This window comes from Marinilabilia salmonicolor, from assembly GCF_003003035.1.
Lineage (GTDB): Bacteria > Bacteroidota > Bacteroidia > Bacteroidales > Marinilabiliaceae > Marinilabilia > Marinilabilia salmonicolor_A.
In genome coordinates this window covers 1-57,671 of the sequence record NZ_PVTS01000023.1, presented here as the reverse complement: position 1 = coordinate 57,671, position 57,671 = coordinate 1, and the positions used below count along the sequence as shown (strand labels likewise).

The window sequence follows — 57,671 nt, the reverse complement described above, 5'->3', positions numbered from 1 at the left end:
TATTAACAGATGTTATAAATCGAATAGCACCCATTCCTGTAACCAAAGAAGATTCTGTTGCAAGAAAAGCATTACTTCGTACAATGGAAGTTTTATATGAAAAACTTGACGATGAAAACAATGACATAACTACTTTAGAAAAGATTGATAAGGAGCTTTTGAACGAAATGATTCCGATACAAGTGGAATCCTATATTTACGAAAGAATTATTAATGATTTAGGAAGTCGTATTGAATCAAAATCAACTTCTCCTGCTGATGCAATAAGTAAGGAGAAAGAGTTAAAAGAATATATCAATTCAAAAGTAGAAACAACATTAAAAGATAAAGACTTCTCTAAAATTGATTTTAACAATAAAATGAACAAAGAGGTCGAGAATCTTTACGAACAATGTTATAAGGTTATGGAGGATATACTATGATTCAAATTATATGCAGATTAAATGATGAAGATAATTTTTCCGTTCAGGATTGTCTTTTTAATATTAATCTAAATGATAAAAAGGAATATCATTGGACATTTTATCAAACTGTAAGGAGGCTCTGCCAGTTTCCAAACTTCTTTTCAGATGAGGCACTTGACTTATTTTACATTTCATTGATGGTATATTATGCCGACCGAAAAGTTCTTAGAAAAGATACTTTTGATTCATGGACTCGAAGGTTCAAAATATACATGCCTGTTTTAGAACCTGATAAATGGAACAATCAAAAAGAATTGCTCGAACAAATGGTATCATTCCTAAGTGGGGATTTATGGGAATTTGAATTCAGAAAAAGGGAATTAAACAATAAGGAGTTAAGAGTAAAAAAATGTGCGGAAAAATCTAGGAAAAATTATAAACCATTAGCATTTTGTATGCTTTCAGGAGGATTGGATTCTTTTATTGGTGCAATTGATTTATTAGGCAAAGAAAAGAATATCGCTTTTATAGGACATTATGGTGGAGGTAAAGGTGTTATTGAATATCAGAATAATGTAAAAACAATTCTTAGTGAGAAGTATGCTCTTACCGATAAGCAATTTTTTAATTTTCACGCAGCACCTGTTGGTGGTATAGAAGATTCGACAAGGACTCGCTCATTTATGTTCTTTACGCACGCAATAATTTTAGCTTCTGCTTTAAATGAACAGACCAAACTATTTATCCCAGAGAATGGATTAATTTCATTAAACATCCCACTTACGAACACACGATTAGGAACAAGTAGTACAAGAACAACTCATCCATATTATATGGGAATGTTACAAACCCTACTAAATAATCTAGATATCAAAGTTGAGTTAAATAATCCTTACCAATTCAAAACAAAAGGAGAGATGATTATTGAATGTATTGACTCTGCTTTCCTAAAAGAAAACATTTCGAAGACAATGTCATGTTCTCACCCGGACCAAGCTCGATATGATAAGGCAAAAGCCCCTATACACTGTGGTACTTGCTTGCCTTGTGTAATACGTAGAGCAGCTATTGAAAAGGCATATAGTGTCGATTATTCATCATATAAGAATGTGAATTTCAATTTAGGGAATAACGCTCCAATTGACCTTAAATCATACAAAATTGGGATTCTGGATTTTAAAAATTCTTCATCTAAAACAATATTTAAAATTCAGGAATCTGGTCCTATTTTATATAAGCAATATGAGTTTGAAAAACTCTATGTAAGTGGAATGAATGAACTAGCTGAGCTTTTAGATAAATACAATGGATAGTTACTTATACGACACTCATTTTCATTTAGATTTATTCAAATCTGTTAGTGATATAGTCAAAGAGGTTGAAGAAAATAAGATATACACCATCGCAGTTAGTAATTTACCTGTACTTTATTCTAAGCTAAAGGAAAAAATTTCATCAAAATATATAAGACCTGCATTAGGATTTCACCCTGAATTACTTTTTCAATACAAACATCACATTCCTCAAATGTGGACATTGTTAAATGAAACCAGATACATTGGGGAAGTAGGTTTAGATTTTAAGACAGGTAAAGATTTTAAAGAACTTCAAGTATCTTTCTTTACTGAGCTTATTGACCGATGTAACCAGATTGGAGGTAAAATACTAACAATCCATTCAAGGCAAAGTGCAGATGAAATTACATCAATTATAGGTGCCTCGTTTAACGGTAAAGTAATCTTGCATTGGTATTCAGGAAGTAAAATTACATTGAATCAAGCTATCAAAAATGGATATTTCTTTTCTGTTAATTACTCGATGGTTAAATCAAATTCTGGAAAAGAATTAATTAAGATGATTCCATTAGATAAATTATTATTGGAAACAGATTCTCCATTTGTTAAGTATAATAAGAAACCTTTTACACCTAAGGATATTAGATATATAGTCGAAGAATTATCTGTTATTTTTGAGGTTGACTTCCTTAGAATGTCCTCAATCCTTTGGTCAAACTTTAAAAGGTTAATTAAATGAAAATCCAACACACAGCCAAGCACAATCGCAAATCGCCTTTGGCGTTTTTTGATGACTTTGGAGACTTGTAAAAAATGCAAGAGGTTTATTTTGGCTTAAGATATCAGATCAATTATATTGGTTTTATATATTGTTCGATAATGAAATTTCCCATCCTTCTTAATTTCTCTATCCCTGTAAAATAAAGACTTTATGTAAATTCTATTTTTGTTAAACAAGGAATAGGCGATTATTTTTTGTAATTTTCGCAACACAATAAAGCAGTATGACGAAAGAACATCAAATAGAGGAAAAGCTAATTGAGCAGCTCAAAGAGCTGAAATATACTCATCGGCCCGATATTGTTGATAGAAAAACACTTGAGCAGAACTTCAAAGCCAAATTTGAAGCCCTGAATCGTGTTCGTCTTACGGATAGTGAGTTTCTAAGGTTGCGGGAACAGATTATTGAGCCTGATGTTTTTGAAGCTTCTAAAATGTTGCGCGAAAGGCAGTATTTTCAAAGGGAAGATGGTACGCCACTACATTATACTTTGGTCAATATCAAAGACTGGTGTAAGAATGAATACGAGGTTGTCAGCCAACTACGAATTAATACGGAAAACAGTAATCAACGCTATGATGTTATCCTTTTGATTAACGGTTTGCCGGTAGTGCAAATTGAGTTGAAGAAACTGGATATTTCGCCCCGGAAAGCCATGCAGCAAATCGTGGACTATAAAAATGAACCGGGCAATGGATATGGCAACTCCCTGATGTGTTTCATGCAGTTATTTATTGTGAGCAATCGCAGCAATACAATTTATTTCGCCAATAATAAAAACCAGCATTTTCAATTCAATGCAGATGAGCAGTTTTTGCCTATTTACCAACTTGCTGATGAGAAAAATAAGAAAATCAGGCACCTTGAATCATTCACAGATAAGTTTCTGAAAAAGTGCACCCTCGGTGAGTTGATTAGCAAGTACATGGTATTGGTAGAGAGTGAACAGAAATTGCTGGTTATGCGGCCTTACCAAATTTATGCTGTAAAAGCCATTGTTGATTGCATTCACCAAAACAGGGGTAATGGTTACATTTGGCATACCACCGGAAGTGGGAAAACCCTGACATCTTTCAAGGCTTCAACGCTTTTAAAAGACAATCCTGATATTGAAAAATGCCTTTTTGTAGTTGATCGTAAAGATCTCGACCGTCAAACCCGTGAGGAGTTTAATAAGTTTCAGGAAGGAAGTGTGGAAGAAAACACGAATACCGAAACTTTGGTTAGACGTTTACTTTCCACCGACTATGCCGATAAAGTGATTGTCACCACCATTCAAAAATTGGGTTTGGCACTGGATGGCACATATAAAAGGAACTATAAAGAACGGTTAGAGTCCTTGAGCGACAAACGGATGGTTTTCATTTTTGATGAGTGCCACCGATCCCAGTTTGGAGAGAATCACAAGGCGATCAAAGAGTTTTTTCCAAATGCGCAGCTTTTTGGATTTACTGGTACGCCCATTTTTGATGACAATGCCTCTCAAAAAATTCGTGAAGACCAATACGAGACCTATAAGACGACAAAAACCATTTTTGAAAAGGAACTACACGCTTACACGATAACTCATGCCATTGATGACAAAAATGTCCTGCGTTTTCACATTGATTATTTTAAAGGGGAGGGTAAACAAAATCCTAAGCCTGGAGAAGCTCTTGCTCAGCAGGCCGTAGCAGAAGCAATAATTGACAAGCATAATGCTGCCACCAATCAGCGGAAATTTAACGCACTTTTGGCCACAGCTTCCATCAACAATGCAATAGAATATTATCGCTTGTTCAAGGAAATTCAAAAGAAAAAGTTAAATGAAAATCCGGATTATGTGCCTTTGAACATTGCCTGTGTGTTTTCGCCACCGGCACAATTGATTGCTGCCAACGGTGACCAGCAAAGTCAGAAAAATGCAGCAGACATTAAACAGCTTCAGGAGGATTTAGCGCAGGAGAAAGAAGACAACAAGCAAAATCCGGAAGAGAAGAAAAAAGCTTTAACTGAGATTATTGCCGATTACAACAAACAATATGGCACCAATCACAGCTTTAATGAGTTTGATTTGTACTATCAGGATGTGCAAAAACGCATTAAAGACCAAAAGTTCAGCAATAAAGAATATCCTCGTAAGAATAAAATTGACCTGACCATTGTAGTGGACATGTTACTCACAGGCTTTGATTCCAAATTCCTGAATACTTTGTATGTGGACAAGAACCTGAAACATCACGGATTGATTCAGGCTTTTTCGCGTACCAATCGTGTGATAAACGATACCAAACCCTATGGAAATATTCTGGATTTCCGCTCGCAACAGGATGCCGTTAACCAGGCCATTACTCTTTTTTCCGGAGAAGATGCCGGCAAGGCCAAAGAAATATGGATGGTTGATCCTGCTCCGGTGGTGATTGAAAAATATCAAAAGGCAGTTGAAGCTTTGGGGGAATTCATGCATGAACATGATTTAGCCAACGAACCACAGGAAGTTTACAACCTAAAAGGTGATGCTGCCCGGATTTCTTTTGTGAAAAATTTCAAGGAAGTGCAACGGCTCAAAACCCAGTTGGACCAATACACCGATTTGGACGAGGAGCAAAAGGAGATGATTGAGGCCATACTTCCAAAGGAAACTTTACAGGAATTCAGAAGCTCCTACATAGAAACCGCCAAACAATTCAGGGAAATACAGCAAAAAGAGGGTGATGATGCCCCGGAAGAAATACAGCAACTGGATTTTGAATTTGTATTGTTTGCTTCTGCGGTGATTGACTACGATTACATCATGAACCTGATTGCTGATAGTACACAGAAGAAACCGGCCAAACAAAAAATGACCAAGGCGCAGGTCATTGGTTTGCTGAAATCGAATTCCAACCTCATGGATGAGGAGGAGGATCTGACCGAATACATCAACAGTCTGGATTGGGAAAGTGGAAAGGATGTGGAGACTTTGCAGAAAGGTTATGAAACATTTAAGGCTGAGAAGTACCACAAGGAACTGGCTGCCATTGCCAACAAACACGGGTTAGAAACATCAGACCTGAAAGACTTTGTTGAACAGGTTATGAACCGAATGATTTTTGACGGGGAAAAACTCACAGATCTATTGGAACCCTTGGAATTAGGATGGAAACAAAGAAGTAAGGTAGAGGTAGCATTGATGAAGGACCTTGCACCACAATTAAAAAAATTAGCCCAAGGGCGCGAAATTTCAGGATTGGCAGCCTATGAGTAAGGAATTTGTAATTATGGCATTTCCGGCACAATTAAAATATAGGCAACGATAATTGATATTCTTATTTCCCCGAATTTGAGAGAATAATTGAAATAATGAAGAAAAGTAAAAACATAAATGTTCAGGGATTGCAGATTGGGTTCATGCAATCGGAGCAAAAAGACTTTATATGTATTACAGATATTGCGAAACACAAGAACCCAGAAGCGCCAAGGGATATCATTAAAAACTGGATGCGCAGTAAAAATACAATTGAATTATTAGGGCTTTGGGAAAAATTACACAATCCGGATTTTAAACAGGTCGAATTCGACCTGTTTAAAAATGAAGCCGGTTATAATCACTTTGTTTTATCACCTCAAAAGTGGATTGAAGCTACTAATGCCATCGGAATAGTTGCAAAATCAGGACGCTACGGTGGTACTTATGCCCATATTGATATTGCCCTTGAATTTGCCTCCTGGGTTTCGGTTGAATTTAAATTCTACCTGATTAAAGAATTTCAATACCTGAAAAGCCAACAAGAAAAAGAGTTGGACTGGAATATTAAACGAAAACTTACCAAAATAAACTACCGGATACATACCGATGCCATTAAAGAAAAACTGATACCAGATAACCTTACACCTCAACAAATAAGCTATGTTTATGCCAATGAGGCCGATGTGCTTAACATGGCGTTGTTTGGCAAAACAGCAAAGCAGTGGCGAGACGAAAACCCCGGTGATAAAGGGAATATCCGCGATTATGCCAATGTTTCGCAATTGGTGTGCCTGGCCAATCTCGAAAACCTGAATGCCGTGCTGATTGACGAGAATGTCCCACAACCCGAACGGTTAAAAAAACTCAATCAAATTGCCATTAACCAAATGAAAATCCTTTTATCAGACGATAACACTAGAAAACTGGGGAACAATGAGTAAGGTGATAAAACGTGCCAAAAGCAAAGCTGGAGGGTTAATACCGGAATTGCGTTTTCCTGAGTTTGTGGAGGATGGGGAGTGGGAATTAAAGATATTAGGTGATTGCTTATTAAAAAATCCTGAATATGGAATTAATGCACCCGCAGCACCATATTCTGATAAATTGCCAACTTATCTTAGAATTACCGATATCTCTGATGATGGAACATTTATTACAAGGGATAAAGTTTCTGTAAACAGAAATGTCACTGAAGATAATTATCTGTCGGAGGGAGATATAGTTTTAGCAAGAACAGGGGCAAGTGTTGGCAAATCATACAAATACAGAAAAAAGGACGGTAAACTTGTTTTTGCAGGGTTTCTTATAAGAGTAAAACCAGATACCAAGAAAATAGATTCAGAATTGCTCTTCCAGTTTCTTTACTCTGAACAATATTGGAAGTGGGTAAGTTTCATTTCTGCAAGAAGTGGACAGCCAGGCATTAATGGAACAGAATACGCTTCAATGCCGATTAATTTACCTCCTACAATACCGGAACAACAAAAAATTGCCTCCTGTCTTTCTTCCTTAGACGAGCTGATAGCCGCCCACAATGATAAACTTCAGGCCCTCAAAGACCACAAAAAAGGCTTGATGCAAAATCTTTTTCCCCAAGAAGGTGAAAAAGTACCGAAGTTTCGTTTTCCGGAGTTTGAGAATGATGGAGAGTGGGTAAATAATACGTTAGGGGAAGTTGCAACATTTTCAAAGGGAAAAGGAATATCCAAAAGTGATATTTCGGAAAATGGAAGTTTACCTTGTATCAGATACGGAGAATTATATACTCATTACAATGAAACTATCCGAGATATAAAGTCATTCACAAATTTAAATAGTGAAACTTTAGTATTGAGTGAAAAGAATGATGTAATAATTCCTTCATCCGGCGAAACTCATATTGATATAGCCACAGCTTCTTGTGTTATGAAGGAGGGAGTTGCTTTGGGTGGTGATTTGAACATCATTAAAACAAGAATTAATGGTGTTTTCCTTGCCTATTATTTAAATAATGCAAAGAAAAAAGAGCTTGCACAAATTGCGCAAGGAATTTCAGTTGTTCACCTTTATGCTAATCAATTAAAAACATTAGTGGTTTATATTCCATCCTTTAAAGAACAGCAAAAAATCGCCACCTGTCTATCTGCCTTGGATGAGTTAATCACCGCCCAATCAGAAAAAGTAGAGCACTTGCAGTCGCACAAAAAGGGCTTAATGCAAGGCTTGTTTCCGAAAATTGACAATTAATTATGACACAAATAGAACAACAACAACTGGGTAAAACCCTTTGGAAAATAGCAGATCAACTACGAGGTGCAATGAATGCGGACGATTTTCGCGATTACATGCTTTCATTCTTGTTTCTAAGATACTTATCTCACAACTATGTAGAATCTGCAAAAAAGGAATTAGGAAGAGATTACCCTGATGACACGCCAATAGACGTGATGTCTAAATTAAAGGTAAATACACCCTTAGAAATTTGGTACTACGAGAATCCAGAAGATGTTGAAGAGTTTGAAAAACAAATGCGGAGAAAAGTGCATTACGTAATCAAACCGCAGCATCTTTGGAGTAATATTACCGAACTGGCCCGAACACAAGATGGGGAATTACTTATTACTTTAGAAGCCGGTTTCCGCTACATCGAAAACGAATCGTTTGCAAATTCTTTTCAGGGTTTGTTTTCAGAAATCAACCTGAATTCTGAAAAGCTCGGTCGAACACCAGCCGACCGGAATAAAAAGCTTTGCACCATTATTCAGAAAATTGCTGAAGGAATTGCCGAATTTTCTACCGATACTGATACACTAGGGGATGCTTATGAATATCTGATTGGGCAATTTGCCGCCGGTTCCGGTAAAAAAGCAGGCGAGTTTTATACACCTCAACAAATCTCAACCATCCTCTCTGAAATCGTTACCTTGGATAGCCAGGAACCTTCCACAGGAAAGAAAAGTAAGCTCGACAAAGTACTGGATTTTGCCTGTGGTTCGGGATCACTTTTGTTGAACGTAAGGAAACGAATAAAAGAAGGTGGTGGCAATACCGGTAAAATCTATGGGCAGGAAAACAATATTACGACCTACAACCTGGCCCGAATGAATATGCTGTTGCATGGCATGAAAGATACCGAGTTTGATATATATCACGGTGACACCCTGCTCAATCACTGGGATATATTGAACGAGATAAATCCATCCAAAAAGATAGAATTTGATGCCATCGTAGCCAATCCCCCATTTAGTTTGCGTTGGGAACCAAACGACACTCTGGCCGAGGATTTTCGTTTTAAAAGTTACGGATTGGCCCCGAAATCAGCTGCCGACTTTGCATTTCTTTTGCACGGGTTTCACTTCCTGGCTGAAGGAGGAACCATGGCCATTATTTTGCCACATGGAGTGTTGTTTCGTGGAGGAGCAGAAGAGCGTATCCGAACCAAACTACTAAAAGACAATAATATTGATACGGTTATCGGGTTGCCTCCAAATTTGTTTTATTCTACGGGTATTCCGGTTTGTATCCTGGTACTGAAAAAGTGTAAAAAGGAAGAAGATGTCCTGTTTATTAATGCCAGTGAGCATTTTGAGAAAGGCAAGCGTCAGAACTGGCTGGGGGAAGAGAATATTACATCTATCGTCGAAACATACAAATACCGAAAAGAAACCGACCGTTATTCACGAAAAGTTTCGATGGAAGAAATCGAAAAGAACGGTTACAATTTGAATATTTCACGCTATGTGAATACAGCTGCAGAAGAAGAAAAGATTGACTTGAAAGAAGTGAATGAACGCCTGGCATCAATAAATGAACGAATCAAAACGAATACTGATAAACACAATGAATTTTTGAAGGAGTTGGGATTGCCGCTAATTTAATACCCTATTAAAACCAGTTAAAAGGTCATTATGAAAACACTAAAAACCAACATCTATTTTAAGGTGGGAGCAATAGTTGTCATTGCTCTGCTGTTGCTTATTCCTACATCGATGATTGAAAGCCTGATCTTTGAACGGGAAAACACTCAGCGACAGGCCATCACTGAGGTTAGTTCAAAGTGGGGGCAGGAGCAAACTATTTCAGGACCTTTTATCTCCATTCCGTATTATAGATATGTAAAAGAGTTTTCAAAAAAAGACTCAACTGAGAAAGTCATTCAGGTCAAAGAATATCTTCACATTCTTCCATCGAAACTTAACATCTCCGGAAACATTAATCCGGAGAAAAGATATAGAGGGATTTATGAAATTGTCGTTTACAATTCCAAAATCAATATTTCAGGAAACTTTGACAATGTGGATTTTAACACTTTCGATATTCCGACAGAAAATATTCTTTTGGATAAAGCCGAGTTTGTTGTTGGTATTGACGATTTAAGAGGGATAGAGGAACAGGTGGCATTAGAATGGAACAACAAGGAAATACCATTTAACCCGGGAGTTTCTTCAAATGATGTTGTGAAAAGTGGAATCAATGCACAGCTCGTAATGAATCCTGATAACAACCTAAAGTACAATTTCAATCTTCATCTGGATCTGAAGGGTAGTCAGTTGCTTTATTTTACGCCTGTTGGCAAAGTAACCGATATAAATATCTCATCTGCTTGGAGCAATCCCAGCTTTAACGGTGCTTTTTTGCCGGATAGCCGTGAAGTCACCAATAAAGGATTTAAGGCCAATTGGAATGTTTTGCACCTAAACAGGAATTTTCCTCAAGCCTGGACCAACAGCAGACACTCAATCGATGAATCCGCTTTCGGGATTGACCTTCTGCTTCCGGTGGATAGTTACCAGAAATCTTACAGGTCGATCAGATATGCCATATTGTTTATTGGTTTTACCTTTCTGGTATTCTTCTTTATCGAAGTTCTGAATAAAATATTTATCCACCCGATCCAGTATATCCTGGTGGGAATTGCTTTAGTGGTTTTTTACACCTTACTTTTATCAATATCTGAGCATCTGAAATACAATATTGCCTTTATTGTTTCTGCTCTATCAACTTTGTTACTGGTATCAGGCTATGTAAGGGCAATATTGAAATCAGGAAAATTAACAATGCTGATTTCAGGAATTCTGGCCGTGCTTTACACATTCATTTTCGTAATAATTCAATTACAGGATTACGCATTGCTAATCGGAAGCATAGGCATTTTTATAATCCTTGGACTGGTTATGTATTTCTCCAGAAAGATTGACTGGTACAATTTGAATTTGAATGAAAAGACAGATTAGCCGCATTTTCTGACAAAAAATATGGTATGTCGGGATTTCCGACTAACCACAATTTAGGTGAAATCTCATGGAGCAACAACCGACCCCTATAATAGAGATAATTGAGCTCATTTTATTAATGGGCTCAATTACTTATCTCCTTGGGGCGGGTTTTCAGCTTTATAATCTGCGTAAAAACAGAAAATCCTTTTTGAAAAGCCTGGCTGTTATTCTGGTGACCCGGTGTTTGACTATCCCTGCATCATTTTTTATATGGAGTTTCTGGAATTTACCTTTCGATATAATGTTTTTCTTTATTTTTCTGCCGGCTTTTTTGCCTGAGGTGGTATTGAGCCCGTTAATGTTGAAGGTGTTTGGAAACAGACTAATGAGTTTTACTGTTAAATGGAAGAAGAATCAGATTCAATAAAATCCGCATCTTTATGACACAAAACCATCGTTAAACCTATATGAATAAAGAGCACAGAGGCGTTGTAACCCAATTTGATGTAAGTAAGGAATACGGATTTATTAAGGAGGAAATAATCGGAAAATCTTACTTTTTCCGATATGAAAGAAATGAACAGATTTTGTGGGCCCGGCAAACCAAAGAGCTGCCTATGGCTTGTCCCCACAAGGACGATGTGGTAACCTTTCGTTTAAGGGCTTCCGATAACAAAGATCATGATTTTCAGGCCTGCCACCTGACTTTTATTAAGAACCCAACCATTGAGTCCATTAAAGAGCGGATGGCTCAGGGAGTTAAATTTTATGGACGGATAACTTTCAATAATTCCCGTTATTTTATTAACGATACAAAAACCGGAATAGTCTTTCCGGTAAGGATCCTGGCCAGGGAAAAGGAATTTATCGATTTTGAACAGTTGGACACCAATCCGGTTATGGAGTATATCCTGGAACAAAGGAAAAACCCTTCTAAGGTTTTTGCAAGACTTAAGCTCCGTTAGAGGAGGTGATGAAAAAACAGTTTAAAATCCAAAAATCATGTGTTTCCGAACCAAAAACAACAAAACCTTCAAACAGCTTGAAGACCGTTTTAAAGCCCGGTTTTTGACACCGGAATGGTACACTCCGGAAATTTTTTATGCTTTTACTTTTCCGATTACTCCAGTTATTACAAATGACAGGAATGATGCCATTCAGGGTTTTTCCTGGGGCCTTATTCCGCCTTGGGCGAAAGATACCAACATCCGCAAAAGCACGCTTAATGCCAGACTGGAAACACTTGACCAAAAACCGTCGTTCAAACCATCACTTGCGAAACGCTGCCTGGTTTTGGCCGATGGGTTCTATGAATGGAAATGGCTTGATCCGAAAGGAAAATTCAAGCAGAAGTACCTTTTAACGCTGCCAGACGAAGAGGCTTTTGCCTTTGCGGGACTCTGGAATACCTGGACAAATAGAAATACCGGAGAAACGCTGAATACATACACGATCATTACAACTGCTGCCAATGAGCTGATGAGTGAGATTCACAATACAAAAAAGCGAATGCCGGTAATATTGAGTCCGGAAGCAGAGAAAGATTGGTTGGATGGGGGAGAGCTTGTGATGCAGAATGATCTGATACAAGCCGTTCCATCAAAGTAGGAAATTTTCTTTGAAAAAATTTGTACACCCGGGTTTACTGGTTTATTTTTGCCCTCGGGTTAGGGTTAAGGTCAAAGGTCTGTCGGAATGCCGGCAGGCCTTTCTTATTTATAAATATTTAATGATCTCAACAATAGCAATATTTTTTTGTTATTCACTAACCCAGTTATGATAACCATTTGCATTATGCATTATCTGGAGGGTGTTATTTTTTTCCTGAATTACTCTTAAATGAGTTTATAATGTATATTCATTAAATGATGCTTAGAACTGTCACAAATATTATCATGGTTGCTTTGTTGTTGATTTCGACAACCGGGGTTACCATATCTAAGCATTATTGCGATCACGATCTCATTTCTGTTGAACTAAGTGGAGAGCATCCCTGCTGTGACGTTGAACCATGTTGTGAAACAGAGACAGAGTTTCTTCAGGTAAAAAATGATTTTGTTGTATCTGCCTCAATTTCCATTTTACCTTACCTCTTTTCAGCACTCCTTGATAGCGTTTCAAAAGAAATAGATGTAACAACACCTGAAAAGCGTTTACGTTCTGCTATTCCACCTTCCTTTGGGCCAATTCAAAAAATGGCCAGGCGCCTGGCATTGTTCCAGGTTTATCGGTTATGATTTAAATTTTCCAAAAAGAGAATTCTTTCCTTTTGTTGGCAGAGTATAGATAACATTGGCATGTGATGTGCCCTTGTTGCCTTCCGACGTGTGGTAGTCTTTTCTGTACCCGGCCAATATTTCATCAGCAAAGCTTGCTTAATCCTTTTGGTGATTTTATCCCCAGAGGACCAAGTATTTATCTTCTAATAAATTTTCAATCATTTTTTCAAAAACAAGGATAACATTATGATACATAAAATAATAGTTTTATTGACCCTGCTATTGATCGGATCAGGAGCTACCATCTTTGCACAAAACAAAACAGAGAAATTTGAAGTAAAAGGGGAATGCGGCATGTGTGAAGCCCGCATTGAAAAAGCTGCAAATTCTGTTGATGGGGTTACCGGCTCGGATTGGAATAAAGAATCCGAAATGATCACCGTGACCTATGACGAAGCAAAAACCAATATTCACCATATCCACATGGCCATTGCCCAGACGGGGCATGACACAAATATGCACAAAGCACCGGACGAGGTTTATGAAAAACTTCCGGGTTGCTGTAAGTACGATCGTGCTCCAGAAGAGAAGAATCAGGTTGTTAAATATGAGGTTTTTGGCATGGATTGTCCAGGGTGTCAGTCATCCCTCGAAAAGCAGGTAAACAAAATTGAGGGAGTAACCAGATCAACAGCCAGTTTCCAGAAAAAGCAGATCTCTGTTTTATTGGAACCCGGGGCTTCGGTATCTGACGAAGAAATAGAAAATCGCATTAGAAAGGCCAATTTTACTCCAGGCAAGAAACTAAATCCCCATGGAAATGAAGAATAATGGATTCCGTTTTATTTTGCTTACGATAATTTTTATGGCCCTTGGATTTTATTCAAGGGCAGAGGGAATTAGTGTAGATGCAGGTCTTACACCGGCTCAGGATCGAATAATTGTTCGTCTCCAGTATAGAAGCATTATTTAATAGGATGGGAGGGAACGAAATTCGGATGCACATGATGCCATTGGTAGTGGCCTACGGTTTAACACCCGATGTAACGCTGATGATGCGCAATGCATATAGAGATGTGGTTAGTAATGAAACCATGATGCAAATGGACAACAGCTTTATGGATCCTTTTTTAATGGGAAAAATGAAGTTGTACCGTAAAAACACCCGGCATTACTCGTTGGGAATTGCAGGATTTGTTGGAAGTACATTCCCTGTTCTGAGGAAATCTGCAGCAAATACATTTAGTCCGGTAATCGGTGTCAATGCCTCATTTCGTCCGGGACTCTGGTCATTTGATCTTAACAATGCATACGAATGGGTCAATTATAACACAAGTGAAAAGGAGGCAGCTGCAGGAGTATTTCAAGTGAACCTTGCAATTTCGCGAAATATTCTGCTGCCAGGTCTGGAGAATTGGATCTTGTCGCCCGTACAGGAGTTTTCACTGATCAACAATAACCCGGGAACCGGAGAATCAAATGTTTCAGGATATGTATCGCCGGGCCTCCAGTTTGTTTCCCCTCATCTTAAAATTGAGGGATTGTATCAAATTGCGGTTAACAATTCTCATTCAGGAGGATTGCAGGCCGGGAATCGAGTGATTTTGGGTTTGAGGTTTATGTTTTAGCAATGCAAACAGCTTGAATATATGTAGGTTTCGAAAGGTCTGCCCAAATATGGCAGGCCTATTTTACTGCGTGTTATTACAAAGTCAAATCGTCAACCTAAGAAGCCACCGTTGACTTGTATTCAAAAAGATCTTCAAATTGTTTGAAGACCATTTCAAAACCAGGTTTTTAACTCACTAAAGCTTTCTCCGGATTCCCGTTTTTGTCTCTTCCTTCCTTGATTTTTTTCGTAAAACCAGGCGAGATTCTTTTTATTAGATCTAAACGAGTGATTTGAATAAGCTTATTTTTTTATCATTATTAAAGCCAGAATATTGAATATTTCAAGTCGTCCTAAAAGCATATTTATAGATAAAACGAACTTTCCAAAATCGGGTAAGGATGCGAAATTTCCCAACGAACTTACATTCTCAAACCCGGGTCCGACATTTCCTAAAGTAGCTATTGAGGCGGAAAATGCAGTCATCCCATCAATGTCCATTGCTGTTAAGATGATAGTAGTTGCAAAGAATACAGCAACATATAATACAATAAAAACCAAGGTCTGTTCTTCTAATTTTTCGTCAATCCTCTTGCCGTCAAATTTTGACACAAAAACACTATTAGGGTGTTTTAGTAATTTTATTTGCTTTCCTAATAATTTGAAAAATATATACACACGATCAAATTTCAACCCTCCAGAGGTTGACCCGGACATGGCACATTGAATTGTAAAATAAATCAGGATAATTTGTGTGAAGATTGGCCAATGAATTGTATCTACAGTGGCAAAACCGGTTGTTGTTCCAAGCGAAATTACCTGAAACGATGCGTAACGCAATGAAGTCAATAAATCATAGGTTCCAGATAAATATAATTTCAAGGTTACCAGTAAAATACCAATTAACAATACTGAAACAAAGGTTTTTGCCAGGGAAGACCGAAATAAATTTTCTTTTTTCAGCATAATGGTACCGTAAATCAAACCAAAATGATTTCCGCTGAGAATCATAAATACCATAATAATAACTTCTATGCCGAGATTATTATATTCTGCAATGCTCAGGTTTTTTGTGGAAAAACCACCCGTTGCGATTGTTGCAAAAGAATGATTTATCGCATCGAAAAAATTCATTCCAAAAACCATTAAGGCTATTGTTTCAAGCAGAGTCAGGCTTATATATACAACTGCAAGAATGTGTACTATTTTACGGGTGTTGTACCGAAAATTCATTTTTGAAAGACTGGAAATCTCAGTGTTGTATATGGTTATTCTTTGTCCCTTTGACCTTGGAAGAATAAGTAAAACGAACAAAATTACGCCAATGCCTCCAATCCAGTGGGTTGATGAACGCCAAAAAAGGATTCCTTTTGGTAAACTTTCTATTTCAGTTAAAATTGTTGAGCCCGTTGTTGTAAAACCTGAAACGCTTTCAAACCAGGCATTAGTTAGTGTAAATTCCCCTCCCCACATTAGGTAGGGTAACATGCCAACAACACAGGTAATTATCCAACCTAAAACAACAATGGTTAAGCCCTCGTTAAAACTTATATGCTCTGTTCGTTCAACAAAGATGAGTGGGAAAACCCCAAAAATTCCGCATATTAATGCACTAAATAGGAGCGAAACCGTTGATGATTCGTTCAAAAAAAAGGAAATCAGGAAAGATATAAATAAGAAAACCCCATTCAATAAGAGTACAACTCCCAGGTGCTTAATGATAATTTCTTTTTTCATTTCTTCGAAGTATTGAAATTTTTCACCTGTCTTTGAAGTAAATCATTAATTGCGTTTTCTAATTTTTTGATTTCGTCATTGGAGGAAATATCAACTCTGAGACTTTTATCTCCGTCACGGTAATTATCAACTGCTTCTGCTAATTCAGATATTGGATTTACAAAATATTTTGTAATAAAGAAGTTTAGTATAATTGAAAAAACCAACGCTGCGATTATTGAAACAATACCTGGCATAATTGCTCTTTTTGATTTTTCTTTTAAATCCGAGACTTCATTAAACATACTGGATTGATTTAAAGACATTAATTCATTCACGGCAGATTTGGTGTCAACAAATTTTTGGTGAATATCATCTTTATACCATACGATGTTACCCTGTTTGTCCGTATCAACAATCGGACGTTGCCAACTCGATTTGTAAATTCTATACGCCTTTTCAATATCCCTGATATAGCTTTCTTCATTATTCTCGGTAAGATTATTCTTTGCAACTTCAAATGCCGAGAAAAAAGATCTGTCTGCTGCTTTCAGTATTTCACGACCTTCTTCCCATTCACCCAACATCAATAATAAAATTCCACTGTCCTCCCGTTCCAAAGCTTCAACCATCTTTTTTGATGCTTCGATGGATTTATAATTATCTTCCACCAGGCCATGAACTGAATTACTTAACCAGCGAAACTCAAGAATTGAAATAGCCCCTGCAATAGCCAACATTGCAATAAGAAGCATAAAGCTTGCAAAAATTTTGAGCTTTAAAGTTTTTTTCATTTGCCAATATTTTTTCTAAAAGAAATGCTATTTAATTTATTTAAACAACATGATTTGTAATGCAGGTTGTTATGCTTTAGATGTTTGATGATATTTGTTTAGCTGAATTCGAATTATTCCGCTGCAAATTTCTAAATAATTCCTCATATAAACGGTGTCACGATAGAAAGAATTTGGAATTTTTCAAAAGTTGAGATAGTTCTCAATGGTTTTTGTGGGAAAATCTCCAAGTGACAGAACCTCAGAAATGATTAAAAGGAAATATCGTAATTTTGGTCATTGTTGATGTTGTTAATTTTGTTTTATGAAGAGAATTGTAAATTATTTTTTTCAGGGTTTGCTTTATATAGCCCCCTTTGGAATTACGGCTTACATTATCTATGTTCTTTTTAGTTTTACTGATAATCTGCTGGAAGGAATCCTTAAGAAATATCTTGGAATAGATATTCCGGGATTGGGGCTGGTGTTCATTTTCTTTTTCCTGGTGTTGGTGGGAATTATTGGCAGCAGCATTCTTGCCAGGCCGTTCAAGATTTTCTTTAACAGACTTATTGAAAAGGCCCCCCTGTTGAAATTTATTTATTCCGCTTTGAATGACCTTTTTTCTGCTTTTGTTGGAAAAGAAAGAAAATTTAAAAAGCCTGTCATTGTCTTGGTGAATCCTATTTCCAATTTGGAGAAATTGGGTTTTATTACTGAAGAGGATCTGAGCAAGCTTGATGAAAAAGAGAAGGTTGCCGTTTACTTTCCTCATTCCTACAACTTTTCAGGTGAGTTGTTTATAGTTCCAAAGAACCAGGTTCGGTCTATTGATGTAAATCCGGCTGTTGTGATGAAATTTATAGTGTCGGGTGGTGCTACAGGAATCTGACAGAGAAACATGTCATTTTTTATGAATATGGATGACCGTTAGAATTCCGGCTGGTTTGTTTTTGGGTTTAAATCCAGGAATTACCGGATATTAAAATGGGGTGGCGTGTTTTCTTGTTTCACAATAAAGTCAGAATAGTTTGTTGTTCATTGAGTTCTTATCTGGAATGAAATACTTGGAGTGTAAGTCTCTGAAGGTTTGATGTTAACGTTTCTATGTTTGGTATGCAGGTTGTGGGAAATATTTCTTATTTTTGAAACAATAAGAGACTGTTCTTCGTAAACACAGAATAAGTCAATATATTTTAAGAAGGAGGGAAGATATGCAGGGCACAATTGACAAAAGATTAATCTTCGTTGTTGTTATTTTTTTTCTGAATTTGGGACAAACCAGTTTAGGAAAAGAATCTGAAAAGCAGAATAATCCTTCCAACAACATACTTACCGCTTATAATTCGCTTACTCCCGAGTACCAAAGACCATCTTTTGAAGCCTTTCGATTGGGAATGAAAGGGAAACAAAATTTAATGGAGGAGGGGAAGCTGAAAAACAATAAATACCTGACTTTAATTGATTTTTCTCTTTCTTCTACACAAAAGAGACTTTGGGTTATTGATTGTGATAGTTTAAAAATTGTACAGCATACTCTGGTGGCTCATGGCAAAAACACGGGAGAAAATAAAGCTGAAAAGTTTTCAAACATTCCACAATCGAACATGAGCAGTCTGGGCTTTTTTGTTACTGGCGAAACTTACCATGGCAAACATGGTCTTTCCCTTCGTCTTGATGGTGTTGAACCCGGAATTAATGATAAAGCCAGGGAAAGAGCAATTGTTATTCATGCAGCTCAGTATGCGACCATGCAATTTGTAAATAAGCATGGACGCCTGGGACGAAGCTTTGGTTGTCCCGCATTGCCACCTGAAAAAAATAAAACGATTATCCAGTCTATTAAAAACAAGTCTTGTGTTTTTATTTATTATCCGGAAGAAAGCTATTTCAGCCTTTCAGAATATGCTTCTCAATCTAAATCGTAAACGGGCCTTGATTTAAGAGCGATGTAAATTGACTGATCGCGGTCATATATATCTTTAGAAAAATGATGATTCCCTTCCTGATCGATCCAGGCAGTCCAGTAAAGTAGATAAACCTCCGGCTTTCGTGTTAAACGAACGGTTTGAGTAATATTGGATTCAATAGCTTTCTTAATTGAAGCCTGCGACCATTTCCCTTGATCCGCGAGAAGTAGTTCTGCCAACTCAATAGGCTTTTCCACTCTGATACAGCCTGAACTGAAAGCTCTTTCTGTCCTGTTGAACAACTCACGTGTCGGTGTATCATGCAAATAGACATTGTAAGTATTGGGAAACATAAATTTTATCCTTCCCAGAGCGTTGCTTTTTCCTGGTTCTTGTCTGTATTTATAAGAGAATACACTATTGCTGTTCCAGTTGACTGAATCGGGATTAAGCTTTTTTCCATCCGGGCTAAAAACAGTTATGTTTTTATCGGTTAGATAACGGACATTTTTTTGAATCTCGGGAACTAAATCATTTCTGAGAATTGTTGGCGGAACGGTCCAGGTTGGATTAATATCCAGGTACTCCATTACGCTTTTGAACACCGGAGTTTTCCTGTACGGTCGGCCCACAATAACTTTTTGATGGTTGATTGGCTGCTTGTTGTCGATTACTTCCAATTCAAAATTGGCAATATTCACCAAAACATAATACTGGCTAAACTCAACTGGAAGCCAACGCCAGCGCTCCAGGTTTACCTCAAGTGTTTTTATTCGTTCTTTGACCGGTGTATTCATTGCCATGGTTGTTTCCGGGCCTATATTGCCAAGTGCTTCAATTCCATGTTTTTTTTGAAACTTCACAACAGATTGTTGTAATACATCATCATAAGAATTGTTTTCCTGGTCAAAAGAGGAATCATACTCCCCTGTTACTCTCAATCTTGCTTTTATTTGGGGAATACGCGGGTCTGCCATTCCTGGTTTTAACATGGAACCAGAGCTAACCTCCGGCCAGCCCCCTTCCGCTTCTATTTTCCTGTACTTCTCAAGTTGTTGCTTTAACAAATCATAGTTTATATGCTTTGGATATAGTCTTTCAAGTGCAGGGAGTAACGGTTCTTTGCTGATATCATCTATGTAGGATATGGGATTTCTTTCAGATTTAACCACATGCCATTGCGCATTCCTTGTCTTTGGATTTGTCTTTCCTGAGATTATGTGTGAAGTCAGAAGTAAAAAAGCATCTGTCAAAATAATATCTCTTAATACCTTCTCTTCAGCAGTGCGTGCAATCGACATTTGTTCGAGAGTAGAAATATGATAATCGGATGGTGAAAGTCCATGATCGTAACTTTGCTTAATGGCGGTAATAAGATCATCAACATCTTGTCTTCTTTCCCAAACAGGGTGGAAGTTCCGATCCCTGTAAGTTTTTATTACTGATGGGATCGCATAAATTTCAATTCCCTGATCAAGAGTCAGGTATTGTTCAAGATGATCAATCTTTTCATGAAGAAGTTCTTTTATACTTCCGGAATCAGGAGAAGGGGTAGCTCCGGTAATAAAGACTTTCCATGGAATTACAATTAGAAAAACTATCGCTAAAGATTTTAAGTAGGTGGAGATATTCATAAAACAGTTGTTTGTCATTAAAAAAAAAAACTTGCTTAAAGCATGAATTTACAAACCTTTAGCTTAACTTTCAAACGACAAATCCGGGTTTATATCATTTGGCAATATGTTTTTTAATATTATCGGACATGAAAATGGAGCTCGAAAGAATAAAACTTATTAAAAGAGTAACCGTTACAGGTTCGATTGTAAACCTGGTTTTGTCTTTAGGTAAGATTATCGCAGGCCTTATAGGCAAAAGTTCTGCTATGTTGGCTGATGGCATTCATTCCCTTTCTGATTTAGTCACGGATTTAATTGTTTTAATGTTTATCGGAGTTTCAGGAAAGGAGAGAGATAAAAGCCATCATTACGGGCACGGTAAATTTGAAACTTTTGCTACCATGCTAATCGGATTTGCTCTGGGACTTGTCGGGATTGGGATATTATGGTCAGGAACCATGAAAATTATCCGGTTTGTTTCGGGGGAACCTATTCTTAAACCCGGAATAATAGCGTTATATGCAGCCGTAATTTCTATTCTGGCAAAAGAAGTCCTGTTCTGGTACACCTTTTTAGCAGGAAAAAAAACGAAAAGCAGTGCATTAAAGGCCAATGCATGGCATCATCGTTCAGATGCATTTTCTTCAATAGCAACAGCCCTGGGGATTTCAGGGGCATTCTTTCTGGGAGAATCCTGGAGGATTCTTGATCCTCTGGCAGGAATTATTGTGAGTATTTTTATCTTAAAAATCGGGTGGGACGCAGCTATTCCCAGCATCAAAGAGTTATTGGAAACCTCTTTACCCTCAGACGTGGAGAATATTATTTCGGAAGAGATTAAAGGCACTGAAGGTGTCTTGTGGTTTCATAATTTGAGAACAAGAAGAATTGGAGAAATTATAGCGGTTGACGTCCATATTAAGGTTGACAAAAATCTTACCGTTGAGGTTTCGCATAATATAGCTACAGAAATAGAAATTCAATTGAAAAGGGAATTTGGCGAAAATTCCCATATTGGGATTCATATTGAACCTTTTGCTGGTTTTAATTAGAAAAACAAACAATGCTGTCATCATATATCTTATTAATACTGGGATTTGCCCTTCTCATTTCGGGTGCCAACGGGCTTGTCAATGGTGCTACCGGGTTGGCCAGAAAATATGGAATTTCTGATCTCACCATTGGATTAACCATAGTTGCTTTTGGAACTTCCGCACCTGAGTTGGTTGTCAGCTCAATAGCCTCTATTGAGGGGCATCAGGATATTATTATGGGTAATGTCATTGGGAGCAATATTTTTAATCTTTTCGTAATTTTAGGTCTTTCAGGCTTAATCACACCCCTTGTTGTTCAGCATTCAACGGTTTGGAAAGAAATTCCCTTCTCTTTTCTGGCAGTAGTTTTATTGTATTTTCTGAGCAACGATTTATTCTTTTCCCCGGAGGATACCAAAGCTCTAACCTTTATGGACGGCATTATTTTATTAAGCTTGTTCGGGCTATTCCTTCTTTATTTAAGGAAACAGCTCCAAAAAGACAAACCAGAAAGATCTAACCCATCTACAGAAGCGTCTCCAATAAAAATATGGTTCTCAATTATTCTGGGATTAGCCGGACTTATTCTGGGAGGTTCTTTGGTTGTTAACAACGCAATAGGGGTAGCCCGATATTTTGAAGTTAGCGAGAAGATAATTGCCCTTACGATTGTTGCAGCCGGTACTTCCCTTCCCGAACTTGCAACCTCCATAGTCGCTGCTTTTAAGAAAAACTCTGACATCGCAGTTGGGAACATTATTGGTTCCAACATTTTCAATATCTTCTTAATTCTTGGAACGAGTCTGGTCATAAAGCCTTTTAATTTTAACCAATCCTTTAACCTGGATATATGTTTTTTGGGGCTGGGCACCATATTCCTTTTCATTGCTATGTTTTCTGGCAGGAAAAGAAAGTTAGATCGATGGGAAGCTGCACTTTTACTGGTCGCTTACCCAATATATCTGATGTTCCAATGATTTAAAAACCAACGTTTTTTATTTCTACCTTTGGGCAAATATTTATTATTCAGAAAGGATTAGAGAGTAAGAATAATTGTTTCCACAAAATATAACCTTTCCTTCCAATAACATAAATGTCTCTTCTGCGTAAAGAGAGAAGTACCTTTCCCGAAGTATAGACCCTTTGTGCGTTTTACAAAACTTTACCCTGGAAACCTGATTGTTGAAACAAAACTTTAAGCAGTCATTGGATAAGGTTTCAGATACAGGAGTAGGAATGACTGAGGAGATTATAGACAGGATCTTTCGCATTGGCAGTAGTGTTTCTCAGAATGGAACCTCTGAGGAATCCGGGAGTGGACCAGGGTTAATTCTCTCCAAAGAGTTTGTGCAAAAATTGGGTGGCGAGATTTCAGCGCAAAGCCGTCCTGGAAAGGGCACCAAATTTGTTGTCTCTTTTCAGTTAAAGTTATAGGGATAGCTTAGTTGAGGCATTTGATTCGATCATTTTCTTTTTCCGGGGTGTTTTTTATTGTTATCCACCCACTAACATTATTCTCACCTTTGAGGTATTAAGATGATGATAAAAGCAAACCAATTTTATTATATTATGGTGATTACACTGCCTACATCAGGCGTAAACATCTTATTTTAAGTTGGGATCACCACAAAGAAGATATTGTGGTGATTCCCAATGTTTTTGTTTGGTTTTAAAAATTTAATTCAAACTTAGAATCTCATTTTTTATAGGTCTGAATGAAATTATTGACAATATCAGCCCATTTCTCAGTTAATTGAAGTTCCCCATCTAAGTTGAGGTTGTCACATTCGGTGTTATAAAATTCAAGTCTTGTTTTTTCGCGGTTTTTATGGTTTAGTATCAGTTCTAATTTGTCAATCACACTTTGTTTGCCTTTTCCTGAGGAAATTGTTCTTACTTCCTTATTCATTTCGCAACTGCTCACTTCTTTTAAGTCTAAGATTGAATTTTTCTTATCTCCGCATTTTAATCGGATAAAAAACAAGTGTCCACTATTTCTATCAAAACCGATTTCGCAGTTATTCCAAAAATCAAAATCTGTTATTGTACTGTTGCTTTTTTCGGCCAGATCAAGAAGTTCTCTTTTTATCCTGGATTTTTTCTTTGTTTGCGAAATGCGAAGAATTACATAAAGTAATACCATTACAATTATCACCACCAATAAGGTGATTATTGATGAATTTTCCATTTTAATTTCTTTTTAGCTTTTTAAATATTGGCATCTCAAATAATGAAATGCCTGAACGTCTCAAAGGATTTATTAATCCGTACAATTTTAAAAGCTAAAGCAATTACCAGAAATCATGAAAGGGATAAATAATATCAGGGGGATTAAGTCTGATATGAATTAAATGGAGTGAATAATAAAGATAATCAGAAGAATTATTGTTTAAAACAAATTCTGTTATTCTGGTTGAAAAGTCAAAATTAAAATACTGACTCGTCCGGGTTTGCGTGGGAATTTTGTTGAAGTTGCTGGCAAATTCCTGATTTGAAGAGACCGGAAGATAGAAACTGCGTGATGAAAATGAGTAATAGCCAGCTTGTGAAGACGTCTTTGAAAAATAATTTTCAGATTCCTCATTTACTGAATTGCTGTAAAATAGCGTAATACTGCAAAAGAGTACTGCTTGTAACAATGAAACTATTTGAAGCGTCATTTTCATAGCACAAAGATACAATACATTTGAGTGCTTTAACTCTTTAATGCTACATAAAAAGTACTTCCTTTATCTACCTCACTTTCAACCCATACCTCGCCATTCAGCAGGTCAACCAATTCTTTGACGATACTTAATCCTAAACCGGTGCCGGGAATTGTCTCTTTATTCGCATTACTTCCACGGAAGAATCGTTCAAAAATTTCCACAATCTCCGATTGAGGAATTCCAATTCCGGTATCTTTTACAAAAAAGATTATCATATTGTTTTTTTGCTCAGCACCGATAGTTATTGTGCCAGATGGAGTATATTTAAAAGCATTTCCCGTCAAATTCATCAAAATTTGTTTCAGCTTTTCGTAATCGGTTTTAATCTTCAGGGTTTCTTCGGTTCGGTTTTCAATACGTAACTGAACTTTTCCCTGATATTCAGGAGTATCATAAGTCCGTTTCAGGAAATTTAAAAGTACTCCGGGGAGGAACTCATTATTTTCCTCAATAAAACCTTTTGCCTGAAGTCTGGAATAGAGAACAATATCATCAATGATGTGGACCAAAAGCTCTGAATTAGTTCTGATAATCTCTGAGTACTGATCAACCAGTTCTTTTTTTGTTTCTGTAGGAAGCAGGGTTGCAAACCCCATTATGGCATTCATGGGAGTTCGTATCTCATGGCTGATATTGGCAAGAAATGCTGTTTTGAGTCGATCGCTTTCTTCTGCCTGTTCCTTTGCCCGGATTAGCTCCTTTTCGGCCCTCTTTTTTTCTGTAATATCGCGACCAATAGCTATTATTTCAACAACATGCCCATTTTCGTTTAAGACTCCCTTACCCGTCCATCCAAGCCATCGAATTCCTTCTTCTGTAAAAACGCGATTTTCTACTTTCGAATGATAAGGAGCTGTAAACATTGCTTTAAAGCGCTTTTCGGTATTAACTAAATCAGGTTCATGCAGTAAAAAATGAAATGGTTTTCCCAATAATTCGGCTTCTGGTTTACCAAAAAACTTACAAAATGACGAACTTACAAAAAGAAAGCGCCCTTCAAGATCCATTTTTACGATGAAGTCTGTTTGGTTTTCCACGAGTAACCTATACTGTTCCTCTTTCCTTGCAAGGTCTTTCATGAGTAGGTCTAGTTTGATGGTCCGCTTATTGACCATTCTTTTTAAAAGAAATGAAACCGAGAGGGCAATTAGAAGCAAAATGAAAATGATTCCAAATATAACAATGATTATCTTCTGATGCTTTTCAAAGAAATTAGGTGCCTTTAATCCATCAAGTTTTACCCAATTGTGATAAATCTTTTCTCTCTCAGCCTCCGAAATAGAATCTAATGCCTTTTCCAGAATTGCATACAACATCGGTTGATTCTTAACAACTCCAATTCCTATTTCCCAGTTAAAGTCAAGGGTTCTAACCAGGTGCAGGTTCTGTAGTCCGTGGACATCAATTAAGTGATTGGCAGTCATTAGATCAATTACAGCTCCTTCTGCCTCTCCAAATGTAACTTTCATCAGAGCTGAGAAATCATCTTCACATAAAACGATCTCTGCATTGGGATAAGTCTTGCGGATATAATCCAGGCTGCCATAACTATCCGGGCAGGCAAGTTTCATTTTCCCGATTTCCTTTTCAGATATGCTTTCTGTGTTGTAATCTTTGACTATTATTCCAATTGGAGATTTCAAAAAGGGATCTGTTATTTGAAGAAATTGCTCTCTTTTGGGTGATTTATGAACACTTCCTGAAAAGTCCACCTCTCCATTTTCTAATGCATCCATTACTTCAACCCAGGAGTTATATCTAACCAATTGAAATTTAACTCCAAGTTTCTTTTCGATAAGCCTGATGTAATCAGCAACGATTCCTTTGTGTTCACCTTTGTCATCAATGAATTCACGTGGAGCCCAGGATGGATCTGGAGCATACCTGATCTTCTCCTTATTTTTTTGCAACCATAATTCCTCTTCAGAAGTCAACAATAACCCAGGGTGGTTGATTTGTGCAAAACTGCTTAATGACAATGTAAACACGAATAAACAAATCAATTTTTCAGGAATCATATTTTAAAGGTATTGTGATATCAAGTAATATTTATCAGTAACAAATGGCTCTTTGCATAAAAAAACTATCCCCCAAAAGCAGCTAATCTGAAGTTGGTTTCAAAAATAGTTACCATTAATCCGGATGCTCACTTCTTTCAATTTGGGAAAGAACATAAGATAACATACGTTGCTCACCGACTTTTGGTTTTAAGAAAGATCCGAAAAATTTATTTAAAAACTCCTATGCATAATAATAAAAAAGCCAGAATCAATGAGAATTTATTAGAAATTAATATGATCCATGTGAAACTTATTGAAACCTTTGACGTAGATATTCAAAACAAACCAATGAGATGAATGGACGATATTACGTTACTTTTTGTATTTGCAGTCATTATTCCTTTCGGCTACTTTATTTCCAGGAGGAAAATGCCCTTAATTGTAAGGAGTAAGGCGGTAGAAATACTGGAAGATATTGTTTTTCCGAAAGGACATCAACAAAAGCAGGAGATAGTAAATACATTTCATGATATTACAAATCATAGATTTAAGGATGAAGAAGTCCTGGACTATTATTTCAAAATGAAAGGTCTTTGTATTCTTGGAAGAAATTGTCACTTGAATTTTTGGGTAAAGAACTACCTGTTATCACCTTCACTAATTAAACTCAATTATTTTGAGCAGTTGAGGTTTTTTGAAACGTTTTTACGATGTTCCTAATTCTTTAATCAAAATTAAGGAGTGAATTAATAATATTTATGTTTGATATGAACAGAGCCACAATATAATTTTTCTTTTCCAACCTCAATAGACACCCGGTTCGTTATAGTAATTCTATCTTCATGGCCCTCGATACTATTAACTTATATCTGCCGGGTGTCTTCTTTTTTTTTGACCATTCTGATCTTCAGTATTGACATTTGTCAGTTAATTGTTGTAAATATTTTAGTCTTTTATAAAATTTTATTGGCAGTATCTTTTTGATTATGAGCGTTTAGTCAATATGTACGCTAAAATTATCTTTATTCTTCCTAAAGAAAAATAAAGAGCCGAACCTCAGCTTAATGCTTTCGTAGAATTATATACTTCACAGGATTGTTCTTTTTATTCTCTACCCCCAGGAACCTTTGAAAGAGGTTTCAGTTTTCGTATTTATAATAATCCACATTCTACTACCGAAATTCTTCGGTAAAAACCATTAATTATGAGAAAAATAAGGATTTCTGATTTAAAATTTAAAACAAAAATTTCACTTGGGTTTGCAGTGATTATTCTTCTTTTTGGAGCCAATGCTTTTTACACAATGACAATTTTGTATATGGAGAGGGATCAGTTATTGCAAATTAATGCTGAGTCCGTACCGGCAAGCGATTTTTCAACCCAAATTCAGACCAATTGGCTTAAAGGAAGATATCACATGGTGCAGTATGTTTTGGGTGAAGATTTGGAGGAAGCCACTGAAGGTTTGACTTACATTGACACTACTCAGTCCATAATAAAAAGAGCGCTTCCGGTCATGCAAAGCAGCAATGCTTCAGGGCAGATTATTGATGCCTTTACTGAAATCGACAAGGATGTTGAAAAATACTCCAGTTTAACAAGGGAATATATTGAAATTGCTGAAACTTCAGTAGATAATTCAGAATTCAAAGAGGCTGATTTGGCGTCACTATACAATGAAATGGTGCTCCTTTCGAAGAAGATTGATGATGAAAGTGAATTTATAGCCGGTTCTTCTTTTGAAGATATCAAAGGAAACATCAAAGATGCAGAACTGGTGATGATTCAGGCAATAGCATCTCTTACAACCATTTTAATTATTATAATTGTTTTAGGATTGCTAATTGCCTATTTTCTGTCTTCAACCTTCGCTAAAAGCATTAAAAAAGGAATTAAAATCACAGAGCAAATTGCCGGTGGCGATCTTACCGTAAATATTGACGTTAAGATGCTCAGCCGTAAAGACGAAATAGGAAGTCTTGCCAGAGCAATGGATAAAATGAGGGAAAATCTTGATCATATTATTGGGAATCTGATGAACGGAGTTGTTAATATTACCCTGGCTGGTGAGGAAATGAGTCAGGCAGCACAAAAAATTTCATCAGGAGCAAACGAACAGGCGTCTTCAGCAGAAGAGGTTTCGTCAACCATGGAGGAAATAACTTCAAATATTGAGCAAAACTCCTCAAATGCTTCCAAAACAAAGACCGTTGCAGAAAAGACTACCGAAAGTGTTGAAAAAGGGAATAAAGTCGTGCAGGAGACGGTGGATTCGATTAATAATATTTCTGAGAAGATTAAGATCATTAATGACATTGCATTTCAAACGAATATTCTTGCTCTTAATGCAGCCGTTGAATCTGCCAGGGCTGGAGAAGAAGGGAAGGGATTTGCTGTTGTTGCATCTGAAGTCCGAAAGCTGGCGGAATTGAGTCGAAATGCAGCGGATGATATTATTAAGATTTCAAAACAAACCGTTGAAGTATCTGAAGATGCAGGAGAAGCTTTGCAAAACATAGTGCCTGAAATCAGACAAACTTCATCTTTGGTAGAGGAAATTACAGCTTCCAGTTATGAGCAAAAATCCGGTGCTAACCAGGTGAATGAGGCCCTTTCTCAGCTCAGTATGGTCATTCAGCAAAACGCTGCTTCTGCTGAAGAGATGAGTGCAAGTTCGGAAGAGTTGGCCAACCAGGCCGAAGAAATCCGGCAACTGGTTAAATTCTTTAAAACTAATACAGGGGATGCTTCAATAGATCATAATACAAGTATTTTTGAAGAGAAACTGGATTCTGAAGAAGTATTTCAACAAATTGAGACCTCGGATAATGAGGGGAAACTTCACATCGAAGCCGAGGATTTAAAAGAGTTTGAAAGATATTGATAATAGAATTCTTATGAAAAAATAAAATTAACTTATTGGCCTGATGGAACCCGCATGGTTGGAGTTTGCACATGAACTTTGTGACTATCCTGGCCATGCTCATTTCAATAGTTTAAGTTATTTTACCGGGGTTTGTTCTCAAAAAGGCAGATCCCGGTTTTTTATTAATGGCATTGTCGCTGGATTAAGGAGAGCCTTCTGATTTTTTCTTCTCAGTCGCTCTCTTAATACTAAAAACAAACAACCACAACGGGATCTAATGCAAATGTCTTATATGATTTCTGAAGAAAGCCTCTTTATGTTGTTTTCTGTATTAAACAAATGCCAGACAAATTGCTTTCTGTAAAAAGCAATTTAGTCGAATTCCTCTAAATGAAAAAAGCCGGCCCCTTCCGGAACCGACTCCCTTGCACGGTGGAGGCAAAGCCCCCTCCGCAATTCAAAATTAATTAAAATCGGAAATTAAATCAATATCGTTATCGCCCGTATCCCGGATCTGCTAAATACTTTCGGCTGCTGCAAGCACCGGACGCCAGACGATCCACACGACAATTCCTGGTGTTTTGTGAATGTCCCTTTATCCAGTGAATAGAGACCTGGTGCTTCTGCATTTCATTGGCTAATTTTCGCCAGAGATCCTCATTTTTCCGGTTAAGAAAGAAGGGGGAAGCCAGCCAGGTATTTAGCCATCCCTTATTTACAGAATCAGCCAGGTAGCGGGAATCGGTATAAAGTTCCACTTTGCAGGGAAATTTCAACAAACGCAATGCCTCAATGGCAGCCATCAGTTCCATTCGGCTGCTGGTTGTTCTGAGATAACTCTTTGAACCTTTGAGTGTTTTGCCTGCTTCGCTAATGAGGTAGTAGCCTATACCCCCTCTACCCGGATTGCCTTTGCAGGCTCCGTCAGTAAAAATTATGACCTTTTGCATGGTATATATCTAAGAGAAGTTATTCTATACCCAGATATTCAACGATGGCCTCTGCAACGAGAAGTTTTACAGGCTTACCGGTCTCAATCTTTTTGAGATTAAGGGCTTTCTTAAGTTCTTTACTTACCTGGATAACATCATTGCCAGGCCCGTCTGCATAGTATTTCTGTAAATGAGGAGCGCACTCGGCTTTCTTCCTGCCGGAACCTTTTCTGTTTTCCCGCCGGATGTTTTCAAGATGCGATTTTGAATGTACCCGGATCTGATTTACTACAGACTCATCGGAGAGTTTTTCAAAGATAGATTTTGCCATGACTAAAGAAGTTTGATGATTTGATCCATGAAGAGTCTGAACTCATTTTTGATTTTCGCTGGGGTAGAGGAGGAGGTAAGCAAACTCTCGGAGGTGCGAATGGCACGCTCATAGAAAACAGAGCGTGATAAATTCCGTCCCAGGACAGGTAACTTGTTTTGCTCAAGCAATCGTTCCATTTGCCGGATCTCTTTTCGACCATGTAAGTCATTGAAGAACCAGGCAACATTGGGATCCAATCCGAACTCTTTTTGTCTGACCTTACTCACTTCTGCAACAATGGATGAGAAATCAAGCAGATTTAAGGCATCAAAGTCATGCACTTTCAGTGGGAGCAGCATCACATCAACGAAAAACAGGAATTCGGTAATTTCTTTGCGGCTACCGTCAGGAGTATGAAGAAAGCCTGGCATGTCGATAATAATTGTATCGAAATCGCTGTTTAAACTCTTTACCTTTTCGTATATTTCAGGCAGGGAAGCCGGAATAACCGAAAAAGGAAGGTTTTCCTGAACCGATGCGTTCTTGAAGAGACTAAGCTGGAGGTCTGCGTCAACAATGCAGACCCTCCTGCTGTAGTCATGGGCCAGTGAACAGGCCGTAATCCAACTGAGAGTGCTTTTCCCTACGCCACCTTTGGTGGACACATAAGAGAGTGTTGTCATTTTGTTTAAATTTTTAAGTTATCGCCAATCCAAACTTAAAAACTTAAAAACCTACAACCAAAAATTTGTGTGATACAAGTGTGATACAGTGAAAAATATTGTGACTGTCAGTCAATGCTTTATGTCGATTATTCGAATCTTCTCATCCCGACTGTTGAAAATGAAAGGGTTAGCACTGTTGGTGCTAACCCTTTTTTGTTGTGGTTGCAACGCAGTTATAACAATTAAGAAAAAGAAAAAAACATTCGTCCATATCCCGGATTTGCTAAATACTTTTCGCTGCTTCAAGCTCCGGACGCCAGAGGATCCACATGACAATTCGGGGTGTTTTGTAAATCCCCCCGTTTAATTATTATATTTGAATTTATTAATGAAAATTCTCTGGTTTAATTTATGAATAGCAAATGACTAAAAGCCGTTGATTTTTTTTGTTCTGGCGGAGGTAAAACTTGCGGCTTTATGCGGGCCGGGATTAATGTCATTGGCGGTATTGATATTGATCCGAACTGTAAAGAAACGTATGAGGAAAAGAATCATTCAAAGTTCATGAATGCAGATGCTTCCAACAAGGCTCAGCGGCTCATAAATCTTACCTTTAGCCAATCATTTAGGGTTGGAATAATTCTCCCATCATTATATTAATGTCTAATTGTAGAGCAGAAGCAGTTAATTACAAGGAGTACTTTTAGCAGTAAGCCTCTGGTTTGTGGTATGATGTCAACATAATTCACATTTTTAAAAAGTGACTTTTCATATGGAATACTTTGGTTCTTGTTTGTGTAAAGGAATTAAATTTACAGTTATAGGTGACTTTGAGAGTTTTTATTTATGCCATTGCAGATATTGCAGGAAAGATACCGGGTCAGCTCATGCTTCAAATTTGTTTTCCACAACAGCTAAACTGGAATGGATAAAAAAAGAAACTGAGATTAGAATATTCCAACCACATAAAAGTAATCATGTGAAAGCCTTTTGTGCAAATTGTGGTTCAGCTCTGCCCAATTTACAAATGGACGGTAAACTTTTAGTTGTTCCGGCAGGATGTTTGGATACAAATTTAGAAATACGACCCAATGCACATATTTTTATTGCAAATAAAGCAAGTTGGGATGAGTCGTTGGAAAAAATAAATAAATTTGACCGCCTTCCTGAATAAGAAATAAATATGAAATAGTATTTTGTGACCTAACTAATAGAGAATACTGTACTCATTGAAATAGATAAATGGGTTTATTGTTGAGATATACTTTGATCATTGCATTTTGGCTGTTTAATTTTACTGCCAGGGCCGAACTGACCAGAAATATGTTTGACATCAGGCATATTGGTTATTCGGAAGGCCTGAGCAGTCAGCGGGTATTCTCAATTGTTGAAGATCAGCACAGCGCCATATGGGTGGCCACCAAAATAGGGATTGACCGGTACAACGGAGAGGTTGTGAAAAGTTATACGCTACCCGGAAATCTTTATTTAGGGGATATGGCCGGCCGTAGGTTGCGTTTGTGGTACGATGAGCAAAACGGACTATGGGCGTATGATCATACCGGTAGAATATTCAAATACTCCACTGAAGACGATGCGTTTGAGTTGAAATTGTCATTGGGAGAAGCCATTGGTGGCGAAATCATCCTAAACAAGGTATTTATAGATCCGAAAGGGTGTTTATGGATGGGGCTGAGCAAGGGACTTTATAAAAAAGAGATGGATGGCGAAATCTCCAATGTTTTGGCAGATAGGTATGTGAATGATATAGTGGCAGATTCCTCCTCTGTTTATGCAGGCACCTCTTCGGGTGTTGTTCTAATTACTCCAAATCAGGGAACCAGTTGGATGGTAAAAGGAAAGGATGTTCAAAGCCTTTTTTTTCACAGTGCCAATCAGGAACTCTGGATAGGAACCTTTAATGACGGGTTGTTGGTGTTGAACATGGAAAGCTCCTCTTTGCATTCAATAAAAAGTCAACGTGCCGGGTTCTTAAACCCCATCAGGGCTATTAGCGCTTACGATGATGAAACGATTTTGGTTGGAGTGGACGGTGGTGGCGTTTACACCATCGATCTGCAATCAGGAGAGCCTCATTTATTGATGAGTACAGAGGATAGCACGGATATTTATCTGCGGGGTAACGGGATTTACGCGGTTACCACCGACAGCCAGGGCAATATTTGGATAGGAAGTTACTCCGGCGGGGTATCCGTGGCCATTAGGGCCAGTTATCCCACCCGAATATTGAAGCATGAGAGGGGCAACGAGCATTCCCTGGCCAACAACAATGTCAACGGCATTGAAGAAGACAACAATGGAAATCTTTGGTTTGGTACCGATAATGGCATCAGCATACTCAATGAGAGCAGCAGTGTCTGGAAGCATGTGCTCAAAGGAGCTGTAGTGGTTTCTCTTTGTCGTGCTAAAAGTGGAAATATTTGGGCAGGTACTTATGGTGATGGTCTTTATCTGTTGAATCCTGATGGGATGCAGCTTAAACACCTGACTCAGCAAGGGGGGGAACTTACCACCAATTATATTTTCTCCGTAAGACAGGACCCGGAAGGAGATATATGGGTAGGCGGTCACAATGGCTGGTTGATGTTGCTCGACAAGGAGGGGCGCCACAAACAAACTTATGATATCAAATGGATTCACTCCATTGAAGTTGTTGATTCAAATCAAATGGGCGTTGCCACAGTAAATGGATTTTATCTGGTCAATAAGGCAACCAACACAATAAAGAGTTATGCCTCTTCTCCCGGATTGCAGAATAGAAATGCCAGTGCCTACATTATTGCCATGTTGTTTAATGATGACCAGACCGTATGGCTGGGAACGGAGGGTGGTGGTTTGAATCGCTACGATCTAAATACTGGTGAAACCAATATTTTTACTACCCGGGATGGTCTGCCCTCTGATGATGTTTACAGTCTGCAAAAAGATGCGCTGGATCGCTTGTGGATGAGTACCGCCAAAGGGCTTGCGCTGATGGAAAACGGCGATATTTCGAACCTCAACTACCTGGGAGATGTGGATAAGGAGTATAACAAGTCCGCCTTTGCAAGTCTCTCCGACGGACGTTTTGCATATGGTAGTACCGATGGGGCAGTTTTGGTGAAACCCGGAGCCATTAATCAAACTGACTTTGAAGCTCCGCTGCGCTTAACGGGATTGACCATCGATTACCTTGATTCTGCAAAGGCAAAGAAATGGAGACCGATTCTGCACGATATGGTTGGTCGGGGAACGGTGGAATTACCTTTCCGGCACAATTCCTTTGCTATTAACTTCGAATCGATCAATTACCGGTTTCAGCGTGACATCACTTACCAGCATATTCTCGAAGGCTACGACAAAACATGGAGCAATTCCTCGCCTGATGGCACCTTGCGTTACACCAATGTGGCACCCGGAACCTATTTGTTAAGAGTTCGTAATCTCCGTCGTAGTAACGGGGAAATTATTGAAGAAAAAACGCTTTTGCTTACCGTAGCTGAACCCTGGTGGAACACCTGGTGGGCCCGGGCAGTTTATCTGGCCCTGGCAGCTGCGGTACTCTATTTTATTTTTCGTTTCAATAGCAATAAGCTTCAGAAGAAGCACGATGAAGACAAAATCAGATTTTTCATCAATACGGCCCATGATATCAGAACGCCCGTTACCCTCATTATGGCGCCTCTGGAAGATATGGGGCACGTTTCCGACCTCAGCGATAAGGTCAGGTATTATCTTGACATAGCGCGAAACAATACTCAAAAGCTACACACGATGATTACTCAGCTTCTTGAGTTTGAGAAAGTGGACATCACCAGACAGAAGGCAAGTCTTTATCCGCTGTCTCTCAATAGTGTTTTAACCGAAGAGGTTGTTCGTTTTCAGGCATATTGCGACAATAAACAGTTACAACTTAATCTGAACCTGCCCGATGAAGAGGTAGCAATCAAAGGTGACAGACAATTTGTCGGGATGCTGCTCGATAATCTGCTTTCCAATGCATGTAAATATACTCCTGTCGGAGGTGAAGTTGTGCTGGATTTAATTGCATCCAGACGGAAAGTCATATTAACGATTCAGGATAATGGCATTGGAATCCCCAAAAAGAGCCAAAAATACCTGTTCAAAAAAGTTTACCGGGCAGAGAATGCACAAAAGTCCAAAGAGAAGGGGACAGGGTTCGGACTTCTACAGGTGCAGCGCATCGTTAAAATTCTGGGCGGAAAAATTCGTGTTCAGTCAGAAGAGCATCAGGGTACAACTTTTATTATCACATTACCCCGAACTTACGAACAACCAGAGTTGGTTCCCGAGCCGGATATCGTCATGAACCACTCTCTTTCCGATGAAGATTCCCGTTTGGATTCCCCGGTAAAACAAACCTTTGCGAGCCGCAACGATCATTCTCGCGAAGAAACTTTGCTCATCGTAGAAGATAACGAAACGCTCCGGTATTACTTACGTCACACTTTCGATGATGAATACCGGGTGCTTGATGTTGCCAATGGACAGGAGGCATTGGATAGCCTTAAAAACGAATATCCCGATTTGATTCTCTCTGATGTAATGATGCCCGGAATTCAGGGAGATGAGCTTTGCCGTTTGGTAAAGGACAATCCCGAAACGTCAGGCATTCCCTTTGTGCTTCTCACTGCTAAAGCTACCCATGATGCTACTGTAGAGGGCCTGAAGAAAGGGGCGGATGATTATATTCCAAAGCCTTTCAGTACAGAGATATTAAAGCTTAAGGTAAAGGGCCTGATTGAAAACAGAAAAAGGCAGAGAGCCTATTTCATGCGTGAGGCCTTGAGGCAGGTGCGCTCAGAAAAAGATCACTCCATCTTTGAAAATGAGTCGCAATCTACTGAAGATGTAACCCACGGCTTGTCTGAAAGCGATCGCAATTTTGTTGATCGTGCCACAAACCTGGTTATTGATAATATCGGCGATACCGGGTTTACCATCGACAGTCTTTGTCGCGAGATGGCTATGAGTCGCACGCTTTTTTACAATCGACTAAAATCACTTACCGGGAAATGCCCACAGGAGTTCATCCGCCTTATTCGACTTCAAAAAGCAGCTGAATTGTTAAAAAATGGCAAAAATGTAACGGAAACAGCCATGGATTGTGGATTTGTAAATTCCAAGTATTTCAGCTCCCTGTTTAAGCAGCATTTTGGTGTTCAGCCCAGCAAATACCGGTAATTATTTTTTCTTCTCAACTCCGTCTTTTTCTAACCTTATATAAAATGTGATAGCAATCAAACCTTGTTTGTCAGCTGTCAAACCTCCTTTTTAACAGTAGTTAGCATATTTGTGCCGACCTCATTTATGTATGAGGCGACCAGGTGAAGAATGTCAACACCTTTCACACACAACTTATATTTTTTAACAAGTATGCATTACAAATTTTATCACAAGTATGACATGAGGAGATTATTGACACTATTAATTATCACAAGCAGTTTCATCCAAACTGCCTGCTCGCAGGATGAGGAGGTTTCCCCTACAGAGACCAAACAGGAAGAATATCACTTCATGGATGATTTTGAGTCGTTTGATGCAAACGTATGGACAAAAGAGACGCACGAGCCCGGCTGGGTCAATCAGGAATTACAAGCCTATCGACCTGCCAACGTATCCGTCGGAACCGACAATGGTAAATCAGTACTTATTTTGGCTGCTGAGCGCAATGGGAACCAAATCTACTCGGGGCGCGTCAACAGTCAGGGCAAGTTCAATTTTAAGTATGGCAGCATAGAAGCCAGCATCAAATTGCCCAAAACAGGTAATGGTTTATGGCCGGCCTTTTGGATGATGGGCGATAACGGCAAACAATGGCCCGCCTGTGGTGAGATCGATATTCTGGAAATGGGAGAACGCAATGGTATTCTTAATGGTACTACCGAAACCTACTACAATACTGCCATTCATTATGGGCCTGATATGGATTCGCATGAACAGGAATATCACGGAGCCAACTTTGTTCATAGTTTGCAGGATGGCGAATACCATACCTACAGATTGGACTGGACCGAAAACAGCCTGAAAGTCAGTATTGACGGGGTTGAGTTCAAAATTTTCGACATCAGTGTGCAGAGCGGACGTCATGAATACTTCCAGGATCCCTGTTTCATTTTGTTCAACCTGGCAGTAGGAGGTGCCTTTCCTGACATCCATAACCTTAATGACCTTACTGCCTTGAAAGATGGTGAGAAAGCCAATATGTATATCGATTGGGTAAAAGTTTATTAATCCTTAGCTAATAAAATCTATGACTGAAAGAAAACTAAAAAGTGTATTGTTCTTTGGAACAATGATTCTCTTGCTGTTGGGGAATACCCTGCAGTTGAGCGCATCCTTGCCGGAAAGTCGCCTGCTGATGCAGGAAGACGGAACGATTTCCGGAACGGTAACCGATGACGTGGGCCCGGTGCCCGGCGTAACTCTAATTGAAAAAGAAAACCCGACCAACGGAACTGCCACCGACATGAACGGGGATTTTAGCCTGAACATCCCGGTAGGCTCGACTTTGGTTGTCAGTGCTATTGGCTATAAAACACAGGAAATAGCCATTACCGATGCTCAAATGACGCTGAAAATTGTTCTGGAAGAAGATACCAAACTTCTTGATGATGTAGTAGTTACTGCATTGGGGATCAAGAGGGAGCGTAAAGCTCTGGGGTATGGTCTGGAAGAAGTTGATGGTGCCGACCTGACCAAAGCACCGGAAACCAATGTTATTAACTCCATGGCAGGTCGTGTTGCCGGTCTGGTTGTTAGCCAGACAGCCGGTGGACCTTCTGGTTCAACCAGAGTTATTCTGCGCGGTAGTACCGAAATGACCGGTAACAACCAGCCCCTGTACGTCATTGATGGGGTGCCCCTTGATAACACCAATTTTGGGAGTGCAGGAACCGGAGGTGGATATGATCTGGGTGATGGAATCTCCAGTATCAACCCCGACGATATTGAAAATATGTCGGTACTGAAAGGCCCTGCAGCCTCTGCTCTTTATGGAAGTCGCGCCAGTCATGGCGTTATTCTCATTACCACCAAAAAAGCCAGTGGAGAGGAGAAATTCAGCGTGGAATACAACGGAACCCTCACTTTTGATACCCAGTTGGCTAAATGGGACGACGTTCAGCAGACTTACGGAATGGGAAGTTCCGGAACCTACAGCATCGATGCCGTATCCAATACCAACAAGAGCTGGGGACCAAGAGCTGACGGTGGTAATATGCTGAACTATTTCGATGGTGTGGAACGCCCTTACCTCATTATTCCCGATAACACCTCGAACTTTTTCCGTACCGGTAATACTGCCACCAATTCAGCCATTGTCAATGCTCAAAGCGGCAAAACAGGCGTGCGCTTCACCATTACCGATATGCGCAACAACGACATTGTACCGGAGACCTACATGAGCCGGGACGTATTTAACCTGCGTGCACATACTTCATTGGGAGACGTTGATCTGGACTTCAGTGCCAACTACACCTTCGAGGATGTGAAAAACCGACCGGCACTGGGCGATAGTAAATCGAATATCGGTAAAAATCTGATGACTCTGGCTACTACTTACGACCAGAATTGGTTGAAGACCTATGAGGACGAGGCCGGGAACTACGCCAACTGGAACGGAATGGACCCTTACAATGTGAATCCTTACTGGGATATCTACAAAAACTACAATAAGTCGCACAAAGATCTTTTTCGTCTCAACGGCAAAGTGCAGTGGAATGTAAATGAACACCTGAAACTGAAGGGAACCGTGGGTAGTGAACTCAACTGGTTTGAATTTGATGACTTTAAGGCTCCTACCACTCCCGGTTTTGAAGCTGGTCGTTTGCAAAACAGCAACTATCGCAACAGCATGTTTAATGCTGAGTTTCTGGCACTGTATAACAACAGATGGGGCGAATTCGATTTCAATGCTACGCTGGGAGGGAACCTGTATAAGGTCGATAACCTTACCACTGTGGTGACTGCTCAGGATATGCAAATTCGCGACGTGGTAGCCTTGATGAGTTTCAACGAGACCAGCATCAGACAATACAGCTACCGCAAGCAGATCAATTCTGCTTTCGGTGCCTTGAATCTGGGCTGGCGACACATGTTGTATCTTGATGCTACCATGAGAGCCGACCAGTCTTCAACGCTTCCCGCAGGGAATAACGTTTATACTTATCCATCATTTTCAGGAAGTTTTGTATTTTCTGAATTGCTGAATCTGGGTGAAACGTTGCCCTATGGAAAAGTACGCCTGTCATGGGCTCAGGTGGGTAGTGATACCGACCCGTACCAGTTGGGATTGGTTTACAGTAAATCGAATCTCACTTATCCGGGATATACCATCGGTTACATCGATAACAATACAATTCCCAACAAAGACCTGAAACCTACCATTACCAACTCATTTGAGGCCGGTTTGGAAACGAAATTTCTGAATAACCGCATGGGACTGGATTTCACTTATTATACCCAAATCAGTGAAGACCAGATTATGGGAATGGCTACCTCATGGACTTCGGGATATACTTATCGTCTGATCAATGCCGGTGAGATTGAAAACAAAGGGGTGGAAATATCCTTCAATACACGTCCTATTGAGATGAAAGACTTCTCCTGGGATGTGAATTTGAACTTTGCCAAAAACAGCAACATTGTTCGGGAGTTGGTGGACGATATGGATATGATAGAACTGGAGAAAGCAGCCTGGCTGGATGTTCAGGTGGCTGCCAAGGTTGGCGAAAATTTTGGTTCCATTGTAGGTCCCGATTTTCAACGTAATGAAAATGGGGAGGTGCTGATTGATCCGAATACCGGTTTGCCCCAATACGACAAAAGCAACCATGTACTGGGTAATGCCTCATGGGACTGGACCGGGGGTCTGGGAACCACGCTTACTTACAAGAACCTTTCCCTTTGGGCTCTTTTTGATGTGAAAGTGGGAGGTGATCTCTATTCCATGTCGGCCCGTGCAGCACACGAGTCAGGTAAGGCAGAAGCCACCCTGGAAGGGCGCGAAGAATGGTACAAGTCGGAAGAGGCCAGACAGGCAGCCGGTGTTCCCAAAGGAGACCAATGGACTCCCATCGATGGCTTCATTGCTCCGGGTGTAATCGATAACGGTGACGGAACTTACAGGGACAATGATATTTTCATCAATCCTGAAGATTACTGGATGAGTGTTAGTCGCAATGCCCCTTCTATGTTCATTTACGATAACTCTTACGTGAAATGTCGCGAGATATCATTGGCTTACAATGTGCCTCAAACCATTCTGGGAAATGCTGTAAAAGGACTTACTGTCTCGGCTGTTGCCCGAAACCCATTTATCGTTTGGAAGAATATTCCCAACATTGATCCGGATTCGAACTACAACAACACCACCGGGATGGGATTGGAATACGGCTCCCTGCCTTCGCGAAGAAGCTATGGTTTCAATGTCAATGTTAAATTCTAAGCCGCGTTCGGTTTTACATACTTAAAACACAATGAACACGCTAAAAATAAAAAAGATGAACTACAAACAATACTATATCACAGTGTTATTGGTGGTTATGGCACTATTCACCGGCGGATGCAGCGATGAATATCTGGAGAGTCTGAATACCGATCCTTCCAAAGCCGCCACCATAGACCCCAACGCACAGCTGACTACCGCGCAGTTGCAAACTTATGGCGATCTTGGCATGGTTGAAATTTACCGAAATTATCTCTATGGATTTAATCAACATCTGATGGGGTCCTGGAATACCACCAATTATGGTGGGAGGCATACGGTTGATAACAATGAAATGAGTCGAATGTGGACCAGTTACTATCCCAATGCCATCAAAAACCTTACGGATGGTATGGCACGAACTGCCGATGACTCCTCAAAAGTGAATATCAACTCAGCTTTGCGTATTTACAGGGTTTATATGATGTCACTCATCACAGATATATACGGAGACGCTCCTTATAGTGAAGCCGGATTGGGATATATCGATGGTAAATTCAACCCCCGATACGATACTCAGGAAGAGATCTACAACGATTTCTTTAATGAGCTTTCAGCGGCCGTTGAATCATTCGACAACGGAAAAGACAAGATTACAGGCGATGTCATCTTTGATGGCAATGTGGGTAAATGGAAGAAACTGGCCAACTCACTCCGACTGAGATTTGCGATGCGTATCTCCGATGTGGAACCTGAAAAAGCTCAGGAGGCATTTCAAAATGCGCTTCAGGCTGATGGCGGCATAATGGAATCAGCAGACGACGATGCCCTGATTCAATACATGGCAGTTGCCTTTAGCTTTGGACAAGAGGCTTACTCCGATTTTCGCGGAAACGCTTTGTCGCAACTCCTTTTTGGTAACGATCCTGCGAATAACCCCAGCTATCTGTGTGCAACTTTTTTCAATCAAATGTACGAAACAGGTGATCCCCGGACTTTCCGAATTGCCCGTTGCTACTACGATGGACTGATGAGTGCCACCAGTCCTGATAACCGCATCGATCTTACTCAGGAGATGTTGGATAAAGGCATCGCTTTTGAAGCGCGTGAGCCGGGAGCCTACTCATGGGAACCCTGGCCTCCCGGATACGAAAGCGATATCCTGAGTGAGCTAGCAGAAAGTAATCCTTCGATTGATCCTTTTGTGGCTCGTGAAACCGAGCCCAAACTGGCCAATAACTTCCTCAATGGTGACAATCCGGGCGTTGTAATGACTTCTGCTGAAGTGAAGTTTCTGTTGGCAGAAGCTGCTCTTAAGGGATGGAATGTCGAAGGTGGTACAGTGGAAGAGTGGTATCGTCAGGGGGTACGCGCTTCCATGGACTTCTTGTCCGATAATTATGGTACTGAAGTGGTGACCGACGAGGAATTTGATACCTACATGGCTGACAACGGAATCGGTTACACCATGGAAAAGAAAAAGGAAGCCATCAATACCCAGGCATGGATGCTTCATTTTACCAATCCCAATGAAGCCTGGGCCAACGTGCGTCGCTCGGGCTATCCCAGACTGAAGTCCCCGGCCGAATATGGCTTTGAGCAATTCCTCACCGGAGGTTCTGAAATTCCTGTTCGTCTGGGTTATCCTGTACTGGAATCTTCCTACAACAAGGAAAACTACGAGGAAGCACTGAACCGAATGGGTGGAACCAACAGCTGGAACATCACAGTATGGTGGGATGTTACAAAATAACCATTGATAAAAATATTAGCATGAAGAAACTACATTATATACTGATGGCCATAATGGCCCTGGGTTTGTCCTTCACTTCCTGCACCGAAGATGAAGACCCTTTCGAGACCATTACCGAAAATGACGATCCAAGAATCCTTGATCCTATTTTCGCTGACGGTCAAAACGGAGAATTGCCTCTTATTGCAGAAATCGACAGAGATGGCAACTTCACCATGGAACTGGTCGTTACTCCCTCGGCTTATAGTACCGTTACCTGGATGATTGATGGAAACCAGGTGAATGAAGGAACCGAACTCGATATCAATCTGAAAGCCGGTACCTATCATTTTAAGGTACTTGTGACAACTGATGCCGGTAAAAGTACGTATCGTGAGGGAACCGTAAAGGTAAATCCTCTTGCGGAGGATCCCTGGGCTACGGAACAAGGTTTCGAACGAATCATTGTCCCCGGAGGAAGCGCTGTTTTATACGGCGAGAACCTCAATTTGGTGAATAGTCTTGTAATTGGTGGCAAAACCATCGATGACCTTAATTATGTTGAAGGTGATGGGGGCAATTACATCGAATACACTGTTCCTGCAGACTTGAGCGTAGGACAATACAGGGTATTGTTGGTTGATGAATCCGGAAATGAGTATGGTGCCAATACTGTTACGGTTACTCAGTCGGCTTTTGTTACTGAAGGTGCCGGTCGCGCCAATCCTAATTCAGAATGGCGTCTGACCGGACTCAACATGGATCAGATTGCATCACTGACCATTGGTGGAGAAACCATTACTGACTTTGCAGAACAATCAGCTACTGAATTGGTGCTGACCAGTCCCGACTTTGAGGCCGGTACTTACAGTTTGACCGGAAAGACCACTGACGGTAATGATGTTGAATTCTACAGTAAAGGCAGCGTTAAAACCGAAATCACGGTTACTTTCTCCTCCGAAACAGTGTTGTTCGAAGGGCACCACTATGTCTCCTGGATTTTTGATGACGGAAATCCCAACAAAACTTTCAATCTGATTGGGAAGGATGTCTTTGCCTCAATGTCGGCAGGCTCCACCCTCAGCATTCACTATTCGATAGAACCTGCTGATGTGGATCGTCAGTTGCAGACCACCTCCGGATGGTGGACCATGTTGCCGGGTACCGAGGCTGTTATGTTGAATGAAGACGGAGTTGTGGAGGTCGTACTTACTCAGGAAGCTCTGGATTTGATACAGGCACAGGACGGTTTCCTTTGCGTAGGACACGGGTACTATGTGGATAAAGTTACTGTGAATTAGCGCAGTATAAACAACAATGAATCTATGTTTTGAAAAGAAAGGTTGACGTCATGTCAGCCTTTCTTTTTTGATTATCAGAGAATAAATGAAACGAGCATGGCAACGATTGCCACAAGGGAATATGTATAAATTCTTACATGCGAGTTCCATCCGACCTTGAAAAATTAATTTTATACGGATGAAACAGTTTTTATTTGAAAAAGAATTGAAAATGGTTAGTTTTATAGAGAAATAAAACCTTTAAGCATAAATCAAATTGATAGCCTTGCTTTATAACTTAATGTAATGATTATGCAGACCTGCCTAACATGGAATAAAGGATTGTTTTCCAATTTGTATGAGATTTATTCGAGTGGTAACAAGATTGGAAATCTCAGGGATAAAACATTCTCCCGGTATTCTTCCGGGGAAATAAATAACCAAAAGTATTTATTCAAAACATCGGGAGTTTTTAAACAACATACTCAGATATTTGATCAAACTGATAACAAATTTATTGGGGAGATCCATTATAACAACTGGATGACCAAAGCAACCTTGACTAAAAATGGCAAATCAATTAACTGGAGATATGATAATTTGTGGAATACAAAATGGAGACTCTTTAATTCGGAGGGAGTTGATATAAGATACTCAGGGTCATCGATTAGTGGCCGAATTGATTCTAATGTTGATGATGCATTACTTTTATTATCCGGTCTGTTTGTTACAAATTATTATTGGGAATCAACCATCACCATCATGATTGCGGTATTCTTGCCGTTATGGATAGTATTTTTGAATTGAAAATCTGTTACAGAAATGAATTATTGAAGCTTCAGGAATAACAGTTGAAGCAATCATTGCCCTATTAACTTTGTTCTGCAAACAATTTCTCAGGTATAGATGTTACTTACTAAATTTGCAAAAGGAACAAGTGAGAGCGCATTTAGAAATAAAAAACATCCGATTTGTCCTGTCCGTATTGGGACTGGTAATATTGCTTTTACTCTCACCTTGCAAGGTTCGGAACGCTGTAGAGGCCGAATTAGGTGTTCCGCAGACCAATGTCTTAAACAAGAGTCAGGCAACCCTTTCTCAGGCCGCCTGCCAGACAGTTGAGATTTCTGAGACCATTCAAGCCATCTCCAAAACCACTGTCAGGCTACCTTTCTTTCCCATGCTGAGAACAGATAAGATTGAGGGTGCTATTTGTTTTCCTAAACACGCTGCTACAAAGAAACCATCAGGAGCCCAACAGCCGGTTTCTGATATTCCTTTATACATTCTACATCAGAATATTCTTGTTTATTCGTAATTGATTGCTGCTCAGAAGATGTTCAGCCGGTTTAGGGCTGTGTGTTCAATTACAGATATTTATAACTTTTTTCAAGAAAATTGGATTGAAGTCATCTGCCGGTTTGTGGATGTACTTCAAATTTTGCTCTGCAATTTTTTGCAGCAGGATAAATTGTTTTATTAACGAGATTAACTATGGCAAATATTAGCATAAAAAATGATGCCGGGCTGATGACACTGGCAGTAAGATTGGTAATTGGTTGGACCTATTTTTCAGCCTTTTGGAGAAGAACTATTTTGGTCGATAAACTGGATCCTGAAACAGCCGGTTATATCGGTGAAAAATTCAACCATTTTTTGCCCAATGCACTGGGAATAAAACCCATTATTCAATATCTGGTGGAAAACCCCGATATACTCTGGATCAATATGGTGCTTTTTACCATTATTGAAGGTATTGTAGGGTTGTTTATTATTTTTGGTTTGTTTACCCGAATCATGAGCGTCGGGGTATTTAGTTTAGCAATGGGTATTTTGCTTGGTTCCGGATGGATAGGAACAACCTGTTTGGATGAATGGCAAATAGGTGTTCTCGGGATAGCAACAGGTTTTGTTTTGTTCCTTACAGGAAGCGGAAGGTACTCTCTGGATAATTATATGTTGAAAAATAATTTTTCAATTACCACAAAAAAGTGGTTTGCATGGGTTGGATCAGGTACTTTGCCTATAAAAGAAAGCGTTTTTCCAAAATTTGTTCTGGGTGGTTCCATATTTATCCTTGGTATGACTTTGATGACCAACCAGGTATTTCATGGTGGTTTATGGGGCCCTCTTCACAATAAGTCGGTAAAGCCTGTGCTTGAAATTACAGAGGGAAGGATTGACAATTCAACACTTTCTTTCGATGTCTTCCGAACAGAGGGTGTAGATGTTTATGGCTCCTGGGTGATAAATATTGAGTTGCTTGATGGTCAGGGCGATGCAGTAGTGCAGTATAATCAGGCTGATTTGGCTTCTTTGCCTGAGGAAAGTATTTCCAACTATTATGTTTCTGAAATTAAATCCGGTAAACATAGTTTAATTGTTCCTTTGGGGGCCAAGGCAACACTAAATTTGCACGATGATAATCTGTCCGGTTTGTCCATGGGTTCATATTTGTTAAAAATTACTGATATTAGTGGTGCATTCTGGGAACATGAAATCGAAATAAAATAAAAGCACACACAATACAGACAATAGCGGTTTGGGCGAGGCCCCAGACTGCTGTTGTTTTAATTAATCTGGTATATCTACCTGAAAATTAAAATTCATGTGCTTCAGAACCAAAAACAGCAAGACTTTCAATCAACTCGAAGATCGATTTAAAGCCAGATTTCTGACTCCTGAATGGTACACGCCTGATGTATTCAATGCGTTTACATTTCCGGTTACTCCGGTTATAACCAATGACCGGAATGATGTTATTCAGGGTTTTTCATGGGGACTCATTCCCTACTGGGCCAAAGATACCAACATCCGCAAAAGTACGTTTAACGCAAGACTGGAGACGCTTGCTCAAAAACCATCATTCAAACCTTCACTATTGAAGCGGTGTCTGGTCCTTGCCGATGGTTTCTATGAATGGAAATGGCTGGATCCGAAGGGAAAATCAAAGCAAAAATACCTGCTTACCCTTCCGGAAGAAGAATCTTTTGCCTTTGCGGGACTTTGGAACAGCTGGACAGATAGAAATACCGGAGAAATCCTGAATACCTATACCATCATTACAACTGCAGCCAATGAACTGATGAGTGAGATTCACAACACAAAAAAGCGGATGCCGGTGATTATGACTCCCAAGGCTGAGAAAGATTGGTTGAGTGGGGGAGAGTTGGTCATGCAGAATGATCATTTGGAAGGTGTTGTGTGTGAATAAGCTTACTTTGATAGTAAGAGAAATATTGTAATTTTATAATGGGTTAGGGTGAAGGTCAAAGGTTTGTCGGTGTGCCGGCAAGCGTAACAGCCTGCCCCGATCCTTCGGGGACGCAAGTGGTTCTTTTTGGACAGATACTATTTAACATCAATAATTTCGAACATATAATTCCTAAAGTTGCCTGACATCATACCATACAGTATTGAATGATTGGGAAGTTCTACCTTTGTGCCAGGCATCATTAGAGGAGTTTTAGAGGATTCAGGACTTTTATATGTTTCCGAGGTTTTTTCGCTACCATCAATCTTTGTGATATAGGTTTCGCCTAATTCGGCATTCTTAAACAACCCATCTTTCTTTTCTATGGTATTGTAAATAAAATACAAGCTCCCGTTTTTCTCAAAATCAATAAAGGAATTGTATTTGGAAGTCCTTAAAGAGTATTGGTTTTTGCTTATTTTTTCAATACTATTTATTGAATTATCTGCATTTAAAAGTACAATAAACACGTTGTTGTGGTGATAGATAGGAGTATATGATATTTGATTGCCACTTTGTTCTTTTTTTGTGCCGGTGATAAATTGCTCGGCTGTATAATATTTAGTTCCGTCATCCAGCGTTTTAATTTCGCTAATGTGATAATCAAACGGGTCATATTCCGATTTATCTTTTAAACTTCGTCTGAAGCGGTTTAGCTGTTTTTCAGTAAACCCTTCCTCTATCAGGTCAACTGAGAAATTCTCAATGCTCATTTCAGTTTTTTCTCCGCTTTCAACATCCAGCGTAAAAGCAAAAGCACCTTTTGCACTTATGGTTTCAGGGTCGGAAAAGACTCCGTTAACCTGTGTTCTCCCATTTATTACATTGAAACTCATACTTCTTACAAATTTCGAATTGAGATGAATATCAGAAAAGGTTTCTTTAGTTCCACTATCCGAGAATTTATATAGCTGGTATGTGAAGTTTGGAACATCGGTAAAATAGGTATCCTTCGAAAAGAAATTATACGCATTAAACTTACCTGAATCAAAGTAGTTCTTCTTATCTGCATAATGAGCTCCTAATAAATACACATCGCCATTGTTGTCAACCCGGAATTGCTTATAGCTAAATACACCTTCTTTAAAATTTGGAACCACACTGTTCTGCCATAATGAATTAAGGTTGTGGTCATAAACATAAACAGCAAAACGGAGGGGCTCATTTTTTCTGTTTAGAACGGTATAAAAGAACATTATTTTACTCTCATCCTCGGAGATCTCATATTGAACCGAAGTTCTTTTGTATTTACTGATTCCTGAATAGTCCAACTCCCCAATCATTTTTGCATCATCATTCAGCTCAAGTGTTTCTGGGTTAACTGAGCGGGAAAACAGGTAGTGACTTTTACTTTTTTCATTCTGAAAGGAAAAGAAAGCGAGAATTTTATTGTTGATGATTTGAGCACCTTCAAAATCAACCTTCTTACCATCCGGTCCAAGATCTAGTTTTGTTTTTTTTACCAGATTAACATTTTCATCAAACATTCCTATGTAATGGCCCGAATTCCCACCTCCAATAGTGGGGCCGTTGTGGATAGCAATAAAGGGTTGAAACAGAATATAGGCGCGATCATTGATAGACCCAATCGCCTTCAGCCCGGTGTTACCTCTCGGTAATTCATTCCATTCCACTTTGGTAGATTTTACGGTGTAATCAATTTCTTCTGCCGATAAGCAAAATGTTGCAGATATTATAAGTGAAAATATCAGTATTGTCTTCATAATCTTATCTTTTTTGAGAATTAAAATGCGTATCCAAGTTTTATTGCTGCCGGTAAATAGAAGTGTGAATCCCCTTCTTCGATAGTGATAACAGATGTAACCTCTTCTTTGTATTTGTATGTTCTAACGCCCATACCGAGATTAAAATCAAGCGTTAAATTTTTTTGAAGAGGAAGTTGATATCCACCGTTAAAAAAGACAATGTCGGTCATTAGCTTACCCCTCATAATATTTAATTTGGGCTGAATCCCGATATACCATTGTTCGTAATATTCTCTTAAATATAGACGGATGTTGGCAGCGAAGAAGATTCCGGTACCCGATTGGGGGAGATCATAACGAGGGTCATAATTGTGCAGGTTACTTTGGCGACTAATAGAAATCAATCCCATAGATGCTTCAACGGACAAATTTCTAATTATCTCCTTTTCATACAATACAGAATATTCTCCATTAAAAAGATCAATTCCAATTTTTACTAATTTGCTGTATTCGGATATGCCGTCGTCATCAAAATACTTTGAAATATCCTCCTGGGCACGACTGTTGACAATAAAAATACTAAGTACGGTAAAGACAAGTAATGTTTTTTTCATTTCAGTGTTTTGTTTTGAATTCGGCCAAAGCAAATCGAAGCAATGGTCATCATTATTGAGTTTTTTTTATGCTCGTTTTGACCCCAATAAGAAGTCTGATAGGTGTATCATTGATTATTAAACATCACCTGAAAATCACCTGTAAACGAACCCGAAAAAATCACACCATCAACCATTACCAGGTTCATCTCAACGGTATAATTGTTGTTTCCATTGTGGCTGATGGTAACTTCTCCGGCTTCAAGGTTCGACGATTCCATTGTTGAGCCATCAAAAACGGAATAGTTTGTCAACCAGTCGTCAAGTAGTTTTTTCCCTTCAGCTTCCGGATAAGCATAAGCTCCTTCAATAGTTTCACGAGTAAATGATTCCACGTCGATGGTTATTGAATTGGCTTGCGTCTCACTTGCGCTGATAAGTGTTATTCCCGTATGTCCGCTATCGCCAATAGACACACCCATCATTGTGGCGGAAGATATGGTAAAATCACTTCCATTCATTTGGATGTTATTGTCTTGCTTTGGAGAGGTTTCATCCTTCTCGCACTGTACAAACGTTAGGACTAACAATACCGTAATTAAGCCCTTTAAAACTTTAGTTGAATGAGTCATTTTTCTTTTTTTAGATTGTTATATTGTACTGCCATTCCCTCAGAAGGTGGCATTTAAGAGTTTCTTTTTAGAGCAGGTGGCGGCAGATTAGCTGCCATTGCCGGGTGTATCCGAGCGGTTACCGCTACAACGCAGGTACGCAAATCTTCACACAAAAGACTTCTTAAATAAACCTTTGATAAGTTTGTTGTATTCAGGGAAATTCCGGGATTTTGAGGCGGGAGAGAAAGTGAAAAAATAAATAATGAAAGGAGTATAATCTTCTTCATAGGTTGTTGTTAAAGTTTGGTTACGTCAAACATTCTTTCCTGGTGAATCAAACCTCAACAATCAACAACACGGAGTACCCCTAAACGGGGCAAAACCATCAAAGAGAACATTCGGGTAAAAAATTCTTTTCTTCAAGACGAGTAATTTTTATTATGGTTGGAAAAGTCTAAAAAAAAATAAAACGAATTCCGTTCAGCTCTGCTTTATCAACCCGAGAATATGTTATTGGGAGTGCCTTTCCCGAAACAATCTCTAATTGCAAAAAACGTTAGTTTAATCTATAGCTTTACTTATTATTACAGTAACCCGGGCAACACTACGGCTATTGTAATAATTGTTCCCTCCTCTTTTTTTTTAGAAAATTTTTTAGATAAAATCATCTTCAATTCGTTACTTTTGTAGGATTGTAAAGGGAAACCTGTTACACAGGAGGATAATAGCAATCCAAAATATTAAATTTAGATCACAATTGAGCCGGGGGAAGAAGCAACATAAAGACGCAGAAGTATTTGGAGAGTTGTCTGAAGAGCAACTTCTCCGTGGAATTACTGCCGGCGATGAGTCAACTTTTCGCCGGCTGTTTGATGCTTATTATCAGTTGCTGGTTAGCTTCGCTTTTCGGTTTCTGAACGATCTCGACTCCTCAAGGAATGTGGTACAGGATGTTTTTGTAAGTCTCTACGATAAGCGCGAAAGCATCACCATTCATACTTCACTTAAAGCACATTTGTATCAATCGGTTCGCAACAGGGCATTGAATGTTCTAAAACGTGATAAAATGCAGCGTGAGCATCATCACAGGATTTTTGAAGAACAATCAGAAGGGGATGCTTATGAAGAGATTTCCGGTGTGGATGAAATGCAAAACCGAATTTCGAAAGTTGTCGATGAATTACCACCTCAATGTCGTAAGATATTTATTATGAGCAGGCGCGACGGAGTGGCCAATGGTGATATTGCCGATCAATTGTCTATCTCTAAAAGAACAGTTGAAACGCAAATCAGTAAAGCGCTTCGAAAAATTCGTGAGGATCTGTTGAAGCATGGTTTTTTGTCTTTGTTTGCAACGATGGTAATGTTTGAGGTTTTAATTAGAGCCTGTCTATAAATTAAGTAAATTCTATTTTTATAGCTGTTTCTGGTCCGAAAGTGCCAGTTGCAAGGCTTGCAAAGCCTCCAAAAACGGAGTTTACTAGTCGTAAATGAGTATTTTAGCGGCAAGCGTAACGACGCAAGTGATACTTTATGGACAGAAACTAATTAGAATCATTTTAAAGTAAAAATCCAATACGTGTGAAGGGTTTCCGAATTGTCTTAATAGATGAATGGGGAAGCTTGGTTTTTTAATTAGTTACTAAAAAAACAGAATTATGGAATTCTTATTACAGCTATTTGCCGATATTATTGGCACGCCTGCCGAAGAAGAGTTGGTAAAGCAAGCCAATGAAGTAGTAGAGGATAAAAAAGTAGAGGCTGTTTCCCCATCGGAAAAAATAAAAGAAGAGGACCCGGTATTATTCGGACTTATGCAATTTCATTAATCGGTTCATGAGTTCGGAAGCATTGAGTGGATCTTTATTTATAAGAACATTGATGTGCCGAAAAATTTTTTTATGGAAACATTAAGAACCATAGATGCTGACCTGCTTGTCAGATATTTCTCCGGAGACTGTACTTCGGCTGAGATACGTCGAATTGAAGATTGGCGTTCAATTTCAGCTGAAAATAAACAGTATTTCGAAGATTTCAAGCAAGTTTGGGAAGCGGATTATCAAACTATGTTGTCCGGAGACCTGTTAGAGCAGGACTGGAATGCCATTCGCAGCAGAATAAATTTGCCCGGAAAAAGGCGGGATATTGGTGTTTTTTCAGCCTTTTCCCGTATTGCTGCTGCTGTTATTGTGATGCTGGCAGTGAGTAGTGCAGTGTATGTTTACTGGAATGTTCCCGGCTTCGGACGCTGGAATGCTTTTCAGACAGGAGAACAAATTGACTCGCTGCGACTGCCGGATAACAGTATTGTTTATCTGAACAATTATTCATCTTTAAAGTATCTGAAAAACTTTGAGGACGGAAAGCGTACTGTTTCTCTGGACGGTGAAGGTTTTTTTGAGGTTACTCATGATGCAAGCAATCCGTTTCTGGTTAAGTCGCCCGAAGGGGTCGATGTGAGAGTTCTCGGTACTGCGTTTCATTTGCAGACAGGGGAGGGTATTGACCAGATGGAACTGAATGTAACCGAAGGTTCCGTGGCTATTCAGTATCGCAGACACACTGAAAATGTGCTGGCAGGACATTCTGCAGTTGTAAAGGATCGTGAATTAAGGGTGGCTCCCATCAGTGATGATAATTTTCTTGCCTGGAAGACAGGAGAATTGAGGTTCTCGCAATGTCCTCTGAATGAAATTGCCAAAATTCTCAAAAAACATTACAAGGAAATTAAAGAGGTGAAAATTAATACCCAAAGTGATGTGTTGGTGACTACATCATTTAGAAATCAGCAAATTAGCGAGGTTTTGGATGAGCTGGCAATTCATTTTGATAAAAAATTTCTTCTAAATGACGGAGTTTTGATAATCTCTGAGTAATTTCGGGAGTTTATTCAACGACTGAATACACCCTTGAGATTAATGCCTGAAATCAGAAATATAATAAAATATATGATGGTCGTTGTCCTGTGGGCAATGACCATTGTTTTATGTACAGCTCAGACCGCCGAAACAAAGGTGTTTTCTGTGGATAAAACGAAAGGTTCTTCCGTTGAACTGATTGAACACATTCAGGAGAAAAGTGGATTCATCATCAGTTACAGCTCAAGGCTGTGTTTAAAAGAAAATATTTCTCTTTCTTCTTCCAGGAATACCCTGGCTGGTTTTCTTCAGGATATTTTCCAGGATTGTCCTTTTGATTTTGTCGAAAGGAAAAACAAGGTGATTGTGCGTCCGTTGAAGCTGTCGGAGCAGTCGTTTACCATTCTCGGATATGTGAGTGATGCCCGATCGGGGGAGCGCTTAATAGGGGCCAATGTGTTTAGCCGGAATCGTTATGAGGGGACAGCCACCAATTATTATGGTTTTTTCAGCCTTACACTACAGGGAGGTTCAGTGGATTTGTATTCTTCTTATGTGGGGTATAATGCTGAAAATAAACATTTTGATCTCACCTCGGATACCGTTGTCTATTTTTCATTGAAGCCCAATATTGAATTGCCGGAGGTTTCGGTTCTTGGATCCCGGATGCCTAATATGTTGAGGGGAGGAAGTTTTGGTGCTGCCAGGGTCTCCATGGATCGCATAGTAGATGCGCCTGCTCTTTTTGGTGAATCTGACCTGATGAGAGGGATTCAGATGCTTCCCGGAATTCAAAGTGGCTCCGAAGGTTTCACAGGACTGTTTGTACGTGGTGGAGGACCTGATCAGAACATGGTTCTGCTTGATGATGTGCCGGTTTACAATGTAGGTCATTTATTGGGCTTCTTTTCCATTTTTAATACGGATGCGGTAAACCAGGTTTCAGTTACTAAAGACGGATTTCCGGCCCGTTACGGAGGTCGTCTTTCCTCGGTAGTGGACGTGCGTATGAAGGAAGGAGGAAAAGATCAGGTTGGTGGAAGTGTCTCTCTGGGATTGCTTTCATCTGGCATCTCTCTTGATGGCCCTGTCTTTAACGAAAAAACGACGTTTGCGCTTTCGTTTCGTCGCACTTATGTGGACGCTTTAGCGGCGCTTTATCAGTTAGGTGCTGATGATAAAACCAACTATTATTTTTTCGATTTGAACGGAAAAATCAGTCATGAGATCTCCGAAAGAAGTAAAATCTATCTTAGTTCCTATTGGGGCAGAGACAAGCTTTATACACTTTATAATTACAGAGACTTTGATGTCAGGGTAGGGGACAATCAAGTTACAGATAATGTATCCATTAATGATGAGAGTAATGCCGGATGGGGGAATTTTACCGGTGCTTTGCGCTGGAACTATGTGGTGACCCCCAGGTTATTTTCCAATGTGACAGCAACTTATTCCAATTATCGTTTTTTTATCGGCCTAAAGCAAAGCGATGAGACACAAGGGCAACTGAATTCATATGAACAACGCTACCTGAGCGGAATACAGGATTTTACACTTAAAGTGGATTTTGAAAATTATTATCGCTCTAATTATACGCTGCGGTTTGGGGCCAGCGGGGTTGTTCACCGCTTCAATCCGGGTGTTGATCTGGTAAAGGAGTCCGGTGTTTCGGGGACTACCGAGGAGACATCCGTTAGTGATGTGCTGGTGTCCGGTCAGGAATACCGGGGGTATTTGGAAAATGAGTTTTCTGTGAGCAATCGGTTTTTTGTAAATGCCGGCATTCACTCGGCTCTTTTTCTTGGAGAGGGAGAGCCTTATTGGTCATTGGAGCCCCGGTTATCCCTTCGCTATGAACTGACCAATTCCACTGATATCAAAGGTACCGTTTCCCGAATGTCTCAATTTGTGCATATGGTTGGGACTGCCGGCTATTCATTGCCCACAGATTTGTGGTTGCCTGTAAGTGAGCGCATCAAACCGATGCATTCCGATCAGGCTACTTTGGGTGTCGATTTTCATTTGGGAAAGAAAAGAGGTTATATTCTCTCATTGGAAACTTACGCCAAATCCTATAAGAATATTCTTGCTTACAAAGAGAGTACGGGGTTTTTCGATTACAGTACTACCTGGGAGGATAAACTGACTACCGGAAGTGGCGAATCTTACGGAGGTGAATTGCTTTTTCAGAAAAACAAGGGAGATCTTACCGGCTGGATCGGATATACCTATGCCCGTACAACCGTTCATTTTCCTGAACTGAATGATGGAAAGTCATATCCTGCCAGGTTTGACCGCAGACATGACGCCAGTTTGTTTATGAATTATCGGTTCAATAGTCGTGTTACCGGCAGTTTAACCTGGATGTTTGGCTCCGGAAACCCGGTAACTTTGCCTGAGGAGAAGTATTATGCTCCTGGACTTGACTGGGCAAAACCTTCTGATTTCGGGTATTCCGAGGGGGTAGGGTCTTTGAATAATTACCGAATGCCTTCGTTCCACCGTCTCGACCTGGGTGTTAATTTTACTAAAAAGAAAAAAAGAGGTGAACGGACCTGGAGTTTTGGTGTTATTAATGCGTATGGGCGTCAGAATCCATTTTTATTATATTTTAGCGAAAGCGAAAACAATCCGGAGGGAAGCGCCATGCGACAGCTCAAGCAATTGAGTCTTTTTCCGTTTCCGATCCCTTATGTACGGTATTCATTTAAGTTTTGATAATTGGTGATTAAGAATTGGCACATACTGATTTTGCTGGCTTTGGCCTTCTTTTCATGTGAAAAGGAGATTGAGATTGAAATGGAAGAACGGGGAGGTCGCCTGGTTTTATACTCTTTTATTGCTCCTGATTCAATTTTACAGGTGCATTTGAGCAAAAGTGTCAGTCATTTATCTGTTGATGACTTCGAAAGGGTGTACAATGGAAATATTACCGTTTACCGGAACGATAGAATCGTGGATGATTTTATTTTTCCTTTTGATGAGTCCTGGGCCAACAGATACGGAGTGAATTTTTCATCGGGTGATTCCATACTGATAGAGGCTTTTGATGGAAGCGGGCAGAGTGTCTCCGGAAAGACGATTATTCCCGATACTGTTCCATTTTTGTGGGCCGATACGGCTACGGTTGTGAGAAGTGATAATAAGGATGGAGAGAGAAAGGTGCTGAATTGCAAGCTAACTATTTCTGATCCTGCTGTGATAAAAAATTATTATCAACTTATTATTTTTGAGCAAATATGCAGAATGGAAGAGGGTGTTGTGAAGTGTGAACAGAAACGGGTCGTATATGATAAAACAGATCCGGTGTTTTTTGTGCAGAGCAAAGAGGGCAGTCTCATAGGGGAGATTGACTTTGATGGTTGTTTTTCAGATACACTTTTCAACGGGGAGAATTACAATCTGGAAGTTGACCTGCCTCTTGAGTATGCTACGGTGCCCGACCAAAATGGTGCATCAAGGAAAATATATTTTTTACTGTTGTCGCATACACGTGGCTTTTATGATTATTACCGGAGCAGGGTCGTGGCTGAGTATGGATACGATTTACCCATTATTGATCCCATCCGGATTTATAATAATATTGATGGAGGGCTTGGTTTGGTCACAGGGTATAATGTCACAAGTGATTCATTGATTTTTGATAATGGGATATGACATTTGAGCCTGCACAATTGTTAGCCACATTTGACTTGTTGTCAGATTTTGCTGGTTTTTAAGGGAAACCTCCCAAAATCAGATTTTGGTATTCTTTTTGAAATATGTAGAGAAGTAGATATTTTAGTGGATTTTAATAAATAAACATTCTATAATTATGGCATTATTTGGAAAAATGGACAACCTGGATGCCGGCTCTTCAGAGGGGCAGAATCAGGATAAAGAGATAACTGATGTTGAAAAAACACGGGTGCTGATCATCGGTTCAGGACCTGCAGGCTATACTGCAGCAATTTATGCGGCCAGAGCCAATCTAAAACCGATGATGTATGAGGGGCTTCAGCCCGGAGGTCAGCTCACCACAACTACGGAGGTTGAGAATTTCCCGGGCTACCCACAGGGTATTACCGGCCCCGAAATGATGGAAGACCTTAAGAAGCAGGCCGAACGATTCGGTACAGATATTCGTTTTGGAATGGCTACAAAAGCTGACCTTTCAGAGCGTCCTTTCAAAATTACCATCGATGATAAAAAAATTATAGAAACAGATTCTCTGATTATTGCCACTGGTGCAACAGCCAAATATCTTGGCATTGAGGATGAAGAGAAGTACTCAGGATCCGGAGTTTCTGCCTGTGCTACCTGCGATGGCTTTTTCTATCGTGGTAAGGATGTTGCAGTTGTTGGTGGTGGCGATACCGCAGCTGAGGAAGCCATTTATCTGGCCGGACTTGCCAAAAAAGTATATCTGATTGTGCGTCGTGACGAGCTTCGTGCTTCAAAAGTGATGCAGAAGAGAGTTTTTGATACGCCAAATATCGAAATTTTATGGGAGCATCAAACCAAGGGGCTCTTTGGTGATGGTGTGGTTGAAGGAGCAGTTCTGGTTAAGAAGAAAGGTAGTCCTGAGGAAGAAGAGGTACGGATTAAGATTGACGGGTTCTTCCTGGCCATCGGACATAAGCCAAATTCTGACATCTTCAGAGATTATCTGGAAACTGATCAGGTTGGCTATATTCAGACAGTTCCGGGAACTACAAAAACCAATGTCCCCGGAGTATTTGCCTGTGGTGATGTGCAGGATACTGTTTATCGTCAGGCGGTTACTGCAGCCGGTACCGGTTGTATGGCAGCTATGGATACCGAGCGCTGGCTTGCTGAGAATCAATAATAGAAAAATACAATTCTTGGTTTAACCCAACTTGCAAACATGCATCCATAAAAAGCTGTTTGACAGCATGATACACTTTGTATTTTTACATTTGGGTCACCACTTTTGTTTTTCT

At 39.5% G+C, this 57,671-nt stretch carries 48 protein-coding genes and 1 pseudogene (1 of these 49 running past the window's edge); 38 read left to right on the top strand and 11 right to left on the bottom strand.

Translation table 11 applies throughout. The annotated features are described in order from the left end of the window. From qatB to BY457_RS17460, 14 genes are all read left to right on the top strand, one after another. On the top strand, positions 1–422 hold the end of the coding sequence (gene qatB, locus BY457_RS17525) for a Qat anti-phage system associated protein QatB (RefSeq protein WP_106154625.1). 457 nt of this gene lie to the left of the window's left edge; 422 of the gene's 879 nt are visible here — the last part of the coding sequence; its start codon lies off the left edge, out of view; its stop codon occupies positions 420–422. Continuing rightward, positions 419–1,717 carry a Qat anti-phage system QueC-like protein QatC gene (gene qatC, locus BY457_RS17520; RefSeq protein ID WP_106154624.1) on the top strand — a complete coding sequence of 433 codons (1,299 nt, stop codon included), beginning with the start codon at positions 419–421 and terminating at the stop codon, positions 1,715–1,717. Before qatB ends, qatC begins: the two co-directional genes overlap by 4 nt. After that, positions 1,710–2,438 carry a Qat anti-phage system TatD family nuclease QatD gene (gene qatD, locus BY457_RS17515; RefSeq protein WP_106154623.1) on the top strand — a complete coding sequence of 243 codons (729 nt, stop codon included), beginning with the start codon at positions 1,710–1,712 and terminating at the stop codon, positions 2,436–2,438. The genes qatC and qatD overlap by 8 nt, the downstream gene beginning before the upstream one ends. Before the next feature lie 265 nt (positions 2,439–2,703). Beyond that, a complete protein-coding gene (locus BY457_RS17510) occupies positions 2,704–5,706 on the top strand; it encodes a type I restriction endonuclease subunit R (protein WP_106154622.1) in 3,003 nt (1,000 codons plus the stop codon). A gap of 95 nt (positions 5,707–5,801) precedes the next feature. After that, a complete protein-coding gene (locus BY457_RS17505; protein WP_106154621.1) occupies positions 5,802–6,629 on the top strand; it encodes a KilA-N domain-containing protein in 828 nt (275 codons plus the stop codon). Next, positions 6,622–7,914: a restriction endonuclease subunit S gene (locus BY457_RS17500; protein ID WP_106154620.1), complete on the top strand. Its 1,293-nt coding sequence runs from the start codon at positions 6,622–6,624 to the stop codon at positions 7,912–7,914. Before BY457_RS17505 ends, BY457_RS17500 begins: the two co-directional genes overlap by 8 nt. A 2-nt stretch (positions 7,915–7,916) precedes the next feature. Then, complete coding sequence (locus BY457_RS17495) at positions 7,917–9,545, top strand: type I restriction-modification system subunit M (protein WP_106154619.1); 1,629 nt, start codon at positions 7,917–7,919, stop codon at positions 9,543–9,545. A gap of 30 nt (positions 9,546–9,575) precedes the next feature. Beyond that, positions 9,576–10,901: a cell envelope integrity protein CreD gene (gene creD / locus BY457_RS17490; RefSeq protein ID WP_106154618.1), complete on the top strand. Its 1,326-nt coding sequence runs from the start codon at positions 9,576–9,578 to the stop codon at positions 10,899–10,901. A 449-nt stretch (positions 10,902–11,350) separates the two neighbouring features. After that, positions 11,351–11,848, top strand: a complete 498-nt coding sequence (locus BY457_RS17480; protein ID WP_106154617.1) for a hypothetical protein — start codon at positions 11,351–11,353, stop codon at positions 11,846–11,848. 37 nt (positions 11,849–11,885) lie between these two features. Beyond that, complete coding sequence (locus BY457_RS17475) at positions 11,886–12,491, top strand: SOS response-associated peptidase (RefSeq protein WP_106154616.1); 606 nt, start codon at positions 11,886–11,888, stop codon at positions 12,489–12,491. Between the two features lie 260 nt (positions 12,492–12,751). After that, the gene (locus BY457_RS17470; protein WP_445626108.1) at positions 12,752–13,120 is read left to right on the top strand and encodes an HYC_CC_PP family protein; all 369 of its coding nucleotides are present in this window, start codon (positions 12,752–12,754) and stop codon (positions 13,118–13,120) included. A gap of 228 nt (positions 13,121–13,348) precedes the next feature. Further along, positions 13,349–13,933: a heavy-metal-associated domain-containing protein gene (locus BY457_RS17465; RefSeq protein ID WP_106154614.1), complete on the top strand. Its 585-nt coding sequence runs from the start codon at positions 13,349–13,351 to the stop codon at positions 13,931–13,933. Further along, positions 13,923–14,075 (top strand): hypothetical protein, encoded by a 153-nt coding sequence (locus tag BY457_RS19095; protein ID WP_181256526.1) that lies wholly within the window; start codon positions 13,923–13,925, stop codon positions 14,073–14,075. The genes BY457_RS17465 and BY457_RS19095 overlap by 11 nt, the downstream gene beginning before the upstream one ends. Before the next feature lie 31 nt (positions 14,076–14,106). Then, positions 14,107–14,730 carry a hypothetical protein gene (locus BY457_RS17460; RefSeq protein ID WP_146131006.1) on the top strand — a complete coding sequence of 208 codons (624 nt, stop codon included), beginning with the start codon at positions 14,107–14,109 and terminating at the stop codon, positions 14,728–14,730. A gap of 284 nt (positions 14,731–15,014) precedes the next feature. Here the strand turns inward: BY457_RS17460 and BY457_RS17455 are convergent, their stop codons facing one another. Both BY457_RS17455 and BY457_RS17450 read right to left on the bottom strand, forming a co-directional pair. Next, entirely contained in the window at positions 15,015–16,448 is a 1,434-nt protein-coding gene (locus tag BY457_RS17455) for a TrkH family potassium uptake protein (RefSeq protein ID WP_106154612.1), read from the bottom strand. Next, the gene (locus BY457_RS17450; RefSeq protein ID WP_106154611.1) at positions 16,445–17,221 is read right to left on the bottom strand and encodes a HAMP domain-containing protein; all 777 of its coding nucleotides are present in this window, start codon (positions 17,219–17,221) and stop codon (positions 16,445–16,447) included. The genes BY457_RS17455 and BY457_RS17450 overlap by 4 nt, the downstream gene beginning before the upstream one ends. Positions 17,222–17,525: 304 nt before the next feature. Between BY457_RS17450 and BY457_RS17445 the strand changes: the two genes are divergently transcribed. Further along, on the top strand, positions 17,526–18,092 hold the full coding sequence (locus BY457_RS17445; protein WP_106154610.1) for a DUF502 domain-containing protein: 567 nt from the start codon (positions 17,526–17,528) through the stop codon (positions 18,090–18,092). Positions 18,093–18,414: 322 nt separating this feature from the next. Continuing rightward, complete coding sequence (locus BY457_RS17440; protein ID WP_106154609.1) at positions 18,415–19,128, top strand: murein L,D-transpeptidase catalytic domain family protein; 714 nt, start codon at positions 18,415–18,417, stop codon at positions 19,126–19,128. Here BY457_RS17440 and BY457_RS17435 read toward each other — a convergent pair. Further along, positions 19,113–20,744: a L,D-transpeptidase family protein gene (locus BY457_RS17435; RefSeq protein ID WP_181256525.1), complete on the bottom strand. Its 1,632-nt coding sequence runs from the start codon at positions 20,742–20,744 to the stop codon at positions 19,113–19,115. The two genes, BY457_RS17440 and BY457_RS17435, sit on opposite strands and share 16 nt — an antisense overlap. Before the next feature lie 128 nt (positions 20,745–20,872). On the opposite strand from BY457_RS17435, the gene BY457_RS17430 reads away from it, so the two are divergent. The 3 genes from BY457_RS17430 to BY457_RS17420 all read left to right on the top strand — a co-directional run bounded on the left by BY457_RS17430 (position 20,873) and on the right by BY457_RS17420 (position 23,194). Then, complete coding sequence (locus BY457_RS17430; protein WP_258176786.1) at positions 20,873–21,778, top strand: cation diffusion facilitator family transporter; 906 nt, start codon at positions 20,873–20,875, stop codon at positions 21,776–21,778. Positions 21,779–21,789: 11 nt separating this feature from the next. After that, on the top strand, positions 21,790–22,737 hold the full coding sequence (locus BY457_RS17425) for a calcium/sodium antiporter (RefSeq protein WP_106154607.1): 948 nt from the start codon (positions 21,790–21,792) through the stop codon (positions 22,735–22,737). A 229-nt stretch (positions 22,738–22,966) separates the two neighbouring features. Then, entirely contained in the window at positions 22,967–23,194 is a 228-nt protein-coding gene (locus BY457_RS17420) for a sensor histidine kinase (protein WP_146131005.1), read from the top strand. A 262-nt stretch (positions 23,195–23,456) separates the two neighbouring features. On the opposite strand, the gene BY457_RS17415 is transcribed toward BY457_RS17420, so the two are convergent. Next, entirely contained in the window at positions 23,457–23,948 is a 492-nt protein-coding gene (locus BY457_RS17415; protein ID WP_106154605.1) for a hypothetical protein, read from the bottom strand. A gap of 507 nt (positions 23,949–24,455) precedes the next feature. Next, positions 24,456–26,486, bottom strand: a complete 2,031-nt coding sequence (locus BY457_RS17405) for an ATP-binding protein (protein WP_106154603.1) — start codon at positions 26,484–26,486, stop codon at positions 24,456–24,458. Positions 26,487–26,825: 339 nt separating this feature from the next. Between BY457_RS17405 and BY457_RS17395 the strand changes: the two genes are divergently transcribed. After that, positions 26,826–27,188 (top strand): hypothetical protein, encoded by a 363-nt coding sequence (locus tag BY457_RS17395; RefSeq protein ID WP_106154601.1) that lies wholly within the window; start codon positions 26,826–26,828, stop codon positions 27,186–27,188. Positions 27,189–27,672: 484 nt separating this feature from the next. Next, a complete protein-coding gene (locus BY457_RS17390; RefSeq protein WP_106154600.1) occupies positions 27,673–29,352 on the top strand; it encodes a methyl-accepting chemotaxis protein in 1,680 nt (559 codons plus the stop codon). Positions 29,353–29,828: 476 nt separating this feature from the next. On the opposite strand, the gene BY457_RS17385 is transcribed toward BY457_RS17390, so the two are convergent. Genes BY457_RS17385 through BY457_RS17375 form a run of 3 tightly spaced genes read right to left on the bottom strand, consistent with a single transcriptional unit; the run spans position 29,829 to position 31,262 of the window. Continuing rightward, entirely contained in the window at positions 29,829–30,284 is a 456-nt protein-coding gene (locus BY457_RS17385; protein ID WP_106154599.1) for an RNase H family protein, read from the bottom strand. 19 nt (positions 30,285–30,303) lie between these two features. Continuing rightward, on the bottom strand, positions 30,304–30,597 hold the full coding sequence (locus tag BY457_RS17380; protein WP_106154598.1) for a hypothetical protein: 294 nt from the start codon (positions 30,595–30,597) through the stop codon (positions 30,304–30,306). Between the two features lie 2 nt (positions 30,598–30,599). Continuing rightward, positions 30,600–31,262 carry a ParA family protein gene (locus BY457_RS17375; protein WP_106154597.1) on the bottom strand — a complete coding sequence of 221 codons (663 nt, stop codon included), beginning with the start codon at positions 31,260–31,262 and terminating at the stop codon, positions 30,600–30,602. Positions 31,263–31,685: 423 nt separating this feature from the next. Here BY457_RS17375 and BY457_RS19375 point away from each other — a divergent pair. The 11 genes and pseudogenes from BY457_RS19375 to BY457_RS17320 all read left to right on the top strand — a co-directional run. Next, a pseudogene (locus BY457_RS19375) lies at positions 31,686–31,904 on the top strand (DNA cytosine methyltransferase); the annotation flags it as partial. Positions 31,905–32,016: 112 nt separating this feature from the next. Further along, positions 32,017–32,418, top strand: coding sequence for a GFA family protein (locus tag BY457_RS17365; protein WP_106154596.1), 402 nt, complete (start codon positions 32,017–32,019; stop codon positions 32,416–32,418). A gap of 80 nt (positions 32,419–32,498) precedes the next feature. Next, on the top strand, positions 32,499–36,449 hold the full coding sequence (locus tag BY457_RS17360) for a hybrid sensor histidine kinase/response regulator transcription factor (RefSeq protein WP_258176785.1): 3,951 nt from the start codon (positions 32,499–32,501) through the stop codon (positions 36,447–36,449). A gap of 222 nt (positions 36,450–36,671) precedes the next feature. Then, entirely contained in the window at positions 36,672–37,499 is an 828-nt protein-coding gene (locus BY457_RS17355; protein WP_106154630.1) for a glycoside hydrolase family 16 protein, read from the top strand. A 19-nt stretch (positions 37,500–37,518) separates the two neighbouring features. Beyond that, the gene (locus tag BY457_RS17350; protein ID WP_106154595.1) at positions 37,519–40,713 is read left to right on the top strand and encodes a SusC/RagA family TonB-linked outer membrane protein; all 3,195 of its coding nucleotides are present in this window, start codon (positions 37,519–37,521) and stop codon (positions 40,711–40,713) included. A gap of 55 nt (positions 40,714–40,768) precedes the next feature. Further along, the gene (locus BY457_RS17345) at positions 40,769–42,445 is read left to right on the top strand and encodes a SusD/RagB family nutrient-binding outer membrane lipoprotein (protein ID WP_258176784.1); all 1,677 of its coding nucleotides are present in this window, start codon (positions 40,769–40,771) and stop codon (positions 42,443–42,445) included. A gap of 20 nt (positions 42,446–42,465) precedes the next feature. Then, positions 42,466–43,725 carry a hypothetical protein gene (locus BY457_RS17340; protein WP_106154629.1) on the top strand — a complete coding sequence of 420 codons (1,260 nt, stop codon included), beginning with the start codon at positions 42,466–42,468 and terminating at the stop codon, positions 43,723–43,725. A 285-nt stretch (positions 43,726–44,010) separates the two neighbouring features. Further along, entirely contained in the window at positions 44,011–44,511 is a 501-nt protein-coding gene (locus BY457_RS17335; RefSeq protein WP_106154593.1) for a hypothetical protein, read from the top strand. Positions 44,512–44,641: 130 nt separating this feature from the next. Further along, a complete protein-coding gene (locus tag BY457_RS17330; RefSeq protein WP_114437064.1) occupies positions 44,642–45,022 on the top strand; it encodes a hypothetical protein in 381 nt (126 codons plus the stop codon). Between the two features lie 176 nt (positions 45,023–45,198). After that, a complete protein-coding gene (locus BY457_RS17325) occupies positions 45,199–46,218 on the top strand; it encodes a TQO small subunit DoxD (protein ID WP_106154591.1) in 1,020 nt (339 codons plus the stop codon). Between the two features lie 94 nt (positions 46,219–46,312). Continuing rightward, the gene (locus BY457_RS17320; RefSeq protein ID WP_106154590.1) at positions 46,313–46,918 is read left to right on the top strand and encodes an SOS response-associated peptidase; all 606 of its coding nucleotides are present in this window, start codon (positions 46,313–46,315) and stop codon (positions 46,916–46,918) included. A gap of 137 nt (positions 46,919–47,055) precedes the next feature. Here BY457_RS17320 and BY457_RS17315 read toward each other — a convergent pair whose 3' ends face one another. The 3 genes from BY457_RS17315 to BY457_RS17305 form a co-directional block, all read right to left on the bottom strand. Further along, complete coding sequence (locus BY457_RS17315) at positions 47,056–48,681, bottom strand: hypothetical protein (protein ID WP_106154589.1); 1,626 nt, start codon at positions 48,679–48,681, stop codon at positions 47,056–47,058. Between the two features lie 20 nt (positions 48,682–48,701). After that, complete coding sequence (locus BY457_RS17310; RefSeq protein ID WP_106154588.1) at positions 48,702–49,277, bottom strand: DUF3575 domain-containing protein; 576 nt, start codon at positions 49,275–49,277, stop codon at positions 48,702–48,704. A gap of 107 nt (positions 49,278–49,384) precedes the next feature. After that, positions 49,385–49,888, bottom strand: a complete 504-nt coding sequence (locus BY457_RS17305) for a hypothetical protein (protein ID WP_146131004.1) — start codon at positions 49,886–49,888, stop codon at positions 49,385–49,387. Positions 49,889–50,627: 739 nt separating this feature from the next. On the opposite strand from BY457_RS17305, the gene BY457_RS17300 reads away from it, so the two are divergent. The 6 genes from BY457_RS17300 to trxB all read left to right on the top strand — a co-directional run bounded on the left by BY457_RS17300 (position 50,628) and on the right by trxB (position 57,556). Further along, positions 50,628–51,266, top strand: coding sequence for an RNA polymerase sigma-70 factor (locus BY457_RS17300; RefSeq protein ID WP_106154586.1), 639 nt, complete (start codon positions 50,628–50,630; stop codon positions 51,264–51,266). A gap of 262 nt (positions 51,267–51,528) precedes the next feature. After that, complete coding sequence (locus tag BY457_RS19090; RefSeq protein WP_181256524.1) at positions 51,529–51,699, top strand: hypothetical protein; 171 nt, start codon at positions 51,529–51,531, stop codon at positions 51,697–51,699. A gap of 72 nt (positions 51,700–51,771) precedes the next feature. After that, positions 51,772–52,746, top strand: coding sequence for a FecR family protein (locus BY457_RS17295; protein WP_106154585.1), 975 nt, complete (start codon positions 51,772–51,774; stop codon positions 52,744–52,746). A gap of 42 nt (positions 52,747–52,788) precedes the next feature. After that, positions 52,789–55,446: a TonB-dependent receptor gene (locus BY457_RS17290; RefSeq protein WP_106154584.1), complete on the top strand. Its 2,658-nt coding sequence runs from the start codon at positions 52,789–52,791 to the stop codon at positions 55,444–55,446. A 6-nt stretch (positions 55,447–55,452) separates the two neighbouring features. Continuing rightward, positions 55,453–56,385, top strand: a complete 933-nt coding sequence (locus BY457_RS17285) for a DUF4249 domain-containing protein (protein ID WP_258176783.1) — start codon at positions 55,453–55,455, stop codon at positions 56,383–56,385. Between the two features lie 157 nt (positions 56,386–56,542). Next, on the top strand, positions 56,543–57,556 hold the full coding sequence (trxB, locus tag BY457_RS17280; protein ID WP_219885178.1) for a thioredoxin-disulfide reductase: 1,014 nt from the start codon (positions 56,543–56,545) through the stop codon (positions 57,554–57,556). The last annotated feature ends 115 nt before the right edge of the window (positions 57,557–57,671 follow it).

Bases quoted from the DNA above. Each gene is read 5' to 3' on its own strand.
- BY457_RS17505 (WP_106154621.1), top strand. From the start codon at position 5,802: ATGAAGAAAAGTAAAAACATAAATGTTCAGGGATTGCAGATTGGGTTC.
- BY457_RS17450 (WP_106154611.1), bottom strand. From the start codon at position 17,221: ATGAAAAAAACTTTAAAGCTCAAAATTTTTGCAAGCTTTATGCTTCTT.
- BY457_RS17440 (WP_106154609.1), top strand. From the start codon at position 18,415: ATGCAGGGCACAATTGACAAAAGATTAATCTTCGTTGTTGTTATTTTT.
- BY457_RS17460 (WP_146131006.1), top strand. From the start codon at position 14,107: ATGATGCCATTGGTAGTGGCCTACGGTTTAACACCCGATGTAACGCTG.
- BY457_RS17395 (WP_106154601.1), top strand. From the start codon at position 26,826: ATGGACGATATTACGTTACTTTTTGTATTTGCAGTCATTATTCCTTTC.
- BY457_RS17430 (WP_258176786.1), top strand. From the start codon at position 20,873: ATGAAAATGGAGCTCGAAAGAATAAAACTTATTAAAAGAGTAACCGTT.
- BY457_RS17475 (WP_106154616.1), top strand. From the start codon at position 11,886: ATGTGTTTCCGAACCAAAAACAACAAAACCTTCAAACAGCTTGAAGAC.
- BY457_RS17445 (WP_106154610.1), top strand. From the start codon at position 17,526: ATGAAGAGAATTGTAAATTATTTTTTTCAGGGTTTGCTTTATATAGCC.
- BY457_RS17455 (WP_106154612.1), bottom strand. From the start codon at position 16,448: ATGAAAAAAGAAATTATCATTAAGCACCTGGGAGTTGTACTCTTATTG.
- BY457_RS17480 (WP_106154617.1), top strand. From the start codon at position 11,351: ATGAATAAAGAGCACAGAGGCGTTGTAACCCAATTTGATGTAAGTAAG.
- BY457_RS17335 (WP_106154593.1), top strand. From the start codon at position 44,011: ATGATTATGCAGACCTGCCTAACATGGAATAAAGGATTGTTTTCCAAT.
- BY457_RS17350 (WP_106154595.1), top strand. From the start codon at position 37,519: ATGACTGAAAGAAAACTAAAAAGTGTATTGTTCTTTGGAACAATGATT.
- BY457_RS17380 (WP_106154598.1), bottom strand. From the start codon at position 30,597: ATGGCAAAATCTATCTTTGAAAAACTCTCCGATGAGTCTGTAGTAAAT.
- BY457_RS17375 (WP_106154597.1), bottom strand. From the start codon at position 31,262: ATGACAACACTCTCTTATGTGTCCACCAAAGGTGGCGTAGGGAAAAGC.
- BY457_RS17425 (WP_106154607.1), top strand. From the start codon at position 21,790: ATGCTGTCATCATATATCTTATTAATACTGGGATTTGCCCTTCTCATT.
- BY457_RS17310 (WP_106154588.1), bottom strand. From the start codon at position 49,277: ATGAAAAAAACATTACTTGTCTTTACCGTACTTAGTATTTTTATTGTC.
- BY457_RS17295 (WP_106154585.1), top strand. From the start codon at position 51,772: ATGGAAACATTAAGAACCATAGATGCTGACCTGCTTGTCAGATATTTC.
- BY457_RS17495 (WP_106154619.1), top strand. From the start codon at position 7,917: ATGACACAAATAGAACAACAACAACTGGGTAAAACCCTTTGGAAAATA.
- BY457_RS17355 (WP_106154630.1), top strand. From the start codon at position 36,672: ATGAGGAGATTATTGACACTATTAATTATCACAAGCAGTTTCATCCAA.
- BY457_RS17465 (WP_106154614.1), top strand. From the start codon at position 13,349: ATGATACATAAAATAATAGTTTTATTGACCCTGCTATTGATCGGATCA.
- qatC (WP_106154624.1), top strand. From the start codon at position 419: ATGATTCAAATTATATGCAGATTAAATGATGAAGATAATTTTTCCGTT.
- BY457_RS19095 (WP_181256526.1), top strand. From the start codon at position 13,923: ATGAAGAATAATGGATTCCGTTTTATTTTGCTTACGATAATTTTTATG.
- BY457_RS17305 (WP_146131004.1), bottom strand. From the start codon at position 49,888: ATGACTCATTCAACTAAAGTTTTAAAGGGCTTAATTACGGTATTGTTA.
- BY457_RS17340 (WP_106154629.1), top strand. From the start codon at position 42,466: ATGAAGAAACTACATTATATACTGATGGCCATAATGGCCCTGGGTTTG.
- BY457_RS17435 (WP_181256525.1), bottom strand. From the start codon at position 20,744: ATGAATATCTCCACCTACTTAAAATCTTTAGCGATAGTTTTTCTAATT.
- BY457_RS17415 (WP_106154605.1), bottom strand. From the start codon at position 23,948: ATGGAAAATTCATCAATAATCACCTTATTGGTGGTGATAATTGTAATG.
- BY457_RS17345 (WP_258176784.1), top strand. From the start codon at position 40,769: ATGAACTACAAACAATACTATATCACAGTGTTATTGGTGGTTATGGCA.
- BY457_RS17385 (WP_106154599.1), bottom strand. From the start codon at position 30,284: ATGCAAAAGGTCATAATTTTTACTGACGGAGCCTGCAAAGGCAATCCG.
- qatD (WP_106154623.1), top strand. From the start codon at position 1,710: ATGGATAGTTACTTATACGACACTCATTTTCATTTAGATTTATTCAAA.
- BY457_RS17470 (WP_445626108.1), top strand. From the start codon at position 12,752: ATGCTTAGAACTGTCACAAATATTATCATGGTTGCTTTGTTGTTGATT.
- BY457_RS19090 (WP_181256524.1), top strand. From the start codon at position 51,529: ATGGAATTCTTATTACAGCTATTTGCCGATATTATTGGCACGCCTGCC.
- trxB (WP_219885178.1), top strand. From the start codon at position 56,543: ATGGCATTATTTGGAAAAATGGACAACCTGGATGCCGGCTCTTCAGAG.
- creD (WP_106154618.1), top strand. From the start codon at position 9,576: ATGAAAACACTAAAAACCAACATCTATTTTAAGGTGGGAGCAATAGTT.
- BY457_RS17390 (WP_106154600.1), top strand. From the start codon at position 27,673: ATGAGAAAAATAAGGATTTCTGATTTAAAATTTAAAACAAAAATTTCA.
- BY457_RS17500 (WP_106154620.1), top strand. From the start codon at position 6,622: ATGAGTAAGGTGATAAAACGTGCCAAAAGCAAAGCTGGAGGGTTAATA.
- BY457_RS17290 (WP_106154584.1), top strand. From the start codon at position 52,789: ATGCCTGAAATCAGAAATATAATAAAATATATGATGGTCGTTGTCCTG.
- BY457_RS17315 (WP_106154589.1), bottom strand. From the start codon at position 48,681: ATGAAGACAATACTGATATTTTCACTTATAATATCTGCAACATTTTGC.
- BY457_RS17365 (WP_106154596.1), top strand. From the start codon at position 32,017: ATGGAATACTTTGGTTCTTGTTTGTGTAAAGGAATTAAATTTACAGTT.
- BY457_RS17510 (WP_106154622.1), top strand. From the start codon at position 2,704: ATGACGAAAGAACATCAAATAGAGGAAAAGCTAATTGAGCAGCTCAAA.
- BY457_RS17320 (WP_106154590.1), top strand. From the start codon at position 46,313: ATGTGCTTCAGAACCAAAAACAGCAAGACTTTCAATCAACTCGAAGAT.
- BY457_RS17325 (WP_106154591.1), top strand. From the start codon at position 45,199: ATGGCAAATATTAGCATAAAAAATGATGCCGGGCTGATGACACTGGCA.
- BY457_RS17405 (WP_106154603.1), bottom strand. From the start codon at position 26,486: ATGATTCCTGAAAAATTGATTTGTTTATTCGTGTTTACATTGTCATTA.